Raw genomic sequence first — 43,312 nt, 5'->3', positions numbered from 1 at the left:
GATCAAGCTTCATGAGTAGTTTTTTTCAAACGACTTAGTTATCTTATCATGTGATACCTCACACGTCAACAACTTTTTTAAATTTATTTTTTTAATTTCCAGTTGTTTTTCAACAACTCATTTACTTTATCATTAAAAAAAAAAATGGTCAAGCAAAATTTTAGATTTTGCTTGACCTAATTTCAATTTCTATCTCTTCACAACTTAACGATTGATTTGTTTTAATTCTTCACCCATTTTAATCGTTTCTTTCTTATTAAGTGGATAACCAAAAAATAAAATCACCGCAGATACTAACAAACAAACTGTTGGCAATAAATTAGCAACCGTATAAATACGTTCTTGCACTAAAGCCGATTGAATTGTCCCACCTACTGAAGATGACTGATAACCAATCATTGTTAACATAAACCCACCAATCGCTCCTGCACATGCTTGTCCCAGCTTTCTAGCAAAAGAATTAACACCGTAAACTGTTCCGTCTTCTCGTAATCCTGTTGTGTATTGATGATAATCAATTACATCTGTAATAAAGGCCCAAACCATCAAATTGAATAAGCCCGATCCCAATGTCGCAATAAATAGAAGGAACAAATAAACCCATGCATTAGTAATATGCAGAAAATACATCAGTAGGTACATAACAGAGGAGAATATCAGAGCGACGACACTCGCCTCTTTCTTACCAAACCACCTTGTCAACGCCGTTGCAAAAGGAGCCAACACAATAACTGTTCCATACGTAAATAACAAGGCAATCGACATTGCTTCTTTATTATGGAAGTAATCATTAAAGAGATAGGTCATATTTGTCCCTGCTAAAATCTGGTTAATCACAATAAAAATGTCCACTATAACTAGCACTACTAGCGCACGATTTGAAACTAATCCTTTGACCAATTTAGTTGCTTGAATCTCTTCTTTTTTCTCTACTCTTACTCGCTCTGTAGATAGTTTACACGTTAATGTATAAGCTATGAACGCTATCGATGCACAGCCAATGGCAATCCAGAAAAATCGCTCGCTTGAGACAACCTGTTGACCATTTTTATTTTGCGTATACATTAATATTGGAATAAAGAAACCTGTCGTTGATCCTCCGATTGCTGATCCAATACTTCTGAAAGTCGACAATGAGGACCGATCATCTGGATTCGAACTGATTGCTGCCGCCATTGCTCCGTAAGGGATATTAATTGTTGAAAGAAAAATACCATACACAATGTATGAAACAAAAATATAAATCATTCTGGCGATCATTGGTAAATGCTGAATAATAGGCAAAAACATTAGAATCGTTATGGTACAAAATGGATACTTCATTCGGCGAATCCATGGAATGAATCGTCCAACCTTTGTTAGCTTTGAAACATCACATAGACGTCCAACAAAAACATCCGCAAATGCATCTAAAATTCTCGAAACTAGAAAAAGCGTACCTACTATTGCTCCAGAAACTCCAAGGGCATTTGTGTAATAAATCATTAAAAAGCTATTAACCAATCCTAAAATAAAACAATTTCCTAAATCACCAAACATGTAGCCCATTTTGTCCTTTAAGCCAAATTCGTTTGTTGTCTTACTGATTTTCTCCTCTGAAACTGCTTGTTGAAAAAGCATTTTAATCACTCCTCCTTTTTAGTAAACGTTTTCAAAATTATAACCCCCATTTTTTTATTTTTATATTCACAATGTTGTTATTTTCTTGCATTATCTTGGTTGATAAAAACTAAGGGAAAGAGTCATTTGATTACAAATAAAAAAGAGCAAGGCTGCATTAGCCCTGCTCTTTTTTATTTGCTGTGATTATTCGCTATATAAGTCACGTACTGGTGTCATAATGATTCGATTCAAATCATTGATGATTGTACTAAACCCTTGTTCTTTTTCCATTAAATCATTGATAACTGACTCGGATTGAATTTTCATAGCCATCTCTTGTGCTTTCATTGCATCCTCATCAGAGAATTCTTCGCCACGCATTTGTTTTTCTTGTAATTCAATTTGCATTGCTTGGAAGTTTTTGAATAGTTCATGCGCTTCTTTATTCTCTTTTACTTTACCGTATGCTTCTTGTAAAGCTTTAAATTCAGGAAGTTCACGAATTTCGCGTTCGATTTGATTCGCGCTATCATAGATATTTGACATAATATTGCCTCTTTTCTTTCAGTAGTTGAATTCATTGTAACATGCAGCTATCCGTTTTCAAAGAACTACTCACTTTGATATTTTTGCCACAAATCTTTGGCTGCATCACCAATTCCTTGCACACCGTCTTTCACAAAGTCGCCAAAGTTCTTCAACCCTTCTTTCGCTTTCTCACCATACTGATCTAAGCTTTCTTTCCATTTTTCAGAGTCACCCTCTGTTCCTGATGGATTATTCACTTGATCTGCTGGAACGACCTCTCCACCTGTTGCATAGGCATCCGCAACACTAAAACTTGTATTTGAAGTATAAGGAAGAATTCCCTCTGCAGCAGACTTGAAGACTCGGCCCACAACATTCCCACTCGTTCCTTCTAAGTAATGAAGTTCGCTGGACTCTTCGTAACCCATCCAAGTTGAAATAACCACGTCTGGTGTATAACCAACAATCCACTGATCATTTGCTTTCGTGGCATCAAAATTCGTTTCTGTAGTACCAGTTTTACCAGCAACCGTATAACCAGCTGGATTGGCAGCAACTGCTGTTCCATTAGAAAATGTGCCGAGTAACATACTTGTCATTTGTTCTGCTGTTTCTTTTGAAATCACTTGTTTAGGTTTTTTGTCCGTATTGTCTACAATAACTGCACCTGTAGAATCAACGATTTTTGTAATCAAATGTGGTGAATACATCTGACCATCATTCGCAAAAGCACTATAAGCTCCAGCCATCGTCAACGGTGATACGCCTTTTTCCAAGCCTCCTAATGCTAAGCCATAATATTTATCAGATTTCGATAAACTTAAACCGAATTCTTCTGCCTTATCGTAACCTTTTTGAAGACCAATCTCATGAAGTAACCAGACAGCAGGTAGGTTCAAACTTTGAGCTACTGCTTGATACATTGGCACTTCCCCTTGGTATGTACCATCATAATTTTGAGCATCATAATAACTTTGTGGTGTATCTTGTAAGGTGCTAGAAGGTAAGTAGCCAGACTCTAAAGCAGCAGAGTACACACTTAGCGGCTTGATTGTCGAACCTGGTGACCGCTTCATTTGTGTTGCAAAACTAAATCCTCGGAAAACATGTTCACCACGTCTACCTACCAAGGCTTGTACACCGCCATTTTTCGGATTTAATGCAACAGAAGCAGACTGGACCATTGCGCCGTCGGAAGCATCTATCGGAAATAGTTGTCCATTTTGATAAGTCGCTTCTAGCTGTTTTTGGTAATTTTGATCTAAAGCAGTGTAAATCTTATATCCCTTGTTCATTACATCTGATTCGTCCAGTCCGTACGCTTCCACAGCTTCATCAATTACCGCATCAAAATAATAAGGATAGCGATAACCTGATTCCGAATCCGTATAAGTGTCATTTAAATAATCCGCAATATTCGTTTGACTCTCTGTATTAGCTTGATCGGCTGTGATTTTTTCGTTTTCTTTCATCACACTCAACACAGTATTTTTTCGGTTATTAGCGTTTTCTGGGTTATCAATTGGATTATAAATACCTGGTCCTTTCAGCATACCTGCAATCGTTGCCGCTTCTGACAATGTTACCTCACTTGCGTTGACACCAAAATATCTTCTTGCAGCATCTTGAACACCCCAAACGCCATTACCAAAATAAGCGTTGTTCAAATACATAGTTAAAATTTCTTCTTTACTGTATTTCTTTTCTATTTCTATCGCCAGAAATAACTCTTTTGCTTTTCTATCAAAGGTTTGATCCAGTGTTAAATACGCATTTTTAGCCAATTGTTGCGTAATCGTGCTACCCCCGCCACCAGCCGTACTCCCTGAAGTAAGCATACGCACTGCCGCTCGGGCAATCCCCTTCACATCGAATCCGTGATGGTTATAAAAATTCCGATCTTCTGTAGAAATAACTGCATCCTGAATATATGGAGAGATTGCATCTAGTTCTACGTAGGTTCCTTTTTGAGCATAAAGCGTGCCCGCTTCTTCATTGTCTTTATCGTAAATAACAGTTGATTGACTTAATCCAGATTTTAAGGTCTCCACATTTGCTTGTTTTGCCAAAATAAATAAATAAACACTCGTTACCAAAATAAAAATCAGTCCCAATAAAAGAATAACTTTATTGATATGATATTTTTTCCAAATTCGCCTTCGCCATTTATGAAATCGGCTTAAATATGGCTTGATCCAGCGCCAAAAGCTAATCAAAGAAGCTTTTATTTTTTCCCAAACGCGTTGAAAATCCATTTGCATGTTCTCCTATCTTTTTATTCACACGGTCAGTTTACCACAACTAACTGCGCCTTTCTTCCTGCTTAAGATGTAAGTTTTGTAGTTAATGACGGTAGTTTAGCATAATAAATAGCAGATTGATTTAATCTTTTTCTTAAATATATTTTAAAAATGGTAAAATAAAGCTGACTTCGACGAAAGGAGCTCCTTTATGGAAATCACAATTACCTTACCTGCTGACCACTCGGCAACCACTATTCAAGAATTATTAGAAAAGGAATGGCTAGTGCCAAGAAAAGTTCGTCATTTTTTACGTACCCGAAAAAACGTTTGGGTAAATGCTCAACTTGCTCCTTTTCATTCAGAAATTCGCGGAGGCGACACAATTACTTTGCATTTTGAAAAAGAGGACTACAGTCATCAAGAAATCATCTTAGGCAACGCCAAAAAGATCCAAGTTCTCTATGAAGATGAACAGCTAGTGATTGTAAATAAGCCAGCTGGTTTGAAAACTCATCCCAATGACGTCAAAGAAACCGGCACTTTGTTAAATGATTTAGCTGCCTATTTAGCCTCTAAAAAACAAAAACCGTATGTCGTGCATCGCTTAGATCAAGAAACAAGTGGCGCTATTTTATTTGCTAAGAATCCTTTTATTCTGCCTATTTTGAGCCAATTGATTGAACAAAAGAAAATTTATCGTCGCTATCAAGCTGTCGTCTGGGGCAAGTTAACTAAAGACCTCACTATTACTAAAAAAATTGGACGCGACCGACACAATCGCCGAAAACAAGTCATAGATGAGCGTAATGGAAAAACAGCAATCACCCACGTATCCATTGCGAAGAGTCTACCGACACAAACACAAATCTATTGTGTTTTATCAACTGGAAGAACACATCAAATCCGAGTTCATCTCGAAAGTTTAGGTCATCCAATTGTAGGCGACCCACTTTATCAGTCACGGCCGGCGAAGCGAATGATGCTTCATGCAATCGAACTTCATTTGACACATCCATTCACACAAGAAAGAATCCTTGTCAGAGCAGCCCCTGGATTATGGTAGTTCTGGCGCAAATAAAAAAAAGATTTCGCGAACATTCATAAGAAATGTTTCGTGAAATCCTTTTTTATTTTTTTGAGGATATTTTTGTATCATTTTCTTTTTTTAATCTATTTTTGTCGATGCTCTTTTTCTGCCAATAACAAACTACCAATAATCCCACTTTCATTCGGCAAGCCCCAACGAACAATATATTCGCTAGCTTCCGGAACTTCCATGTATCCTGCCATTAATTCGACAAATTGTTGACGAATTTTTTGCAGTAAATGATCTTGATTCATTACGCCGCCACCAAGGATAATTTTTTCTGGCGCTAAAGTTAATGTGTAGTTGATTAAAGCTTGTGCAATATAAAATGCTTGGATATCCCACACAGGATGGTCTACCGGTAAATCTTGACCTTTGATTCCTGTTCTTGCTTCTAATGAAGGTCCTGCCGCCAAACCTTCCAAACAATCTCCATGATAAGGACAAGTGCCAGCGTACGTGTCATCTGGATGACGTTTCACCCAAATATGTCCCATCTCCGGATGAGCTATCCCTGAAAAAATGTCTTGATTCAAGACGACACCTGCACCAATCCCGGTACCAACAGTTAGATAGATACAGCTATCCTTTCCCTGTGCTGCACCTTTTTTTAATTCGCCATAGGCTGCAGCATTAACATCTGTTGTCCACGCAATTGGAATTTGATAACGTGCTTTAACACTCCCTAAAAAGTCAAAATCAGCCCAACCTTTTTTAGGTGTCGCTAAAACATATCCATAATTATCTTTTGTTTGGTCAATGCCAATCGGACCAAATGACCCAATCCCCATAGCAGATAAGTCAAACTTGTCAAAAAAAGCAAACACTTGTTGCAACGTTTCTATTGGAGTTGTTGTAGGAATACTTACTTTCTCCATAATTTTATGTTGATCATTTGCCACCGCACAAACAAACTTTGTGCCACCCGCTTCTATTCCGCCGTACATTTACTTTTCCTCCTCGAATCCGATTGTCCGAATTTCATAAGGCATCAATGTCGGCTCAATCGTTTGCTTACTGTCTTTTTCTAAAAGATTCAACAATCTGCTAGTTGTTCCTGTTTTTTGAACAACGATTTCTTCTTCTTTTTCTGACAGATTGAATCCTCTCAGTACTACTTTATCATTAAACTTGCTTCGCTTCAAAGCAGTAATTGCAAACGTTTTAGCATTTACTTCCAAATAATTATTTTTGCTGCTTAATTCACCTTGCTGATTAGTTAATTGTTGCGTCGTAAACGGAACTTGCGCAGCATACGCATGTTGATAAGATTCAAACTTTTCATTTGGTTCATGAATTTCCATACTATATTGGAAGTGTTGTTGTCCTAAACACTGTGCCTCAGGAGTTGGGAAGTATCCCCAGTCCCCTAGCTCACCAACACAGCGCAATAATGTCAATGCAATTTTTCCTTCCTCTACAATTTCGTATTCATTCAAACCGTAGTTTCCAATTGTGACACCATAATTTTTATCATGAAGATTAACAAATGCGTGTTGATGTTGCGGATTCGTTGGATTCTCCCAGCCTGCAGAAACTTTATTTGGACGCGTAACGACTTCAAATATACTATCTGCTTCATGGTGTTCCACATGTAACTTCGTTGGAAATAGCGCACGTAATCGATGATCTTTCATTTGATTATCAATCGTCGTTTCAAAGTCGATTTTCCGACTATTTTTTCTTAAAGTAATTTTTGTTTCTATTAATAGTGGTTTTAATTCGTTCGCTCGTTTTGCTTTACGGTAACGAAATTCAACTACCATTTGTTGTTCTCTTTCTAAAAGCTCGTCGGCAGAAACTGGAATCATCATCGTCTGAGTGAGTTGGATTTGAGCGATCTCTGGTGTATCAACCAAGATTTCTACTTGAGAGTCCTCCTGTTGGTTCGAAAGAATTGGCACTGTATCAATTGGTTGTTTATAGATATACTCATTTCCGACGTCACCCGTATCTTCAAAAACAAGAATATTTTCAAATTGACGAGCCATTTTTTTGTCCATTACTGTTAACGAACCATTCTCTTCAATTTTGATTTTGAGCCATTCATTTTCGATTACTCGTCCTTGGTCGCTGACCATCGAATCAGTAGTAATCGGTGCTTCTCCTTCAGCTAACGTAAATGTCTCCCATGAAAAAGCAGCCATTTCTTCAAGCGGAATAGTTACAGTCACTACTTTTTCCATATAAGGTATCCGGAATCGATCTTTTGGCAAGTCATAGTCAAAACGAACAATTGCTTCAGAAACAGTTGCAGGGATGATTTCTCCTTGCGCATTCTCAACATGATAACTCTTAGCAGGAGCATCTTCCAACTCTTTAAACAACGTTTCTGGTAATCCTTCAGCAAACTTTTTGCGTTCCAGTTCGATTTCAATAACCGCTTCACCCGTTTTTGCTGTTCCAGCTGTATTGATCACAACAAAAGGATACGTATCTTCAGGGAATTCACTTGTATCGATAACTTGTGCTAATTGTCTCATTGCTTCTTCTGCCACAAATTTCCCAACTTCATCTGCTTTTTCAAATCGTGTAATCATTTCTCGATGAACAGAGTCCACTGAGCAACCACAAATGCTATCATGTGGGTGATTCTGCATTAACGTTTTCCAAGCATAATCTAATTGATCATGAGGATAACTTCCCGAAACTTCATATGCCATCGTTGCTAATGGTTCAGCAATATTTTCTAATTGTCTTTGAACTTTTGTATTCCATTGTTTTAAATAAACACGTGCAGATGCAGTATTTGCCAAGGTATACCAGCCATCTGTTTCTTGACTCGTTAATTCACCTTCTACTGTTCCCAAATCTTCAGGTAAATCATTTGTTACTGCTGCTAAGTAGTCTGTAAAATTAGAATGAATGAATTCGTAATCTGGATACAAACGATTGGCTAACGTAATTGCCTTTGATATATCTTTTTGAACAGGTTGATGATCAACACCATTCATCATCAATAAATGTTCGGTTGAAGCATATTGCTCTGCATCAGCCAATTTTTGGTCCCAAAATATCTTAGCTTCTTGTTCTTCAACTGGTATTTCATTCCCATTACTATACCAATTCGCAAATAATAAGCCGAAAATTTCAGAGCTATCAGGACCTTTCCATTTCATTTCAGAATATTGGGAGGAATAATTTTCTGCTTCAAGCACTTGATTATCAAAGCCTATCGGTTTTACTCCTCGACCAAATGCTGCTGCTTCAATTCCAACTTGCTTCATCATTTGAGGAGTTTGACCCATATTTCCAAATGTATCTGGGAAGTAGCCAAGCATTACTGGTACACCCCATTTTTGTGTTTCTTCCATGCCAATCAACATATTACGCACGTTGGATTCTGAGCTAATCAAAAAGTCATCTTGCAAAATATAAAATGGTCCAATGCGTAGCTTACCCGCATCAATTGCTTGTTGAACTAATGCTCTTTTCTCCGGTCTTACTTGCAAATAGTCATCTAAAATAATTGTTTGACCATCTAAGTGAAAACTATTGAATTCAGGGTCATTCTCAAAAAGTTCTAACAAATCATCCATTAATTCAACTAAACGCATATGATGTTGTTCATAAGCCATGTACCATTCTCGATCCCAATGACTGTGGGAAATAATATATACTTTCTTTTTCATCTAATCACTCCTATTTTTCTACTCGAATATCAAAGTAATCCATTACTAATTCACAAAACATCATATTTGCCCAAGAAAACCATTCTCTTGTGTAATTGTTAGGATTATCTACATCAAAACCTTCGTGCATCAAGTTTGTTCCAGCATCTGTAGTTACTAACAAATCTAAAATTCGTTCTTTCTCTTTTCGATTGTTAGTAGTCATACCTTCCATTGCTAAAGCAATTGGCCAAACATAATTTTCAGGTGTATGAGAAGAACCGATACCTTTCGCATACTTTCCTTCATAAAAGTAAGGATTTTCTGAGCTCAGCAAAGTTTTTCTTGTTTGTAAATATGTTTCATCTTCAGAAGAACAGTAGCCTAGATAAGGTGCAGCCATTAAGTTCGGTACATTGCTGTCATCCATTATTGATGAATTTCCTTGACCATCTACTTCGTATGCGAAAATAGTTTCTTGTGCTTGATTTTTAGTTTTACCGTGCGCTTCAATCCCTTGTTGGATCTCTTCTCTTAACGCGGTGGCTTTTGCTACGATTTGATTATTTGATAACACTGTTCGAAAAATTTCTTCAATATATCCTAAAACAACTACTGCAAACATGTTCGATGGGACTAGATACCCATATCGACAAGCGTCATCACTTGGCCGAAAACCTGACCAAGTCATTCCTGTAGGCACCACTTTTGTACCTTTCCCACCATTAACAAGCGTGTCTTCCAGACGAGTAGTATCACGTTCGAATTGATAAGGTGATTTAGTATGGTCTTGTTCTGTTTGAAAAACGTTTAGAATTTTTTTGATTCCTGAAACAAATGAGTCGTCAAATTGATCTATTTGTCCTGTATTTTTATATAAAAGATAGGCAAGTTGAACAGGGTAACATAATGAGTCAATTTCATATTTTCTTTCCCAGATCCAATCATTCATTTCGGTATGGTCACTCTGATGTCCTGCCCCGTTTGCTTCTTCGTTGAACGCATTTGCATACGGATCAATATTGATATAAAAGAATTGTTTTTTTACCAATCCACTGATCATTGCTGCCAAGTCTTTATCTTCTTTGGCAATCACTAAGTAAGGACGTACTTGTGCAGCGGAGTCTCTTAACCACATAGCTGGTATATCACCGGTTAACAAGAAAGTTGTTCCATCAGAATGTCGTTTTACTGTGGTTAACAATGTATTAGCAAAGGCAGTAGAAAAATTTTTAGCCCAATCTGCATGCTCACTTCCACATTTCTGTTCAATTTTCCCCATGAATTCTTTAACTGATTTTGGTATATCTTTATATGGCATCTTCAATATCCTCTTTTCTATTTGATATATCTTAGTAGATTATACTTCTTGGCTCGTCTTTTGTCTACGCTTTCATAATATTTTTTATTGTTTACTTTTACTCTATTTATGCTATTATTTATACATGATATATCATTAAGAGGTGTTATTATGGAGCAACCATTATATAAGAAAATATTTATTGATCTACACAATGCAATCCTTGATGGAACGTTAGCCATTGACAGCCAAGTTCCTACTGAAAAAGAACTTTCTCAAAAATATCAAGTAAGTCGAATCACGTCCAAACGGGCATTAACAGAATTGGAGCAACTTGGTTTGATTTATCGGATTCGTGGAAAAGGCAGCTTTGTCAAAGCGGACAAACCAGAGACATTGACTGTCTCTATTCAAAAAACAAAGCGAATTCTATTTTTATTCCCTTTCTTAACTGATTTGTCTGTCGGTGATTTCACTGAAGGATTGAATCCAATCATGCAAGAGAATCAATTTGAAGTATTAATGACTTCTCTTGATTTTCTCCAAACAAAAACGGCGCAAGAAGTGATGGATGAATTCGATGGATTGATTTACTACGCTATTGATACTGAGCAACACTTAGATTTATTATTTGAACTTTCGCTGAAAGAATTTCCTGTCGTTATTTTGGATAAGAAAATTTATGAACTGCCATTTCCAACCGTTCTTTCGGACAACTTTGCAGGTGGATCGCTAGCCACAAATCAATTGATTGCTGATGGTCATCAAAAAATTGGTTTCTTATTTGGTGAGCCAACTCATCCACAATCTGTGCGTCAACGCTACTTAGGCTATCTTGAAGCTCTTGATAAAGCTAATTTAGCTTTCCATACTGCGCTTGACGACCAAAAAGCCACGAATAAAGAGTTATTAAACTATATTCAAGAACACCAGCTTACTGCGTTTGTCTGCGAAAACGATCTTGTTGCCATTCAAACAATGAACCAACTAAAACAGGCTGGATTTTCAGTTCCTGCCGACTTTTCGATTATTGGTTTCGATGATATTCAAGCTGCATCTTTAGTTGATCCACCTTTGACAACTATCGCCCAAAATTTTAAAGAACTTGGAAAATCAGCTGGAGAAAAGTTGATTCATTGGCTTGAAACCAAAGAAACGCCAACAGATACCAAATACCCAGTTACATTAATAACAAGACACTCAACAAAGGAGCTTAACAATGAACATTCAACAAATTGATACTCGCCACGGAACTGCTAACCAGTCCAACTATTCAAACGGGAATTGCCTGCCTTACACAGGCGTTCCGTTTGGAATGAATTATTTTGCCCCACAAACAACTGATCAAAAGGGAAGTTGGTGGTTCCACCCAGAAGACCGTGTCTTTCAAGGGTATCGTTTAACACATCAACCAAGTCCTTGGATGGGTGATTTCAGTCATTTCCTAATGACACCTGTTAGTGGTACTTTACCTGAAAACAGTCTTTTTCATGCACAGAGTTCTTATCGACCAGAAGAAAGTACATTTTGTCCTACACATCTGTCAATCAATCAACTACGATATGCTATTTCATCCACGTTGATTCCTAGTATGTATGGCGGAGTACTTACTATTAACTACCAGAAAAATGATAGCGGTTTACTTTTGACTTTTCCTGAACGATATCAGTTAAACATTGTAGATTCGCATACAATCACGGGTTCTTTTATCAACTTTTCTGGATGTGAAGATCCTGATTTTCGCTTTTATTTTATTCTTTCCTTTGAAAAACCATTAGTTGACACTGAGTTAATAATTCCAGAGAATGATTCTTCTATTTTACTGCCGTTTGGTTCAATCAAACAGCAAACGATTCGCTTTGGTACTTCTTTTATTAGTGAAGCGCAAGCACAAGTGAATTTATCGAGAGAGTCTGCGCAGTCACCTGCGGAATATCTGGAAAAAAATCGCCAAATTTGGCAAGAATATTTCGATAAAATCAAAATCAACCATCATGATAAACAACAAGTAAGTACTTTTTATCATAACTTGTATCGCGTATTTCTCTTTCCTCAAACATTCTATGAAGTAACTAATGATGGGAAAAAAATTCACTATGATACCTTCAGCAAAACTGTTCGCCCTGGTGTTCTCTATACCAATAATGGATTTTGGGATACGTATAAAACAGTTTATCCACTTTATTCATTGATAGCCACTGAAAAATATGAGGAAATGCTTGAGGGATTCCTTACAAGTTATCGAGAAACTGGCTTTTTGCCAAAATGGCTATCACCTGATGAACGTGGCTTAATGCCTGGAACATTGATTGATGCAGTAATTGCTGACGCTGCTGTCAAAGGAATTCGTACTGACTTGATGTCTGAATTTTTAACGGCAATGAAAAAAAGTGCTACTGTTCAAAGCGAACTGCCTAATTACGGACGTCAAGGAACACTTGATTATTTAACATACGGCTATGTTCCTAGTACCTACCATGAATCAGTCAATCATACTTTAGATTATGCTTATAGTGATTTTTGTATCAGTCAAGTAGCCGCTATATTAGGCGATGAAGAAACCAGTGCTTTTTATCAAAGACAGTCCTTGAACTATCGCAATATTTTTGATTCTACTGTCGGATTCATGCGTGCAAAAGATACTAATCAAGAATTCAGAGAAAATTTCCTAGCGACTCGCTGGGGCCAAGATTATGCAGAAGGTAGTGCATGGCAAAGCAGCTTCGCCGTCTACCAAGATTTTAATGGCTTGATTCGTGAACATGGCGGAGAAGCCGTTTTTCAAGAAAAATTAATCGAGCTTTGTAACCAGTCTCCTTCCTTTGAAGTTGGTGGATACGGTTTTGAAATCCATGAAATGAGTGAAATGGCTGCGATTGAATTTGGACAACTAGCTATCTCAAATCAGCCTAGCTTCCATTACCCTTATTTATTCAGTTATCTTGGCAAACCAGAGATGGCTCAGCCATTAATTAAACAATTACTTACTCAAACATTTAATGACTCACCAACAGGGTATCCCGGCGATGAAGACAATGGTAGCATGTCGGGTTGGTATATCTTTAGTAGTTTAGGATTTTATCCAGTCACGCCTGGTTCAGGAGAATATGTTATTGGTCTGCCATTATTCGATCAAGTTCAACTAAAACTCTCAAACGGTCAGACACTTACGATTGAAAGTTCGCCAAATCGACCGCAACAACAGTTTGTTCATCAAATTGATCGTAATGAACAAAGCTATTCTAAGTTATTCTTTACACACGAAGACTTACTCACAGGTGGAACAATTCGTTATCACTTAGGTACTGTTCCTCATCCCAAAAAATACACGGCAGATGCTTTACCGTTTTCTTTAACCTAATGAGCCTTCACAATTAACTACGTGCAAAAATAAAATTTGATTTTTATTTTCATAAAAAAAGACTGAACCAAAGCGTATTTTCGCTTAGGTCCAGTCTTTTTGATTATCTTTTTTGCTTGGTCACTAACATTTCAGAAGCAGAAATTCCAACCTAAACAAAAGTATCTGCATCTAAGCACTGTTCTCCCTACTTTTTTCTTTAAACTATTCTACGTAAGTGGTTTTTCTCAGTACTCCTTTGGCGATTGCCCCACAATTTTCTTGAATAATTTAGAGAAGTAAGTGGTATTGTTGTAGCCAATCTCGTTTGAAATTTCATTGATATTTTGTTCACTGTGCAGAAGCAACCATTTTGCTTGCTCCATTCGCAAATGATTCAAATAGGTAGAAAAGCTTTTTTTCGTTTCTTTTTTAAACAGTTGTCCAAGATACATCACGTTTAGGTGTAAACTTTCAGACACTTCTTTTAACGTTAATGGTTCTCGGTAATTTTCGTGCAAGATTTGTAGCACTTGTTTGATATTTTCACTATAGTTTTTTTGCTTTTGTTGCTTACGAATTAAGGAGAGCAACAATTCTTGAAGATCATTTACGTTTTTCGCCTGATTAATTTGTTGAATGCCTTTTAAGTATTCATCATCTTCTAGTGTAATCAGCTCTCGTTGAATATCCATAAATAATAAGAAAGTAAAATGTCGAATGTCCTCGGGAGTCATGACTGCTGACTGGAATTGTTCAAAAAACTCGCGAATCATTTGTTGAACTAAATCCAACTGATTACTTTGAAGTGCACGACTAAACGTTGAAAAATCAATTAACTGATCTTGATTCTCTGCTGGAATCGACCGAATGATCTCATGTCTAGTTTCACCGTAAAACTGTTGAAGCTGTAACTGGTCTTTTGCTCGACGAAAGCTTTCGGGAATATCATCCACTTCTCCTATTTCATCACCCATGCTAATCAACCAATCTTGCTTTGGATACTTCATTTGAAAATAGTGACAAAAATCGTTGCCTTTCTGAGGACTAAGCAAGATGGTAAAGCAAGTCAGATTCCCAAAACTTCGTTGATAATAAGTAGTTACTTGGTGCTCCTTTAACCATTGAATAATAGCAGATTCATAGATTCTTTCTAGCTGAATCAGTAAAATTTGTTGTGTTCCTTGAGGTAATCCATTCAAAAATTCTTCTTCGCTAGTTTCATCTAGTTCTTCATTCAACCATTGACTAAATAAAAGTTCTTGGTAAATTTCTTGTTGGTTTTTCTGTTCGTTTTGCTGATCTAACCGTTCCTTGACTTTCTTTAAGCTTTCAATCAACTCGATTTTATTTACAGGTTTCATCAGATAATTAACTGCCCCAAGTTGCATACCGCCTTTAAGGTATTCAAATTCTTGGTAGCCAGAAAGAATCATGAATTCAAAAGCGTATTGCTCCTTTTGAGCTGCTTCAATAAACTCTAAACCATTCATTTCTGGCATAGTTACATCTGTAATAACTAAATCAATGCCTTTTTTTTCTAAAACTAATAACCCTTCCATCGCATTTTCTGCCGTTGCTACGATTTCAAATCCAAAACTGGACCAATCAACAATTTTTTTCAATCCATTCAAAATCATGTATTCATCATCAACCAGCAACACTTTATACATTTTCAGACTCCTTCTTCTTAAATGTAATTTTGATCGTCAAGCCACCTTCTTCGTTTGCAAATAAGCGCATCCGGTAAGTACTCCCGAAATTAGCGCGTAAACGTTCATTTACATTTTGCAAACCAATTGACTCATGCAGCTCAACCTTTGGGTGTACCAATCGATTTTCAATTGCCACTAATCGCTCTGGAGTAACTCCTTTACCGTTATCTTTCACTTGAATTTGTACAAACGATCCTTGTTGAAAAACTTTTACACTCAACGCGTTGTCATAACGAGTAAAATCAATGCCATGTTTAAAATAGTTTTCAACTAATGGTTGAATCACAAATTTTGGTACCTCAATTTGTTCTAGTGATTCCTCAATCGAAAAATGATAGGCTACACGATTAGGATAACGCATTTGGTAAAGAAATACATACTTTTCACAAAAATTCAGTTCTTCTTTAAGGCTGATTTTCGTTTCTTGATTCGTGTTATTTCTTAATAATGCAGAAAAAGCATAGACCACTTCTGCAAGTTCTTCACTTCCCTCGCTCAACGCATACATCCGAATGTATTCCAAGGTGTTATAAAGAAAATGAGGGTTGATTTGTGCTTGTAGTGCGCGCATATGGGCATCTTTTTGTTTGATTTCTAATTTATAGATATCTTCAACATATTGGTTGATACTATCCAACATTGTATTGATACCTTGTGCTAGATCTTTCAGCTCGTACTCCGTTTGTTCCTGGGCGATTCGTGTGTCTAGATTACCATTTGCCGCTTCATTCATTGCACGCATCACTACGTCGATTTGCTGAGAATAACGCTTAAATGTTTTGTATAAGAAGACTAATAGAATACTAACTAAAAGGATCACACCAATAATTAATGGAGCCAGGCTTCTTGCCGTTTCTCGATACACATTTTGTTGATCTAACGTTGCTAGTATACGGTATTCACCTGATAATTCCTGATAGGAAACAAAATTATGTTCTTCCAAATTCGACAAAGGTAGTCCAGAATTCTTATCCAATTCTTGTGTAATCAGCGCTTCTTGTTTTTTTCGACTTTCTGGTGCAAGCCCTGCGCTATGAAAAGTATACAGGCGATTAGCAGAGCCAGAAATCATATATAAAGACAGGCCGTTAAAAGCATTCAAACTTTCTAAACTGGATTCTAGCTCTTTCTTTTGGAACCCAACAAAGATGCTTCCTAACTCCGTGCCACCTTGAGTAATCGGCATTTTGATATAAAAAGCATTTTTTAGTGTCGGTGTTCCCGTTTTGACAATACCAGCCTTATGATCTCTGGTAGATTCAAAATACTCTGGCAATTGACTAAAAACAATGTAAAGAGAACTTATCTCTTCATAGTTGACGTAAAGATCTAACATCTCATTGGGGAAAGATAATAATTCATTCGTTTTGCTTTGTTGCGTGTACGCATACATTAAATACTGGTCAATTGGTTGAGTCAGATAGGTTGTCGCATTTTCGATTTTTTCTGGGCTTCCAAGAAGTTGATCTTTGATAATTTTGCTTAATGTTGTTTTGTCATTTAACATTCGATTTGTCGTTTGCAGTGCTTCATTGGTAACATTTTCTGCTTGATTTTTATTTTGACTCCAAGTATGGATACTAAAAATAATTGTTGCACCGATTGTGAGTACAGTCATTACTACTGCGTACTTACGTAACAAGCGGTTGAGTAGCGTTCCTTTTGAAAATAAAACTTTGAATGGATTATTCATAGTTTTCCATTCGGATTGCTAATTCTTCGCGCCATTTTTTTGTTGCCAACACATTCCATACAGTCAATAAACCCAGTAAACCAAATAACAATAGACCTTTGAAATGCCACGTCAACGCAAGGATAACACCACTGCCAATAATCATCTTCAACAACGTAGAAAAACTTGATAAACTTGAAATAAAACTTAACTTGATCACATTGCCGAATGTCATTTCATATTCACTATCTAAAATCAAACTCCATTGATACGTTGCAAACAAATAAAGTAATCCAAATAACAAAATAAAATCAATTCCCAAAAATAAGAGTCCCTGTATTTGAACGGAAAGGTAAAGATTATAACTTAAAATAGCTAATCCTGCGAAAAAGAAGAAAAACAAATAATTTCCTCGCTTAAAATATTTCTTGAAACAGTACCAACCTTGCTTGAGTGTGATGTCTTTGTACTCAAACTCATAATGATAAAATAATTCATTGATTGTTTTCAACGCTGGTCCAATCCCTAAAATAATTCCTCCGGCTAAACTAAACAACCAGAAAAAAAGTGTTAGTTTAACTACGACCCACACGCGAATGAACAATGTCTCCAAAGCTTTTCCTAACATAATATCTCCTTTTCAAAACATAATCTTTTCTCTCTTATTATATAAAGAACAGCGAGCAGATGGAACCGCTCGCTGTCAGACTTATTTATTTTCGAAATTCATCGTATTGTTTTTGCATCTCAGTTAACACTTTTTCATAACCAGCTTTATCTAATGCCTCGAGCAATTTAGGCAATGTTTCGTCTGGATCAACCGTTCCGGTATTTAATCCATCCATATACTGATTCATAACGTTTGAGATATTACTGATTTCTGTTTTAACACTGTCTGTATTAAAGCTGAAACCTAAGATTGGTGAAGTTTCAGCTTCTTCAATTGATTTGTCGCGTGTAGCGATCATTTCATCAGTAATCGATTCTTGTGTGTATAAGATTGCGTTATTTCCTGTGTTCCAAGCAGACATATGAGTTTTTGGTTGATAGCCATCTAACAATTTGATCTTGTCGTCTGTTCCATCTACTTTTTCCCAAGCCTCGCCTTCAATTCCCCAAACTAATCCATTCAATAATTCAGCATCGCTGTTAAGTAAGCCTAAAAATTCAACAGCTTTTTCTTTATTTTTTGAAGTATTTGAAACAACGAAGTTTGCCATTTGTGCTTGTCCTGTTGATTTCAAAGGAACAGTGATTGATTTAGAAACTAATTCTTGGTTGGCTGCATTACTTAAAATTGTGTCACCATAATCGAAAGGTCCTTGTGTTTCGCCACGTAGTAACCAAGTGTTTCCTTCTAAAGGATAATCTTTGCTACTTGTTGCCGCATCACTTGGAATCAATCCTTGTTGGTACCAACTGTGCATTGTACGAAGTAAATCAACATAAGTTTTGTTGTCATATTGATTGATGATCTTTGTTTTGTCTCCATTTAAGTCAATCGCAAATGGTAGGGTATTTCCTAAAGGATAATCAAAGTCACCTTGAACTTTGAAACCTTGACCAATGGCAAAAGCAGCCGTATTTGGTTCTTTTTTGTGGAATTCTTGTAACACTTTTTCGGCATCTGCATAAGATTCAATACCATCAATTGAAAGGTTGTATTTATCTAGTAGTGGTTTATTAAAAGTTAACACTTGTTGAGCAAAAACATTTCCATTTACTGGAAGGGCATATAATTTATCATTGACTAAGTTTCCTTTGATGTAAGCTTCATCTAACGCATCATAAGCATCTTTGGCATATTTAGGCGCTAACTCAGTTAGGTCGGCAAAAGCACCTTTTTGAGCGTTAGAAACATAGTTGTTTGCATAAGCGATATCATAGTTTTCACCAGAAGAAATGATGACGTTCATTTTTTTCTCGTAATCCCCAAAACCAATATAGTTGATATTGACTTTCACGCCGATTTTGTCTTCGATTCGTTTATTCGCAACTTCCATCAAGGCATCATAATTGTCTGGTTTATCACCAATTTGATACATCTGCAACGTTTTGCTGTCAGATCCTTCTGAATTACTACTTGCACTTGATCCTCCACCACAAGCAGCTAACGTACCAACCATCAACGCTGAAACTCCTGTAAAGGCTAGTTTCTTCCATAACTTCATCTTACTTCCTCCTAAATAAAATAATTTATTATTTATTCCTTGACTCCACCAATAGTGAGACCTTTGACAAAATGTTTTTGGAAAAATGGGTAGCTAATCGCAATTGGCAATGTTGAGATAACAACGATTGCCATCCGTGCTGACTCTCCCGGTACGGCTGCTAAGCCTCCGGCAAGCTGACTTCCAGCCCCCGCATTTTGTGTTAGATATTGGATATTACTTTGAATTTTCATCAATAAGTATTGTAATGGAACTAAGTTATCATTTTGAATGTAAAGTAATGCGTTAAACCAATCATTCCAGTAACCTAATGCGGCAAATAAGCTAATTGTCGCAATCCCGGGAACAGCTAAAGGTAATACGATTTGAATAAAAATTCGTAACTCACTTGCGCCATCGATTCGAGCAGATTCTATAATCGAATCTGAAACTGAACGTTTAAAGAAAGTTCGCATCACGATAATGTTAAATGGGCTAACTGCCATTGGTAAAATCAATGCCCAAATCGTATCTTTTAATTGAAGTAAATTGGTCATCACTAAATAGTTTGCCACCATCCCTGGTGAAAACAACATCGTGATTAAACAAAAAACGGTAAAGAAACGACGGAATGGAAAATTAGAACGAGAGATTGCATAGGCATACAGCGAAGTGGCTGTGCTATTGATCAAAGTTCCTAAAACCGTCACTAAAACTGTTACAAATAATGCTTGGAAAATTTTTTCTTGCATTTGTCCAAATAGATACGTATAACCAAATGTACTAAATTTTTCTGGCCAGAAACTATAGCCATTAGTTGCTAGCGCTGTTTCATCTGTCAAAGAAATGGCGATAACAAATAGGAACGGCAAGATACAGGAGAAGGCAAAAACCGCGATCAATAAATTAGAAAAGAGATTCATTGGTTTGCTGAAAGCTCGCACTTGAACCTGCTCTACTTTTTTCTTTTTCATCGAATCCTCCTCCTAAAACAATGCTGATTCGCTGTCGAAACGACGTGCGATCGCATTCGTAGTCATTAACAAAACAAATCCTACAACTGACTGATACAACCCAGCTGCTGCAGTCATTCCAAAGTCACCTGTAGAAGTCAAACCATTAAAGATATACGTATCTAAAACTTGAGTTACATCATACAGTGCGCCTGAATTTCTTGGAATATTATAGAACAATCCGAAATCAGCTCGGAAGATATTTCCAACAGCTAAAATCGTTAAAATCGACATCAACGGTACTAATTGAGGAATCGTCACATGTTTGATTTGTTGCCATTTGCTTGCGCCATCAACCATAGCTGCTTCATAGTAAGTTGGGTCGATTCCCATTACTGAAGCAAAGTAAATGATACTATTATAGCCGATTCCTTTCCACGTCCCAATGAACAATAGAATAAATGGCCAATATTTCGGTTCATTGTACCAATTTATTGCTTCTCTTCCATGACCTAAAAGCCATTGGTTGAAAATCCCTTTATCCGGGCTCAAAAACGCATAAACAAAGTAACTGATGATAACCCAAGATAAGAAATAAGGTAGTAATGACATTGTTTGATACACTTTTACTAACTTTTTATTTCTTAATTCACTCATGATAATGGCAAAAACAACCGAAATCAGCAAGTTTAGTGTAATGAATCCTACATTATACAAAATCGTGTTCTTAGTAATTAAAAATGCTTGATCTGAAGAAAATAAAAATTTGAAGTTCTCCCAACCAACCCACGGGCTCTCTCTCAAACTCGCCAAAAATCCATCTGCAGAGATATGGAAATTTTTAAAGGCAACCACGTTTGCTAACACCGGAATATAGAAGAAGAAAATCATCCACAACATCCCAGGAACAGCCATTAAAATCAAGGCTTTAAAACGCCAAGCCATTGAAAAAAAATGTTTTAACCCCTTTCTTTTTTTCATCTAAAAACTCCTTTCAACTTGTTCGCACCGTTATTATAGCGCTTTCAAAAACAAGATTGAATAAACAAATTATAGGTATAATGAAACAAACTATAGCTGACATTGAACTATTTTTAATTGATTGTTGGCTGTTTTTGAATTTGTCCAATAAAAAAAGGAGAAATATAGCAAATTCCTCCTTCCTTTGTTTGTGCTAAATAATTTAGTTGATTTGACTACGTATTTACGTCGTCAAATCAATTAAATTTTTAAGTATTTACTTTTCTTGGATTTTTACTAATTCTTCTACTGTCAATTCTCGATACTCACCTAGTGCTAAGTCTGCAGGCAACACAACATTTCCCATTCGGATTCTTTTGAGATAAGTGACTTCTTTTCCAACTGCTTTCACCATTCGTTTTACCTGATGAAATTTTCCTTCATGAAGAATCAGACGGATTTCTGATGTCTGTTCTACTTCATTCACTGCATCAATCATTAAAACAGCAGGTAAGGTTTCTTCCCCTTGACTGATGACTAATCCTTTTGAAAAAGCTTGAATGTCTTCTGCTGTCATCACACCAGCTACTTTTGCAAAATATTCTTTTTCAACATGTTTCTTTGGCGACAATAATCGATGGGCTAAAGCACCATCATTGGTTATGAGTAGTAAGCCTTCTGTATCCTTATCTAGCCTTCCTACTGGAAACAGGTCTTCACGATAATCAAAGTCATTCAACAAATCTAACACAGTTTCATCATAGTTATCTTGTGTTGCAGAAACTACACCTGCAGGTTTATTTAAAAGATAATAAAAGTTTTTTTGATAAGTAAGTTTTTCATCTAAATAAGCAATTTCATCCGTGAGTTCTTTTACCTGAAACTTATCACTTTTGATTACTTTATCATTAACGGTCACTTGGCCCTTTTTGATTAGCCCTTTGACTTCCTTTCGGCTGCCTAGCCCTACATCTGCTAAAAATTTGTCTAAACGCACGCGTTTTCCTACTTTCTATAAAGAAAGGAACTTGCAACAACAGTCTATTGACGTTTGTCGCAACTTCCTCTTCTTTCTTTTTATTTGATTCGTAAGCGATAACGTAATCGGACCATACTGCTGCCCAATAATTTCTCCGCCAAGCGAATTTTTAATGCTAAATAGCCATAAACTACTGCACCAACACCAGCCACACTGACGACTAATATCAATGATTCAAATTTACTATCTTGGTTTAAGAATAAACTTAAAAGCTGCTTTGTTAATCCAGCTGCTAACAACATCAATAGCGTCATGATAAAAATCAGCAACGTTCTTCGCCAAACAAAACCAACTCGAAAACGTACAACTTGGTGCATTTTTCGGAGAATCAAGATACAAGAAACAGCAAAACCAATCATGGTTGCTAGTAACGGTCCGTAAACTTGAAAGATTCTAATTGCAGGATACTGTAAAATTAATTTCACGATAAAGCCGATCAACAAATAATGAATAGCTGCGCGATTTTCAAACATTCCTTGCAACATATTAGAAATCAACATATACAAACCTAAAAATAAACCTACAAAACTTGCTTGGACCAACACTTTACTACCCAATACATCTGGCGTGTAAAAAAGTGTATTCAGTGGATAAGCTAACAGCATCACGCCCGCTGTAGCAGGAAACATGACAAAAGAAAATAGCTGTAGATTCCCACTAGTCAGCTTAGCTAACCCAGGACGGTCTTTCAATGTGACTGCTTCTGTAATCAACGGTAAGCCTGTCGCCGCAATCGATGTTGCTAAAGCAATGACTACCATCGTTAATTTGTCTGGATTTGCGCTAAAAATAGAAAATAGATCGAGTAACTGAGCTTTTGAATATTCCGTCGTTGCAGACATGATTCGAATAAACGTAAACTGGTCAACCAATTTGAAAATCGTTACTCCTGATCCAACAATGATAAATGGAATGGCTTCTTTCATGGTATCCAATAATAATTTTCTAGTTGCTACATTCACTTGATTATTGCTGTGTTCAATCTGCTGAGTCATCAGAGGTTGTTGTTTTCGTAAATAATAAAGTAGAACGACAATGCTAACTAACATTCCGATAAATGCCGCAAATGTTGACTGAGTGACTGCAGCCACGTAATCGCCTGTAGTCATCTTCATGATGATAAACGTCATCAATAACATGTAAAAAATTCGTGCAACTTGTTCAACAATTTGTGAAAGTGCATAAGGCATCATGTCTTGATTTCCTTGGAAATACCCACGAATCACACTCATACATGGAAATACTAATACAGCAATACTCAATGAACGCATCGTTGGGATCAATTCATCTCCGCCACCAGAAGCATGAGCAAGCCACGGTGAGGCAAGATACATAAATGCTGCAAAAATAATGCCTAAAATCCCCATCATTTGTAACGCACGGAAGAAAAGTCGGCGAGAAGTACCATATTCATTCAATGAATTATAACGAGCTGTTTGTTTAGCAATCGCCGCTGGAATCCCAGCTGTTGAAATCAATAAAAACAATGCATAAATATTATAGCCCATATTAAACAAACCATTTGCTGCTTTGGCATTTTCACCCATCCAGGCATACCACGGAATAATATAAATTGCACCCAATAAACGCGAAAGGATATTACTTGTTGTCATCCAAGCAGAGCCTCGAGCCATTTTTTCTTGAGCTGTTAAAACTTTTTCTGTCGGTCCTCTTTGATTATTCATCTCAATTATTCCAACTTTCTTCAAAACATTACTATTATTTTAATTGTAAAACAAGAAACTGGCAATCTCTTTTCTATGGTTTTTCTGTGAAGATGTGCTTTTTTTGAATTCGGTTTCTTTTTCAAATGAATTTTCTAGTCCTTCCTGTCCTCACTACCAAAACATGGGTAATTTTCTTAGGCGGGTTGAACCTAAGTGATTTTCCTAAAAAGAACCCTGCATTAAAGAAAAACATTTCATGCTATGCTATAATTAGTTAGAAATTTCAACGAAGCGAGGGATCGATCAATGAGCTTCTCCTTAGAAGATATCCGTGAATTGTTACTAAAAGAAAATTTATTAAAAGAATTTGTTTCCGATCAAGGCTGGCATTTAACTGCGCCAACTAATTTTTCATTTGAAAATATTAGTTATGATTCTCGTCAAGTAGATGAATCAACTTTGTTTTTTTGTAAAGGTTTGAACTTTAAAGAAGCGTATTTACAATCTGCTGTTTCACAAGGACTCGCTTATTATGTCGCTGAACAACCTTATGAAGTATCTGCTGTGGGCATCATTGTTACGGACATTCGTAAAGCGATGGCGATCTTAGCGATGGCCTTCTATGACTACCCACAACAAAAACTACAGGTCATTGGTTATACTGGGACTAAAGGAAAAACAACAGCAGCTTATTTCACCAAAGCAATTTTAGACCACACGACAAATAATAAAACTGCCTTACTTTCAACAATGAATACAACGTTAGATGGACAAACTTATTTCAAATCTCATTTAACTACACCAGAATCTTTGGATTTATATCGTATGATGGCTGAAGCAGTCACGAATGGGATGACTCATTTAGTGATGGAAGTTTCTTCTCAGGCTTATAAAACACAGCGTGTCTATGGACTAACATTAGATGTCGGCATTTTCTTAAACATTTCACCCGACCACATTAGCCCAATCGAACATCCAACGTTTGATGATTACTTTTACTGTAAACGTCAATTGATTTTAAACTCTAAAACAGTTGTCTTGAATCATGAAAGTGATTATTTCAAGCTACTGAAAGAAACTGCTGACCTTTACCACATACCTGCAATCGTATATGGGCGTTCGCCTGAAACAACTTATCAAGTCACCAGTCTAGCTGGCTCTGGTCATCCATTTACTTTGACAAGTAATCAAGGTCACTTACCCATTGAAGCGGAATATGATATTTTACTGGCTGGTGGATTTAATCAAGAAAATGCGGCTAGTGCAATCATTGCAGCTGCTTTGACTGGTGCTTCAATCGAAGATGCGCAAACTGGCTTAAAAGCGGCTCGCGTTCCTGGGCGAATGGATCAGCTAGTTCAACACAACGGCGCGCATGTCTATGTCGACTATGCCCATAATTATTTAAGTTTAAAAACCTTATTAGAATTTGCCAAAAGCGAACATCCTAAAGGACGCGTCATTGTTGTCTTAGGCAGTCCCGGAAACAAAGCTATTTCTCGACGTCATGACTTTGGAAGCGTCTTGTCAGAAACAGCAGATGTTGTTTTTTTAACTGCCGACGATCCAGCTTTTGAAGATCCTCAAAAAATTGCCGATGAAATTGCTGAGGCAATCACGAATGAAGCGTTGCTTATTCATTATGAAATGGATCGTCCAACTGCGATTGAGCAGGCTTTGGCTGCAAGTACAGCTGAAGATTCCGTAGTCATTGCCGGAAAAGGCGTTGATCCTTATCAAAAAATCAATGGCGAAGATGTCCTTTACGAAGGCGATTATGCTATCGTGAAGCGACTCATCGAAGATAAACAACTTTAATTTTTTATTTATGCCTGTACACATTTATTTTATTATTGCAAAATAATGCAAATGGACTGCGAAGAAAATCGCAGTCCATTTTTATGTAAGTCCATTTATTTTTTAGATTTTTTTACTCGCTCTTCGATATTTTGTTGTTCAGCGGCTAAAAAATCTTTTAAATCGATTTTATTTACTTTATTCAGCCCACCATATCCAGAATCCGCCATTTTCCCCTATCCTGCTTGCTTCTTTCTCCTATTTGTTTTTTGATTTCTTTTACGAATTTTCCCACTTTTTTCCGCTCGTTTCTTTTGTAAATAAGCTTCAATATTCTCTGTGAATTTCATATCATTTACTCCTTTTTACTAAATTATAGCATCTCGATCAATTAACAAGGAGTGATTCCTTCTAACTATTTCCTTCACTTGAAAAAGCCTGTAGTTATCCAATAAATGTCCATTAGTTTTTTGCTTAACTGCATGAAAAACCTCCTTTCAATCTAAAATATGAGTACTAACCACTTTTAGTCTATGAAAGGAGGCTCTATTATTGAAACTATTTTGCGCACTTGTAAAATTGACTGAGAACCTTGTCTCAATCAGTTTGTAGCAATGATGCATCAGATTAACGAATAAAGAGATTATAACTGCGTTTCTTGACTCATTATGATTTGAGCAATCAACGAGCTTAAGAAATGATAACCTAATTTAGAAGGATGTAGACCATCTTCTTGTATAAATAAATTGGGTTCCTCAAAAGAGGTTTCTTGATGGTAACAATCAATAAATTCGACCGACATTCTTTCAGCTATTTCTTGTGACAGTTGAACATACTCAACTAATACTTTAGGATCGGTTTGTTGTTTGATTGCTTCATCTACATAGCTAGGCCCTACTAGAATAACCTTACTGCCAGAAAAATAGTTGATGATCTTTTCAAGATTTCTTTGATACTCCAATTGATTGGTTCGAATGTTAATCGCATCATTAATACCAAGAATTATCACTGTATAGTCAGATTGCAATGTTTGAGTATCCATCGTTACTAGACGTTCTAAGCCACTTTCTGTCGAATCGCCTCTTTGACCTAAATTACTGATCACAAAATCCGAATATCCTGAAAATTCCAGTGTCCGTAAAAGATAGTGGTCTAAGGTTTGTGCAACCTCTCCTTGAAAAAGTCCTGCAGCAATACTATCACCAAAGATGATGATTTTTTTCATATCTTTCATCCCTTTATATTTTATTCTTCTTAAATCTTAACACTGCTTGTAAGAAAGAAACAATTTTTTCCATTCGTTATAAAAAATGACTATAACACCTATTTTAGATAGTTATTCTTCTTAGCATCAATGATATTTCTTTTCGAAAACGTAATTTAAATATAGAGATAAAACAATGAAACAGGAAGCTGGTCATTGTTTTGTCTTCGCCAACTTGAACTGGTAAATCCACACTGATTTTTTTCAGTCAATCTATTAGTTAGTCCAAAAAATGAAGATAAAATAAAAAAAACCGCCTAAAATTCGTTTTTGAAAACGTTGATTTTAGACGGTTCTTAAATTGAAATTGTATTTAGAATAACTAGATCTTAATTTTTGTCCCAGATTTTATTCTTAATGTTTTCAATAATAAGCTTAGTTTGCAACAATGTTAACTAATTTATTTGGGACAGCAATTACTTTACGAACTGTTTTTCCAGCAATTTGTTCTTGGATTGCTTCATCTGCCAAAGCTACTTTTTCAAGTTCATCTTTGCCTAAGTCACGTGCAATATTTGCTTTAGAACGAACCTTTCCATTGACTTGGAAAACAACTTCGATTTCATCTTCAACTAACGCAGCTTCATCATATGTTGGCCAAGGTACGTAAGAAATACCATCTTCGTTTCCTAAAATTGACCAAAGTTCTTCGCCCAAGTGTGGCGCAACAGGAGCTAACAATTGAACAAATCCTTCAACATACTCGTAAGGCAATGCATCGGCTTTATAAGCTTCGTTCACAAAAACCATTAATTGAGAAATAGCTGTGTTGAAGTGCATACTTGCATAATCTTCTGTTACTTTTTTCACTGTCTGGTTGTAAACTTTTGCAAGCTTACCGTCATTGATGGTTGTGATACGATCACGCATTTTATTGTTTTCGTCCACAATCAGGCGCCATACACGATCCAAGAATTTACGGCTACCTTCTAATCCGTTTTCGCTCCATGCAATCGAAGCATCTAAAGGTCCCATGAACATTTCATACATACGTAATGTATCCGCACCATAAGCTTCAACTACGTCATCTGGATTTACAACATTGCCGCGTGATTTTGACATTTTCTCATTGTTTTCGCCTAAAATCATCCCTTGATTATATAATTTTTGGAATGGTTCTTTTGTTGGAACAACGCCAATATCATACAAGAATTTATGCCAGAAACGAACATATAATAAATGTAGTACTGCATGTTCAGCACCACCCACGTAGATATCCACGGGCATCCAGCGTTCTAGTTTTTCATAGTTTGCTAATTCTTTTTTATTATGTGGATCAATGTAGCGTAGGTAATACCAAGAACTACCGGCCCATTGTGGCATCGTATTTGTTTCACGACGTCCTTTTTTACCTGTTTCTGGGTCAACGACATTGACCCAATCCGTGATATTTGCCAATGGCGATTCCCCAGTACCACTTGGTTTAATATTATCTGTGATTGGCAAACGTAATGGTAATTCTTCTTCTGGCAAGGCAGTTACTGTGCCGTCTTCCCAATGAATGATTGGAATTGGTTCTCCCCAATAGCGTTGACGTGAGAACAACCAGTCACGTAAACGGTAGCTAACTTCTTTTTTACCAAAACCATTTTCTTCAAGCCAACTGTTCATTTTAGCAATGGCTTCTTCTGTATTCAAACCATCTAAAAACTCAGAATTGATATGTGAACCATCTTCCGTATGTGCTGCTTTTGAAAGATTGCCACCTTCAATAACTGGTTGGATTGGTAAATCAAACGCTTTGGCAAATTCATAGTCACGCTCATCATGCGCAGGAACAGCCATAATCGCACCTGTTCCATAAGAAGCAAGTACATAGTCGGCAATCCAGATTGGAATTTCTTTTCCGTTCACTGGATTGATCGCATATGCACCAGTAAATACTCCTGTTTTTTCTTTGGCAAGATCTGTTCGCTTCAAATCAGATTTTTTTGCCGTTTCTTCAATATACGCTTCAACTGCTGCTTTTTGTTCTGGTGTCGTGATTTCACGAACCAAATCTAATTCTGGCGCTAAAACCGAATAAGTTGTTCCAAATAATGTATCCGGACGAGTAGTGAAAACTGTATAAGATTTATCTGTTCCAGCTACTTTAAACTCTACATTCGCCCCAACTGAGCGACCAATCCAGTTTCTTTGCATTTCTTTAATGCTTTCTGGCCAATCAACGGTTTCCAAATCGTCTAATAAACGATCCGCATATGCAGTAATTTTCAACATCCATTGACGCATCGGTTTGCGTACAACATCAAAGCCACCACGTTCGCTCTTTCCATCAATAACTTCTTCGTTCGAAATCACTGTTCCTAGTTCTGGAACCCAGTTCACAGCAACTTCTGCTTCATAAGCTAACCCTTTTTCATATAATTTCGTAAAGATCCATTGTGTCCATTTGTAATACTCTGGATCTGTGGTATTCACTTCTCGATTCCAGTCATAACTAAAGCCTAAAGAATTGATTTGACGACGGAATGTTTCAATATTTTTCTTCGTGAATTCTGCAGGATCATTTCCAGTATCTAATGCGTATTGCTCTGCTGGAAGTCCAAATGCATCCCACCCCATTGGATGTAACACATTAAAACCTTGACTACGTTTTACCCGTGAAAGAATATCTGTTGCTGTGTATCCTTCTGGATGTCCCACATGTAATCCTTGACCAGATGGATACGGAAACATATCTAGTGCGTAAAATTTTGGTTTCTGTGGATCATCTTGGGTATTAAATGTGTGATTTTTCGCCCAATATTTTTGCCATTTTTTTTCAATTTCTTTATGGTTATAACTCATTTTCTGTCCCCCTGCATTTTTTTCGTTGAAAGCAAGTTACTTTCGTCATTGTTTTTTCGTTCTACCGATAAAAAACAAAAAAATCCTATAAAAAGATTGCTCTTTTTATAGGACGTAATCTACGTGGTACCACCTAATGTTTACCTTTTCCATTGGAAATAGGCCTCAAACGTTGTAACGGTCGTCACCGCCACTGCTTACTTTTATGTTCAGCAAAGGCAACTCAAAGGCGAGTTCAAAAGCGTCCGTGCACATTCTCACCAACCATGTGCTCTCTAAAACTTCCAACTTTTTACTAATTCCTTTTCAAGTGTTGTTTATTTAAGTAGATTCATAGTAACAAATATCTTCAGCAAGTTCAAATAGTATTTGACAAAATTTTCAGATTTATTTTGCAACTACCACACTCTGACCTGGATAAATGAAATTATCTTTAATATTATTCCACTCAATGAATTGCGCCATTGAAAGATTGTGATCATTGGCAACGCTCCAAACAGACTCACCAGCTTTTACTGTGTACTTCTTAGTCCCAGAGTTAGTAGTAGGTGCTGTTGTTTGTGCTGACCCTTTTTTCACAATGACTTTCTGACCCGGATAAATGAAATTGTTTTTAATGTTGTTCCACTCAATGAATTGTTCCATTGTAATATTATTTTTATTTGCTACACCCCAAACAGATTCGCCTGCCTTCACCGTGTACAGCGTATCTCCACTGGTACTTGTGCTTGTCGTTGGTTTCGCATTATTTGAAGGAGTAGTTGTATTTGCTGCGTTATTTCCAGTAGTAGCTGTTGTATTCCCACTTGCTGAATTAGTTGATGCAGCAGAACCGCCCTTGATAATCAATTTTTGTCCTGGATAAATGAAGTTATTTTGGATATTATTCCATTCAATCAATTGGGCCATTGTAATATTATTTTTATTTGCCACACCCCAAACAGATTCGCCTGCTTTCACCGTGTAAGTAGAAGAAGTAGTTGCTCCTGTTGAAGCGTTAGCTGAATTACTATTGTTCGTAGTAGCATTATTAGTTGTTGCACTACTTGATGTCCCGTTCTTCACGATCAGTTTTTGACCTGGATAAATGAAGTTATTCGAGATTTTATTCCATTGAACAAGTTGTGCCATTGTGATTCCATGGGCATTTGCCACGCCCCAGACAGAGTCACCAGCTTTGACTGTATAAGAACCAGTTGTCGCTGTACCTGCATTACCTGTATTAGATGATTGATTTTGATTTGTATTTGAGTTTGATGAACCTGGATTTGTCGTTGCGCTATTAGAAACAACTAATTGTTGACCTGGATAGACAAAATTATTTTTAATATTGTTCCATTGGATCAATTGATTCATTGTAATCCCATGTGCATTTGCGATGCCCCAAACAGAATCACCCGATTTAACGGTATATTTCGAACCATTACTAGGTTGGGTATTTGTTGGATTACTATTACCCGAAGAATTTGTATTGCTTCCAGAATTATTGGTTGATGAGCCAGTTGATTGTTCCCCTTTGATCGTTAAACGTTGACCTGGGTAGACAAAATTATTTTTAATATTGTTCCATTGGATCAATTGATTCATTGTAATCCCATGCGCATTCGCAATACCCCAGACAGAATCGCCTGATTTAACAGTATATGTTGCTGTTGTAGAACCATTATCAGTTGGGTTCGTCACAGAATTATTCGAGCCTGTTCCTGTATTCAAACCACCACCTGAACCAGTTGTAGCACCCCCACCCGCATTACCAGTTGCAGGCGTATCGTATTTGGTTAATCCATAAGTTACGATAATATTATTTAATTTTGTTGAGTAAGTTGGATCTGTCGCGTAACGACCAGTTAATGCTGAAGTTGCTTCCGTATAAGACTTAGTATTGCTTTTCCAAGTACCAGCATAATAATAGCCATTGCCAAAAGAAGTATTGCGCAATACATAAGCATTATCACTAAATGATTCTGCAAAAGATGGGTAATGACGGAAAGGTTCTTTTTTTGTCACCCATTTATTGTTTAAATATTCTAATGTATTCATATAAACAGTTTGCCCTTGGTAACTGCCTTTGATTCCAAATAAATTGTGATAAGGCGACTGTGACAACGCACTACTTCCCCAGCCACTCTCAACAACTGCTTGTGCAATCATAACCGAAGCATATAAGTCATTTGCTTGTGCAATAGGTTGCGCATAAGTCGAGATTTCTGCGATAAATGCTGAAGTATTGATTCTCGCACCAACCTGAGCAGGTAGCTCATTTGCTGCTACAGGAACTGGTTGGATCAACGGTGCCGCAACAGAACAACCAACCATTGCCGTACCAACTGCTGCTACTCCACGTTTTGCATTTCGAAAACGTTTCTTTTCTTCTTGGCGTCTCCGCTCTTTTCTTCCAATCGTTGCCTTCTCCATTTTCTATCCTCCGCATCCATTTTTCAGTTACTATAAGTATAACTTTTCTTAAACTACATTAAAAGTTCTTTAAACCCTTTGTTATCCTTTGTAATCTGTATGTAATTTTATGTAACACCTAATCAACTAGTTTTGCCAAAGCCTTGATAGCTATGCATTGCATAAAATCAAGATTTTTGAAGAACGTCAATTTTTATTTCAGAAATATTACCAAATCTTTTCGTCAACATTACGCCGGTCGTTATCATCGAAAACTCATCATTTTTTCATTTGATTTCTTTGAACAAAAAATCTAGCAATTAAAAAAATGCTATAATGATTTCAGTATACGAAGGAGGAACTTTATGAAACAAAACGCGTCATTTCGAGTTACAGCGAGTATTTTTCTTATACTTTTCTTGACTCTTAGTTATTTTGTAAAATTTCATTTATCGCAGCTTCATGGCTTCGATCAATTTTTTACTTCAATTATTCGAGCACCCTTACCACAGTGGAACACTTATCAAATGATGGTGACAAAATTAGGAAATCCGTTAACTGTCATTTCTATTTTTGTTTGCTTGATTTTTTTCTTGTGGATCAAAAAGAAACATATCGAACTAATTTGGTTAACAACTAATTTCATTTTGATTGCCGGAATCACCAATCCATTGATTAAATTATTTTTTATGCGTGATCGCCCTACCTTACCTCACTTAGTTAGTGAGTCAAGTTACAGCTTTCCTAGTGGACATTCGACAGGGAGCATGATTCTGTATGGTACATTGATTTTCTTATTGTCTCATTTGATAAACAACAAAACAGTACGATTGTTGTTGCAATTTCTCTTAGGATTGATTATTTTAAGTGTTGGTATTAGTCGAATTTATTTGGGCGTACACTTCCCAAGTGATGTTTTAGGTGGTTACTTATTAGGATTAACTTGGTTATGCTACACTTATCCGATTTATTTAAAAAATAAGGAATCAATTACCTAACGAAGGAAAAGAAAGAAGGAATTTAAATGGAATTTCCTTATGCAGAAGGAAATAAACGTTACCATTCATGGAATTATGCTTTGCGTAATGAATTTGGTGGTAAAATTTTCAAAGTGCCTATCGACGGTGGCTTCGATTGCCCCAACCGTGACGGTACGGTAGCTCATGGTGGTTGTACTTTTTGTAGTGTTTCTGGATCGGGAGACATGATTGTTGCGCCTGAAGATCCACTACCTATTCAATTTCATAAAGAGATTGATATGATGCATCAAAAATGGCCACATGTACAACAATATATCGTTTATTTTCAAAATTTCACTAATACACATGCACCTGTTGAAGTGATTCGAGAACGCTTTGAACAAGTCATCAATCTTCCTGGCGTTGTTGGACTTTCAATTGGTACACGTCCAGATTGTTTGCCAGATGAAGTGGTGGACTATCTAGCTGAATTAAATACTCGGCTCTATCTTTGGGTTGAGCTTGGCCTACAAACAACTTTTGAAGAAACTTCGACTTCAATCAATCGCGCACACGACTATCAAACTTATTTAGATGGCGTAAGTAAACTACGTAAACACAACATTCGCGTATGCACTCACCTAATCAATGGCTTACCTGGAGAATCTTTAGAAATGATGCGTGAAAACGTTCGCCGAACAATCCTAGATTCCGACATTCAAGGAATCAAACTACATCTCATGCACTTGATGCGCAAAACACGTATGCTTCGTGATTATCATGAAGGTCGACTTCAACTAATGAGTCAGCAAGACTATGTTCATGTGATCTGTGATCAATTGGAAATGATTCCTCAAGAAATCATTATTCATCGTTTAACTGGTGATGCGCCGTGGGATTCTCTAATTGGACCAATGTGGAGCTTGAAAAAATGGGAAGTTTTGAATGCAATTGATGAAGAATTAATTCGTCGTGATAGCTACCAAGGAAAATTCAACATTCGAACAAAGGAGCTCATATAGATGCTACAAACAGCACTTCATTTTAGCCATACTTTATTAAAAGAAGTCTTACAACCCGGTGATCAAGTGGTTGACGCTACAATGGGAAATGGTCACGATACTGTTTTTATGGCTGAGCTGATTGGTAAAACAGGGCATGTCTATAGCTTCGACATCCAACAAAAAGCAATGGATGCCACCCAAGAAAAATTGAAAGAAACGAATCTGACAGAGCGCACTACTTTATTTTTACAAGGACATGAAACGCTTGGTCAAGTCATTCCAATTGGTCAACCAATCAAAGCAGGAATTTTCAATTTGGGTTATCTTCCACAAAGCGACAAAGAAATTATTACTTTGCCACAAACAACCAAGCAAGCAATGGAAGAAATCTTAGCACGGCTAGTTCCGAAAGGTCGATTGATTTTAGTTGTTTACTACGGACATGCAGGTGGAGAAAATGAGCTGGATATGGTTCAAGAATTTTGCCAACAATTGCCACAGGAACAATACAATGTTTTAACTTATCAATTTATCAATCAAAAAAATCAGCCACCCATCCTTTATTGTATTGAGAAAAAGAAGAAAAAAAGAGAGTTCAGCTAAAAATAGCTGGACTCTCTTTTTGTAGAATCTCTCGTTGTCAAAATAGTCGGCCTTTCACCAATTTTTATTCAAATACAAATTGATTATGGTAAAGTTCGGCATAGAAGCCATCTTCCGCTAGTAACTCATGGTGGTTTCCTTCTTCAATTACTACCCCATCGCGTAAAACAACAATGCGATCGGCATTCAAAATTGTTTTGAGGCGATGTGCGATAACAAAACTTGTCCGTCCTTTGATTGCTTCATCCATCGCTTTTTGGATTCTTGCTTCTGTAACCGTATCAACATTACTTGTTGCTTCATCCAAAATCAACAAACTTGGTTCCGTAATAATCGTCCGTGCAATACTAATCAATTGTTTCTGTCCCGTACTAAACAAATTATTTTCTTCTGAGACTTCCGTTTCGTATCCTTTTTCTAGTGACATGATAAAGTCATGAATGTTGGCTTGTTTCGCCGCATTGACGACTTCTTCATCTGTTGCTTCTGGTTTACCAAACGTAATATTATCGCGAATCGTTCCAGAAAATAATACAGATTCCTGCAACACGATCCCTACATGTTTACGTAACATATCTAAATCAAACTCACGAATGTCTGTACCATCAATCATGACAGCACCTTCATTGACGTCATAAAAACGATTCAACAAATTCATGATTGTTGTCTTACCAGAACCAGTTGGGCCAACTAGAGCTACCATTTCGCCTTTGTTCACCTTAATCGAAACATCTTTCAAAACTAAATTATCAGGTTTGTAGCCAAAATCAACGTGTTTTAAGGCTAATTCTTGTTCCACACCGTCAAATGCTTTCCCATCAACTGGCTTAACTTCTTCTGGTTCATCAAACATTTCATTTAATCTTCTCGCACCAGTAATTGCTAATTGGATCATGCTGTAACCAGAAGAAATTTGCATCAATGGTTGATAATATTGTTGTGAATATTGAACAAAAGTTACGACTAATCCTAATGCAACAGAACGTTCCAAATCACCATTCAAAGCTAACCATCCACCAAAGAAAATAACGATTGCCGTGTTGACCAATGACATTCCTTGCATCATTGGAAATAGTAAACCGGAATACACTTGACCTTTGTAGGTTGCTTTACGGACTGTTTGGTTATGTTCCAGAAAACCATCAATTGTTTCTTCTTGTAAGCCATTGGTAATGATTACTCGTTGTCCACTGATTTTCTCATCCATATAACCATTCAACTTACCAACTTCATCTTGCTGTAAATCGACATATTTTCGCGCTTTTTGAATGATAAATACAGCAATCAAGATGGCAACTGGCGTGGAAGCAATCGTTGCCCAGGCCAACTCCACATTTTGACGAAACATCATGATTAAAATCCCAACCATCAACACCGCATTCGTAATAACTTGAAGCAGTGCTTGGTTCAAACTATTTTGGATATTATCCAAATCACTTGTAAAACGGCTTAAGATTTCACCATCTTGATGAGAATCAAAGAAGCGAATTGTCAATTTTTCAAGTTTATTAAACAAACCAATACGCATTCTATTCGTTGATTTTCCAACTACTTGCGTAAACAAAATACTATAAATAAAGTTTGCAGCACTAGCTAAAACATAGAAAATCAACAATTTCCAAATAATATCAATGAATTTACTCTTATCATCAACGCCTTGCATTAATCCTGTCACATAATTTGCTAATTCCTGAAAAGCTTCCCCAACAAATTGTGGCGCCTTTACTTGTAAGTAAGTAGCAATAATCACTGTCACAAAGATAAAGAAAAAGGAGAATTTATAACGTTTCAAATAATGATAGAAAAATTTACTTGCTTTAATTAAATCAGTCATTGATTACTCCTCCATTCCTTTTTGTGTTTCAAAGATTTCTTGATACACTTGATTAGTTGCAACCAATTCTTCATGTGTACCTTCCCCCACTAAACGACCTTCATCTAATACTAGAATACGATTCGCCTTAACTACAGAGGCAATTTTTTGTGCAATAACGATTGTCGTCGTTTCTTTCAATTCGTGATTCAATGCTTCACGAACTAATTTTTCTGAACGAGCATCCAAGGCACTAGTACTGTCATCCAAAATCAAAATTTTAGGATCACCAATTACGCCACGTGCAATAGATAAACGTTGCTTTTGTCCCCCAGAAAAATTGCTACTTCTCTCCTCAACAGGTGCTTCATAGCTCTCTGCTAATTTACTGATAAATTCTTGTGCTTGCGCAATTTTAGATGCACGTTCCATATCTTTTTCTGTTGCATCTTCTTTTCCTTGGCGCAAATTTTGGGCAATTGTTCCAGAAAAGAGAATGGCTTTTTGTAAAACAAAGGAAACTGTTTTACGTAAACTTTTCTCATTCACCGTTTTCAAATCAACGCCACCAACTTCAACTGTTCCTTCTGTTGGATCAAATAGTCTTGGAATCAACTGTGCTAACGTTGACTTACCTGCCCCCGTTGCCCCGACAATCCCAATCATTTCTCCAGGTTCAATCATAAAGCTGATATCTTTTAAGGTATCTTCATCATCACCAGGGTAACGGAAAGACACATGGTCAAACGTTACAGAACCCGTTAATTCTTGTTCAGGTACATCCAGATAAGTTAAATCAGGTTCTGTATCCAAGATTTCTTTGATTCGTTTAAGTGAAACAGCAGCTCTTGAAGTCATCATCATCATCATACCGCCAATAATGATTGCCATCATAATTTGCATCAAATAATTCATAAATGAAGCAATCCCACCAATTAAAGTAGGGTCATCTTTCGCCAAATCACTCACAAAGAAAATCGCACCGACCACTGCTAAATTAGCTGCTAACATAAAGGAAGGAATCATGACTGAAAATAAAGTTCCTACAATAATGTTGTGTTCAGTTAATTCATCGCTCACTTTGGTAAATGTTTTTAGCTGGTTCTTTTCCTGTACAAAAGATTTAACTACACGAATCCCCATGAGATTTTCCTTCGCAATGCTGTTCACTTTATCGATCAATTGTTGAATGATCATAAAGTGTTTTCCCATTCTTGTAAAAGAAAGTCCGGTAATGATGACAACTGCAACAATCAATGCAACAATGATCCACCACAATTGAGGCATTGTCATCATCGCTAAAATAAATGCACCAATAAATAAAAATGGAATTCTGAAAAGTGATTGTAAAGAAATCATCACTAAATTTTGAATTTGCGTGATATCATTTGTCAAACGAACAACTAAGTTTCCTGCAGAAAACTGTTCAATATTCCCAAACGAAAATGTTTGGATTTTTCGAAACGCCTCTTCCCGAATATCCGCACTTACACCTTGCGCTACTCTGGCAGAAAAAATCGTATTCGTCACGCCTGCAAGCAAACCTAATACAGCTAAACCAATCAGATAGACACCAATTGTTTTCATTTCATCGTTATCTTCTGTAATAATAGCTTCAAGTACTTGTTGTAATAGTTTTGGTTGCCATAACGTAGCTGCAACCATAATACCTACTGAAACCAATGAAATAAAGACAGCCATTTTATACTTCTTCGCATGTCTTAAAATTAGATTCATGTGTTATCTACACCCCTTTAGTTAAATTGACAGCCTCTCTTTAACACTGTAAAATAAGACCGCATAACAATTTACCATGTTTAAAAAAATAATGCAATACAAGAGGTCGATTAAATGGAACCTAAGCTTTCCCAAAAAATTATTATCCAAAATGCCTTTGCAATTTTAGCAGAAAAAAAAGAGCTATCTGCTCTTTCTATGCGTAATCTAGCAAAAAAAATGGACGTTCAAGCACCTGCACTTTATTGGTATTTCAAAAATAAACAACAACTCTTACAAAAAATGGCCGAAACAATTGAAGATACGTTAGTCGTTCCCAATACCTGCATGCCATGGAAACAACAGCTTTTACAATTTATGGAAAACTATTATGATCTTTATTCTCAGTTTCCTTGTGCTGCTGAAATCGAAATTCATACTGTTCCAGCATTTCCTAGTCGACTGGAGCATTTAGAAACGATGATTCAATTGCTCATCAATCAAAACTTTTCATTACAACAAAGCCACCAAGCAATCACAGCTTTGCATAATTTGTTAATTGGTCAATTAATGGACTATCAACAAGAACAAAAACTACGATATGAAATAATGAATGGTAATGAGCTATTAAAAGAATCTGTTTTATATATGCGTACTTATGTCCAAGAACATCAGTTAACTGGATTAAGTGATGATATCCATGCTCATCGTACGGCCGATAATAAACAAGAATTTCTCAACAATGTGACCATTTACCTAACTGGTCTTGAATATAGCAAAACTTTATAAAAAAAAGTAAGTCAGCAATGTAGGGTATCACATCGCTAACTTACTTTTTTATTCTCCTTCAAATAGCCAACCGAAAGCACGTTGGATCCATTCATCCCAAAAAATCCAGTTATGCTCACCTGGTCCATGTTCAAATGTAACAGCTAAGCCATTTTCTTTGATTGCCTCAGCCATCTCCTGATTAGCAGTAAATAAAAAATCAGATTCCCCACAAGCCAAAAAGATTCGTGGTGCTTGTTTACCACTAGCAACTAGATTATCCAGTAAAAATCTTGGATCATTTATTGAACCTTCAATTTGATCTACTGGTCCAAAGATCCCTTCCCAAAAAGACTGCTTTCGAATCTTTAATAAATCATCCATGCGATTGCCAACAGAAACAGCTCCAGATAATGAAATCACTGCTGCAAAATTTTCGGGTTTAGCTAAACCCAATTTTAATGCGCCATAGCCGCCCATCGATAACCCGGCAGCATATGTTTTCTCTCTTGTTGTTGTCAATTGTGGAAATAATTCGTGACAAATAGCCGGTAGTTCTTCTGAAATAAATGTCCAATAATTCATGTCATATGTCGTATCTGTATACCAACCTAAATCTGTTGACGGCATAATCACAGCTAAACCATAATCTGCGGCATAACGTTCAATAGATGATCGACGCTCCCAGACACTATGGTTACCACCCATCCCATGTAATAAATACAACATTGGGACGTCCGTAATCTCTTGTTGTGTGCTTGTGCCAATTACTTTATTCGTTTTCTGTGGAAGAATAACATTTAGATTAACTTCCATTTCTAATATATTGGAATAAATATTTGCTTGGATAAATGCCAACTTTTTCGCCTACCTTCTTTAACTTTCTATTATTTTACCACTTTTAATGCGTACAAAGAATGTTAAAGCTAGTGCAAGAACGACTAGAAGCAAACCAGCAAAGTAAACACTGTGTAATCCATCATATAAAATTTCTCTTAATGGAACTAATAATGTAGCATCAATTTGCTTGGCAGTCTGTGGATTCACTAATTTATTCATAATATCAGCATCATCAGTTAGTTGTTTAGCTGCTAATTCTCTCTGAGTAACTGCATTCATTAGCAACCCAAATACTGCCACCATCACTGTTTGACCAATCGTTCGCACTAGTGTATTAAATGAAGTTGCCACGCCTAATTGCTCATGTGGAACGCTATTTTGTGCGCTAACAGTTGAGGTAGTCATCGTGATTCCCAATCCGACACCGATAATCGTTGAAATTGCAAAGAACCATAAAAAATTGCTTGCAAAAGGCATCAAGTATAACCACATTCCACCAATAGTTGTAATCAACAATCCAATTCGTAACACCCAATGAGTCGACATTTGTGACATCCATCGACTCGCTAAAAATGATCCTACCATCCAAACAAGTGAAAGTGGTGCTAAAACTAATCCACCTACCGCAGCATTCAGTCCAAGAACACCTTGCATCCACATTGGAATATACACATCAATTCCCATCAAAAAACCACTCGCTAAAGCTGCTGCTAAATTGACAATCACAAACAATGGATTCTTAAATAATTCCAACATAATAACAGGATCTTTTGCACGTTTTTCTGCCCAAATAAAAAGGAAAAAGAGCAAAACACTAACTATTAATAAACTAATAACAAAAGTCGTAAATCCTTGATCACCTAATAATTGAAATCCAAGTAATAATGTAACTAATGTTGCCATCAAGCTCAAACTTCCCAAAATATCCATTGGTTTTGCTTCACGTTCAATCGCTGGCTCATTTAAATAAATCCAAATCAATATCATCAGTCCGATACCAATTGGCACATTGATGAAGAAAATCCAGTGCCAGCTAATCGTATCAACAATAAAACCACCAGCCAGGGGACCAAACACACTAGCGATTCCCCATGCAGAACTATTTAATCCTAATACTTTTGCACGTTTTTCTATTGAATATAAATCACCTATAATGGTCAAAGCCACAGGCATCATTGCTCCAGCACCCATCCCTTGTAGTGCACGGGCTGCAATCAATCCAATCATTGTTTGAGATAACCCACAGAACAAAGAACCAATAATAAAAAGTAACGTACCAAAAATAAAAATTGGTTTTCGGCCAATTTTATCAGCTAATTTTCCATAAATTGGTGTCAACATCGCATTTGTTAATAAATAAATTGAAAATACCCAGTTCATTATTTCCATTCCATGTAGTGAACCAACGATTGTTGGCATTGCTGTTGTTACAATCGTTCCTTCAATCGCCGTCATAAATGTAGCAATAAATACGCCTATTGTTACTAACGTTACGTTTGTTTCTTTTTTCATTTTTTTCCTCCCCATATTCAATTGTCAAAAAAATCGATTTAAACAAGAATAATCTCAGATAATTTAGTGAATAAGACCATAAAAAAAAGCAGAACGACTATCTTAAAGATAATCGTTCCAGCATTTTTTATTACTTACTTAAAGTTGCTTTCAATGCTTCTACTTTATCTGTACGTTCCCAAGGTAAATCAACATCCGTACGCCCAAAGTGCCCATAGGCAGCTGTTTGTTTATAAATTGGACGACGCAGGTCAAGCATCTCGATAATACCAGCTGGACGAAGGTCAAAGTTTTCTCGTACTGCTGCAATTAAATCATCTTCTGATACTGTTCCTGTACCGAAAGTATTGATTGAAATCGATACAGGCTGTGCAACACCAATCGCATAAGCTAATTGAACTTCAACTTTTCTTGCAAAACCAGCAGCAACAATATTCTTTGCAATATAACGTGCAGCATAGCTTGCAGAACGGTCAACTTTTGTTGCATCTTTCCCAGAAAATGCACCGCCACCATGGCGAGCATAACCACCATAAGTATCAACGATGATTTTTCTTCCTGTTAAACCGGCATCCCCTTGAGGACCCCCGATAACAAAACGACCAGTAGGATTGATATAGTATTTAGTCTTATCATCTAATAACTCAGCTGGAATAACTTCCTTAATAACTTTTTCAATTACATCTTTATGAATTGTTTCGTTATCTACTGCATCATCATGTTGCGTCGAAATCACGATTGTGTCAACTCGTTCAGGCTGTCCATCTTCTCCGTACTCTACGGTAACTTGTGATTTAGCATCTGGACGTAAATAAGTTAATTCATTTGATTTACGTAATTCTGCAAGACGGCGAACTAGACGATGGCTTAAAGCAATTGGTAAAGGCATCAATTCTGGTGTTTCATCAACCGCAAACCCAAACATAAGTCCTTGGTCACCTGCACCAATTTCATCTAATAAATCTTTTTGATCTTCTTCACGAATTTCTAACGCTTCATTTACACCTTGAGCAATATCTGGTGACTGTTCATCAATCGCTGCTAAGACGGCCACGGTATCTCCATCAAAGCCAAATTTTGCACGAGTATAACCAATTTCTTTAATTGTTTCTCGTACAACTTTTTGAATATCTACATAAGCAGTGGTCGAAATTTCTCCAAATACTAAAACTAACCCGGTTGTTACGGATGTTTCGCAAGCAACACGTGCCATTGGATCTTGTGCTAAAATTGCATCTAAAATTGCATCACTGATTTGGTCAGCAACTTTATCCGGATGCCCTTCAGAAACGGATTCTGAGGTAAATAAATGTCTTTCTGTCATGGTGATTCCCCCTAGTTAAATTCGGTTACAAGGCATCTCCGTTCGTACGGATCCTCTCGGGAACTTGCAACGAAATCAGTATAGCAGATAAAGTAGATTTTAGCTCGCTTTTTCAAAAATTTTTCATCAAAAAATGATAATTACATACAGAATGGCTCAACAATAAAACATTTTTCTACATATATAAATAAAAAACTTAGCACAGCTATCTTGTAAGATAACTCTGCTAAGTTTTTTTGAAATCATTCTTTCGAAAAAAGAAAAAAAAGATACTTTTACAAAGTATCTTTTGATGACCCGTACGGGATTCGAACCCGTGTTACCGCCGTGAAAGGGCGGTGTCTTAACCGCTTGACCAACGGGCCAGTAAGAAATAATGGGCCTAAATGGACTCGAACCATCGACCTCACGCTTATCAGGCGTGCGCTCTAACCAGCTGAGCTATAGGCCCATAAAAATTTAAAACTAAGCGGGTGACGAGAATCGAACTCGCGACAACAGCTTGGAAGGCTGTGGTTTTACCACTAAACTACACCCGCGTGGCGGTTCCGACGGGAATCGAACCCGCGATCTCCTGCGTGACAGGCAGGCATGTTAACCCCTACACCACGGAACCAATAGTTTTTAAATTTTTAATTGCGGGAGCAGGATTTGAACCTAC

At 36.8% G+C, this 43,312-nt stretch carries 30 protein-coding genes, 4 tRNA genes, 1 riboswitch and 1 other annotated feature; of the genes, 8 read left to right on the top strand and 26 right to left on the bottom strand.

The window, feature by feature from the left end:
- Positions 1-204 precede the first annotated feature (204 nt).
- From JZO71_RS11505 to JZO71_RS11495, 3 genes are all read right to left on the bottom strand, one after another.
- Positions 205-1,620, bottom strand: coding sequence for an MFS transporter (locus JZO71_RS11505; RefSeq protein WP_206899783.1), 1,416 nt, complete (start codon positions 1,618-1,620; stop codon positions 205-207).
- A 186-nt stretch (positions 1,621-1,806) separates the two neighbouring features.
- On the bottom strand, positions 1,807-2,148 hold the full coding sequence (locus tag JZO71_RS11500) for a YlbF/YmcA family competence regulator (RefSeq protein ID WP_067481657.1): 342 nt from the start codon (positions 2,146-2,148) through the stop codon (positions 1,807-1,809).
- Between the two features lie 65 nt (positions 2,149-2,213).
- Positions 2,214-4,385 (bottom strand): PBP1A family penicillin-binding protein, encoded by a 2,172-nt coding sequence (locus JZO71_RS11495; RefSeq protein ID WP_206899781.1) that lies wholly within the window; start codon positions 4,383-4,385, stop codon positions 2,214-2,216.
- Positions 4,386-4,581: 196 nt separating this feature from the next.
- On the opposite strand from JZO71_RS11495, the gene JZO71_RS11490 reads away from it, so the two are divergent.
- Positions 4,582-5,436 carry an RluA family pseudouridine synthase gene (locus JZO71_RS11490; protein ID WP_206899779.1) on the top strand — a complete coding sequence of 285 codons (855 nt, stop codon included), beginning with the start codon at positions 4,582-4,584 and terminating at the stop codon, positions 5,434-5,436.
- 107 nt (positions 5,437-5,543) lie between these two features.
- Here the strand turns inward: JZO71_RS11490 and JZO71_RS11485 are convergent, their stop codons facing one another.
- Genes JZO71_RS11485 through JZO71_RS11475 form a run of 3 tightly spaced genes read right to left on the bottom strand, consistent with a single transcriptional unit; the run spans position 5,544 to position 10,392 of the window.
- Positions 5,544-6,407, bottom strand: coding sequence for an ROK family protein (locus JZO71_RS11485; RefSeq protein WP_206899778.1), 864 nt, complete (start codon positions 6,405-6,407; stop codon positions 5,544-5,546).
- Complete coding sequence (locus JZO71_RS11480) at positions 6,408-9,092, bottom strand: alpha-mannosidase (RefSeq protein WP_206899776.1); 2,685 nt, start codon at positions 9,090-9,092, stop codon at positions 6,408-6,410.
- A gap of 10 nt (positions 9,093-9,102) precedes the next feature.
- Positions 9,103-10,392, bottom strand: a complete 1,290-nt coding sequence (locus JZO71_RS11475) for a glycoside hydrolase family 125 protein (RefSeq protein WP_206899775.1) — start codon at positions 10,390-10,392, stop codon at positions 9,103-9,105.
- Between the two features lie 150 nt (positions 10,393-10,542).
- On the opposite strand from JZO71_RS11475, the gene JZO71_RS11470 reads away from it, so the two are divergent.
- Positions 10,543-11,610 carry a GntR family transcriptional regulator gene (locus JZO71_RS11470; RefSeq protein WP_206899773.1) on the top strand — a complete coding sequence of 356 codons (1,068 nt, stop codon included), beginning with the start codon at positions 10,543-10,545 and terminating at the stop codon, positions 11,608-11,610.
- Positions 11,591-13,732, top strand: a complete 2,142-nt coding sequence (locus JZO71_RS11465) for a GH92 family glycosyl hydrolase (protein ID WP_206899771.1) — start codon at positions 11,591-11,593, stop codon at positions 13,730-13,732. Before JZO71_RS11470 ends, JZO71_RS11465 begins: the two co-directional genes overlap by 20 nt.
- Positions 13,733-13,959: 227 nt before the next feature.
- Here JZO71_RS11465 and JZO71_RS11460 read toward each other — a convergent pair whose 3' ends face one another.
- From JZO71_RS11460 to JZO71_RS11425, 8 genes are all read right to left on the bottom strand, one after another.
- Positions 13,960-15,384 carry a response regulator transcription factor gene (locus JZO71_RS11460; protein WP_206899769.1) on the bottom strand — a complete coding sequence of 475 codons (1,425 nt, stop codon included), beginning with the start codon at positions 15,382-15,384 and terminating at the stop codon, positions 13,960-13,962.
- The gene (locus JZO71_RS11455; RefSeq protein WP_242590611.1) at positions 15,377-17,119 is read right to left on the bottom strand and encodes a sensor histidine kinase; all 1,743 of its coding nucleotides are present in this window, start codon (positions 17,117-17,119) and stop codon (positions 15,377-15,379) included. The genes JZO71_RS11460 and JZO71_RS11455 overlap by 8 nt, the downstream gene beginning before the upstream one ends.
- On the bottom strand, positions 17,112-17,726 hold the full coding sequence (locus tag JZO71_RS11450) for a DUF624 domain-containing protein (protein ID WP_206899767.1): 615 nt from the start codon (positions 17,724-17,726) through the stop codon (positions 17,112-17,114). Before JZO71_RS11450 ends, JZO71_RS11455 begins: the two co-directional genes overlap by 8 nt.
- 85 nt (positions 17,727-17,811) lie before the next feature.
- A complete protein-coding gene (locus JZO71_RS11445; protein ID WP_206899765.1) occupies positions 17,812-19,269 on the bottom strand; it encodes an ABC transporter substrate-binding protein in 1,458 nt (485 codons plus the stop codon).
- A 32-nt stretch (positions 19,270-19,301) separates the two neighbouring features.
- Positions 19,302-20,222 (bottom strand): carbohydrate ABC transporter permease, encoded by a 921-nt coding sequence (locus JZO71_RS11440; RefSeq protein WP_206899755.1) that lies wholly within the window; start codon positions 20,220-20,222, stop codon positions 19,302-19,304.
- A gap of 12 nt (positions 20,223-20,234) precedes the next feature.
- On the bottom strand, positions 20,235-21,182 hold the full coding sequence (locus JZO71_RS11435) for an ABC transporter permease (protein WP_206899753.1): 948 nt from the start codon (positions 21,180-21,182) through the stop codon (positions 20,235-20,237).
- Positions 21,183-21,438: 256 nt separating this feature from the next.
- The gene (locus JZO71_RS11430; protein ID WP_206899751.1) at positions 21,439-22,158 is read right to left on the bottom strand and encodes a pseudouridine synthase; all 720 of its coding nucleotides are present in this window, start codon (positions 22,156-22,158) and stop codon (positions 21,439-21,441) included.
- Between the two features lie 80 nt (positions 22,159-22,238).
- A complete protein-coding gene (locus JZO71_RS11425; protein ID WP_206899749.1) occupies positions 22,239-23,885 on the bottom strand; it encodes a putative polysaccharide biosynthesis protein in 1,647 nt (548 codons plus the stop codon).
- Between the two features lie 288 nt (positions 23,886-24,173).
- On the opposite strand from JZO71_RS11425, the gene JZO71_RS11420 reads away from it, so the two are divergent.
- Complete coding sequence (locus JZO71_RS11420; RefSeq protein WP_206899747.1) at positions 24,174-25,685, top strand: UDP-N-acetylmuramoyl-L-alanyl-D-glutamate--L-lysine ligase; 1,512 nt, start codon at positions 24,174-24,176, stop codon at positions 25,683-25,685.
- A gap of 622 nt (positions 25,686-26,307) precedes the next feature.
- Here the strand turns inward: JZO71_RS11420 and JZO71_RS11415 are convergent.
- From JZO71_RS11415 to JZO71_RS11405, 3 genes are all read right to left on the bottom strand, one after another.
- A complete protein-coding gene (locus tag JZO71_RS11415) occupies positions 26,308-26,889 on the bottom strand; it encodes an SGNH/GDSL hydrolase family protein (protein ID WP_206899745.1) in 582 nt (193 codons plus the stop codon).
- Positions 26,890-27,303: 414 nt separating this feature from the next.
- Positions 27,304-29,718 carry a leucine--tRNA ligase gene (gene leuS, locus JZO71_RS11410; RefSeq protein WP_206899743.1) on the bottom strand — a complete coding sequence of 805 codons (2,415 nt, stop codon included), beginning with the start codon at positions 29,716-29,718 and terminating at the stop codon, positions 27,304-27,306.
- 105 nt (positions 29,719-29,823) lie between these two features.
- Positions 29,824-30,036 (bottom strand) — a binding site (T-box leader).
- Positions 30,037-30,105: 69 nt separating this feature from the next.
- A complete protein-coding gene (locus JZO71_RS11405; RefSeq protein ID WP_206899734.1) occupies positions 30,106-32,133 on the bottom strand; it encodes a LysM peptidoglycan-binding domain-containing protein in 2,028 nt (675 codons plus the stop codon).
- Between the two features lie 344 nt (positions 32,134-32,477).
- Here JZO71_RS11405 and JZO71_RS11400 point away from each other — a divergent pair, with 344 nt between their 5' ends.
- From JZO71_RS11400 to mnmM, 3 genes are read left to right on the top strand one after another with little or no spacing between them, the layout of a single operon-like run.
- Complete coding sequence (locus JZO71_RS11400) at positions 32,478-33,110, top strand: phosphatase PAP2 family protein (protein ID WP_206899733.1); 633 nt, start codon at positions 32,478-32,480, stop codon at positions 33,108-33,110.
- A 26-nt stretch (positions 33,111-33,136) separates the two neighbouring features.
- On the top strand, positions 33,137-34,093 hold the full coding sequence (gene mnmL, locus JZO71_RS11395) for a tRNA modification radical SAM protein MnmL/YtqA (protein WP_206899731.1): 957 nt from the start codon (positions 33,137-33,139) through the stop codon (positions 34,091-34,093).
- Positions 34,094-34,678 carry a tRNA 5-(aminomethyl)-2-thiouridylate-methyltransferase MnmM gene (gene mnmM, locus JZO71_RS11390; RefSeq protein ID WP_206899729.1) on the top strand — a complete coding sequence of 195 codons (585 nt, stop codon included), beginning with the start codon at positions 34,094-34,096 and terminating at the stop codon, positions 34,676-34,678.
- Positions 34,679-34,742: 64 nt separating this feature from the next.
- Here the strand turns inward: mnmM and JZO71_RS11385 are convergent, their stop codons facing one another.
- Together JZO71_RS11385 and JZO71_RS11380 are read right to left on the bottom strand one after the other, a co-directional pair.
- On the bottom strand, positions 34,743-36,512 hold the full coding sequence (locus tag JZO71_RS11385; RefSeq protein WP_206899727.1) for an ABC transporter ATP-binding protein: 1,770 nt from the start codon (positions 36,510-36,512) through the stop codon (positions 34,743-34,745).
- Positions 36,513-36,515: 3 nt separating this feature from the next.
- The gene (locus tag JZO71_RS11380) at positions 36,516-38,228 is read right to left on the bottom strand and encodes an ABC transporter ATP-binding protein (RefSeq protein ID WP_206899726.1); all 1,713 of its coding nucleotides are present in this window, start codon (positions 38,226-38,228) and stop codon (positions 36,516-36,518) included.
- Between the two features lie 114 nt (positions 38,229-38,342).
- Between JZO71_RS11380 and JZO71_RS11375 the strand changes: the two genes are divergently transcribed.
- Positions 38,343-38,996, top strand: coding sequence for a TetR family transcriptional regulator (locus tag JZO71_RS11375; protein WP_206899724.1), 654 nt, complete (start codon positions 38,343-38,345; stop codon positions 38,994-38,996).
- A gap of 48 nt (positions 38,997-39,044) precedes the next feature.
- Here the strand turns inward: JZO71_RS11375 and JZO71_RS11370 are convergent, their stop codons facing one another.
- From JZO71_RS11370 to JZO71_RS11340, 7 genes are all read right to left on the bottom strand, one after another.
- A complete protein-coding gene (locus tag JZO71_RS11370) occupies positions 39,045-39,833 on the bottom strand; it encodes an alpha/beta hydrolase (protein WP_206899722.1) in 789 nt (262 codons plus the stop codon).
- An 18-nt stretch (positions 39,834-39,851) separates the two neighbouring features.
- Complete coding sequence (locus JZO71_RS11365) at positions 39,852-41,327, bottom strand: MDR family MFS transporter (protein WP_206899720.1); 1,476 nt, start codon at positions 41,325-41,327, stop codon at positions 39,852-39,854.
- 130 nt (positions 41,328-41,457) lie between these two features.
- Entirely contained in the window at positions 41,458-42,651 is a 1,194-nt protein-coding gene (metK, locus tag JZO71_RS11360) for a methionine adenosyltransferase (RefSeq protein ID WP_206899718.1), read from the bottom strand.
- Positions 42,649-42,726, bottom strand: a riboswitch (SMK box riboswitch). (Overlaps the previous gene by 3 nt.)
- A gap of 218 nt (positions 42,727-42,944) precedes the next feature.
- Positions 42,945-43,016 (bottom strand) — tRNA-Glu (locus JZO71_RS11355).
- Positions 43,017-43,028: 12 nt separating this feature from the next.
- Positions 43,029-43,102: transfer RNA gene (locus tag JZO71_RS11350), tRNA-Ile, on the bottom strand.
- A gap of 17 nt (positions 43,103-43,119) precedes the next feature.
- Positions 43,120-43,190, bottom strand: a tRNA-Gly gene (locus tag JZO71_RS11345).
- A gap of 1 nt (position 43,191) precedes the next feature.
- Positions 43,192-43,267, bottom strand: a tRNA-Asp gene (locus JZO71_RS11340).
- Positions 43,268-43,312 lie beyond the last annotated feature (45 nt).

Source organism: Candidatus Enterococcus courvalinii, from assembly GCF_017315945.1.
Taxonomy (GTDB): domain Bacteria; phylum Bacillota; class Bacilli; order Lactobacillales; family Enterococcaceae; genus Enterococcus_B; species Enterococcus_B courvalinii.
Note: the sequence above shows the minus strand (reverse complement) of the source record. Positions and strands in the feature narration are given on the sequence as shown.

Coding starts and splice junctions, on each gene's coding strand:
- JZO71_RS11420 (WP_206899747.1), top strand. CDS start 24,174: ATGAGCTTCTCCTTAGAAGATATCCGTGAATTGTTACTAAAAGAAAAT.
- JZO71_RS11375 (WP_206899724.1), top strand. CDS start 38,343: ATGGAACCTAAGCTTTCCCAAAAAATTATTATCCAAAATGCCTTTGCA.
- JZO71_RS11445 (WP_206899765.1), bottom strand. CDS start 19,269: ATGAAGTTATGGAAGAAACTAGCCTTTACAGGAGTTTCAGCGTTGATG.
- JZO71_RS11450 (WP_206899767.1), bottom strand. CDS start 17,726: ATGTTAGGAAAAGCTTTGGAGACATTGTTCATTCGCGTGTGGGTCGTA.
- leuS (WP_206899743.1), bottom strand. CDS start 29,718: ATGAGTTATAACCATAAAGAAATTGAAAAAAAATGGCAAAAATATTGG.
- JZO71_RS11455 (WP_242590611.1), bottom strand. CDS start 17,119: ATGAATAATCCATTCAAAGTTTTATTTTCAAAAGGAACGCTACTCAAC.
- JZO71_RS11415 (WP_206899745.1), bottom strand. CDS start 26,889: ATGAAAAAAATCATCATCTTTGGTGATAGTATTGCTGCAGGACTTTTT.
- JZO71_RS11500 (WP_067481657.1), bottom strand. CDS start 2,148: ATGTCAAATATCTATGATAGCGCGAATCAAATCGAACGCGAAATTCGT.
- JZO71_RS11490 (WP_206899779.1), top strand. CDS start 4,582: ATGGAAATCACAATTACCTTACCTGCTGACCACTCGGCAACCACTATT.
- JZO71_RS11465 (WP_206899771.1), top strand. CDS start 11,591: ATGAACATTCAACAAATTGATACTCGCCACGGAACTGCTAACCAGTCC.
- JZO71_RS11405 (WP_206899734.1), bottom strand. CDS start 32,133: ATGGAGAAGGCAACGATTGGAAGAAAAGAGCGGAGACGCCAAGAAGAA.
- mnmM (WP_206899729.1), top strand. CDS start 34,094: ATGCTACAAACAGCACTTCATTTTAGCCATACTTTATTAAAAGAAGTC.
- JZO71_RS11385 (WP_206899727.1), bottom strand. CDS start 36,512: ATGACTGATTTAATTAAAGCAAGTAAATTTTTCTATCATTATTTGAAA.
- metK (WP_206899718.1), bottom strand. CDS start 42,651: ATGACAGAAAGACATTTATTTACCTCAGAATCCGTTTCTGAAGGGCAT.
- JZO71_RS11495 (WP_206899781.1), bottom strand. CDS start 4,385: ATGGATTTTCAACGCGTTTGGGAAAAAATAAAAGCTTCTTTGATTAGC.
- mnmL (WP_206899731.1), top strand. CDS start 33,137: ATGGAATTTCCTTATGCAGAAGGAAATAAACGTTACCATTCATGGAAT.
- JZO71_RS11485 (WP_206899778.1), bottom strand. CDS start 6,407: ATGTACGGCGGAATAGAAGCGGGTGGCACAAAGTTTGTTTGTGCGGTG.
- JZO71_RS11480 (WP_206899776.1), bottom strand. CDS start 9,092: ATGAAAAAGAAAGTATATATTATTTCCCACAGTCATTGGGATCGAGAA.
- JZO71_RS11400 (WP_206899733.1), top strand. CDS start 32,478: ATGAAACAAAACGCGTCATTTCGAGTTACAGCGAGTATTTTTCTTATA.
- JZO71_RS11505 (WP_206899783.1), bottom strand. CDS start 1,620: ATGCTTTTTCAACAAGCAGTTTCAGAGGAGAAAATCAGTAAGACAACA.
- JZO71_RS11380 (WP_206899726.1), bottom strand. CDS start 38,228: ATGAATCTAATTTTAAGACATGCGAAGAAGTATAAAATGGCTGTCTTT.
- JZO71_RS11365 (WP_206899720.1), bottom strand. CDS start 41,327: ATGAAAAAAGAAACAAACGTAACGTTAGTAACAATAGGCGTATTTATT.
- JZO71_RS11435 (WP_206899753.1), bottom strand. CDS start 21,182: ATGAAAAAAAGAAAGGGGTTAAAACATTTTTTTTCAATGGCTTGGCGT.
- JZO71_RS11475 (WP_206899775.1), bottom strand. CDS start 10,392: ATGCCATATAAAGATATACCAAAATCAGTTAAAGAATTCATGGGGAAA.
- JZO71_RS11460 (WP_206899769.1), bottom strand. CDS start 15,384: ATGTATAAAGTGTTGCTGGTTGATGATGAATACATGATTTTGAATGGA.
- JZO71_RS11425 (WP_206899749.1), bottom strand. CDS start 23,885: ATGAATAATCAAAGAGGACCGACAGAAAAAGTTTTAACAGCTCAAGAA.
- JZO71_RS11470 (WP_206899773.1), top strand. CDS start 10,543: ATGGAGCAACCATTATATAAGAAAATATTTATTGATCTACACAATGCA.
- JZO71_RS11440 (WP_206899755.1), bottom strand. CDS start 20,222: ATGAAAAAGAAAAAAGTAGAGCAGGTTCAAGTGCGAGCTTTCAGCAAA.